50 protein-coding genes, 1 rRNA gene and 1 pseudogene (2 of these 52 only partly in view) are annotated in these 57,671 nt (G+C 36.5%); 18 read left to right on the forward strand and 34 right to left on the reverse strand.

Annotation, left to right across the window (positions count from 1 at the left end; genetic code table 11):
• Window positions 1-338: ribosomal RNA gene (locus AB1280_RS15385) — 16S ribosomal RNA — on the reverse strand (it extends 1,213 nt beyond the left edge of the window).
• A gap of 322 nt (window positions 339-660) precedes the next feature.
• Between AB1280_RS15385 and AB1280_RS15390 the strand changes: the two genes are divergently transcribed.
• Entirely contained in the window at window positions 661-1,017 is a 357-nt protein-coding gene (locus AB1280_RS15390; RefSeq protein ID WP_272189011.1) for a YgzB family protein, read from the forward strand.
• A gap of 68 nt (window positions 1,018-1,085) precedes the next feature.
• Here the strand turns inward: AB1280_RS15390 and perR are convergent, their stop codons facing one another.
• The 6 genes from perR to AB1280_RS15420 form a co-directional block, all read right to left on the reverse strand.
• Complete coding sequence (gene perR / locus AB1280_RS15395) at window positions 1,086-1,511, reverse strand: peroxide-responsive transcriptional repressor PerR (protein WP_272189010.1); 426 nt, start codon at window positions 1,509-1,511, stop codon at window positions 1,086-1,088.
• A 471-nt stretch (window positions 1,512-1,982) separates the two neighbouring features.
• The gene (bcp, locus tag AB1280_RS15400) at window positions 1,983-2,447 is read right to left on the reverse strand and encodes a thioredoxin-dependent thiol peroxidase (protein ID WP_429756356.1); all 465 of its coding nucleotides are present in this window, start codon (window positions 2,445-2,447) and stop codon (window positions 1,983-1,985) included.
• Between the two features lie 46 nt (window positions 2,448-2,493).
• Complete coding sequence (locus tag AB1280_RS15405; RefSeq protein ID WP_272189007.1) at window positions 2,494-2,898, reverse strand: potassium channel family protein; 405 nt, start codon at window positions 2,896-2,898, stop codon at window positions 2,494-2,496.
• A gap of 78 nt (window positions 2,899-2,976) precedes the next feature.
• Window positions 2,977-3,762, reverse strand: a complete 786-nt coding sequence (locus AB1280_RS15410) for an ABC transporter permease (RefSeq protein WP_272189006.1) — start codon at window positions 3,760-3,762, stop codon at window positions 2,977-2,979.
• Between the two features lie 7 nt (window positions 3,763-3,769).
• Complete coding sequence (locus AB1280_RS15415) at window positions 3,770-4,561, reverse strand: ABC transporter permease (protein WP_429756357.1); 792 nt, start codon at window positions 4,559-4,561, stop codon at window positions 3,770-3,772.
• Window positions 4,554-5,567, reverse strand: a complete 1,014-nt coding sequence (locus AB1280_RS15420; RefSeq protein ID WP_272189003.1) for an ABC transporter ATP-binding protein — start codon at window positions 5,565-5,567, stop codon at window positions 4,554-4,556. The genes AB1280_RS15415 and AB1280_RS15420 overlap by 8 nt, the downstream gene beginning before the upstream one ends.
• Window positions 5,568-5,912: 345 nt before the next feature.
• Between AB1280_RS15420 and AB1280_RS15425 the strand changes: the two genes are divergently transcribed.
• The 3 genes from AB1280_RS15425 to AB1280_RS15435 all read left to right on the forward strand — a co-directional run bounded on the left by AB1280_RS15425 (window position 5,913) and on the right by AB1280_RS15435 (window position 13,194).
• Window positions 5,913-7,199, forward strand: coding sequence for a glutamate-1-semialdehyde 2,1-aminomutase (locus AB1280_RS15425; RefSeq protein ID WP_429756358.1), 1,287 nt, complete (start codon window positions 5,913-5,915; stop codon window positions 7,197-7,199).
• A 278-nt stretch (window positions 7,200-7,477) separates the two neighbouring features.
• Complete coding sequence (locus AB1280_RS15430; RefSeq protein ID WP_272189001.1) at window positions 7,478-11,917, forward strand: glutamate synthase-related protein; 4,440 nt, start codon at window positions 7,478-7,480, stop codon at window positions 11,915-11,917.
• Between the two features lie 188 nt (window positions 11,918-12,105).
• Window positions 12,106-13,194, forward strand: coding sequence for an FUSC family protein (locus AB1280_RS15435; protein ID WP_272189000.1), 1,089 nt, complete (start codon window positions 12,106-12,108; stop codon window positions 13,192-13,194).
• A gap of 17 nt (window positions 13,195-13,211) precedes the next feature.
• Here AB1280_RS15435 and AB1280_RS15440 read toward each other — a convergent pair whose 3' ends face one another.
• The 4 genes from AB1280_RS15440 to AB1280_RS15455 all read right to left on the reverse strand — a co-directional run bounded on the left by AB1280_RS15440 (window position 13,212) and on the right by AB1280_RS15455 (window position 16,412).
• Window positions 13,212-14,969, reverse strand: a complete 1,758-nt coding sequence (locus AB1280_RS15440) for an ABC transporter ATP-binding protein (RefSeq protein WP_429756359.1) — start codon at window positions 14,967-14,969, stop codon at window positions 13,212-13,214.
• Window positions 14,970-15,029: 60 nt separating this feature from the next.
• Window positions 15,030-15,560 carry a nucleoside tri-diphosphate phosphatase gene (gene ntdP, locus AB1280_RS15445; RefSeq protein ID WP_272188998.1) on the reverse strand — a complete coding sequence of 177 codons (531 nt, stop codon included), beginning with the start codon at window positions 15,558-15,560 and terminating at the stop codon, window positions 15,030-15,032.
• A gap of 151 nt (window positions 15,561-15,711) precedes the next feature.
• The gene (locus AB1280_RS15450; protein WP_429756360.1) at window positions 15,712-15,972 is read right to left on the reverse strand and encodes a YgaB family protein; all 261 of its coding nucleotides are present in this window, start codon (window positions 15,970-15,972) and stop codon (window positions 15,712-15,714) included.
• A gap of 164 nt (window positions 15,973-16,136) precedes the next feature.
• The gene (locus tag AB1280_RS15455; protein ID WP_429757352.1) at window positions 16,137-16,412 is read right to left on the reverse strand and encodes a gamma-type small acid-soluble spore protein; all 276 of its coding nucleotides are present in this window, start codon (window positions 16,410-16,412) and stop codon (window positions 16,137-16,139) included.
• Between the two features lie 120 nt (window positions 16,413-16,532).
• Here AB1280_RS15455 and AB1280_RS15460 point away from each other — a divergent pair, with 120 nt between their 5' ends.
• Window positions 16,533-16,757 carry a hypothetical protein gene (locus AB1280_RS15460; RefSeq protein WP_272188996.1) on the forward strand — a complete coding sequence of 75 codons (225 nt, stop codon included), beginning with the start codon at window positions 16,533-16,535 and terminating at the stop codon, window positions 16,755-16,757.
• Window positions 16,758-16,771: 14 nt separating this feature from the next.
• Here the strand turns inward: AB1280_RS15460 and AB1280_RS15465 are convergent, their stop codons facing one another.
• Together AB1280_RS15465 and mutY are read right to left on the reverse strand one after the other, a co-directional pair.
• A complete protein-coding gene (locus AB1280_RS15465; RefSeq protein ID WP_429756361.1) occupies window positions 16,772-22,018 on the reverse strand; it encodes a lamin tail domain-containing protein in 5,247 nt (1,748 codons plus the stop codon).
• 114 nt (window positions 22,019-22,132) lie between these two features.
• Window positions 22,133-23,227 carry an A/G-specific adenine glycosylase gene (gene mutY / locus AB1280_RS15470; RefSeq protein WP_429756362.1) on the reverse strand — a complete coding sequence of 365 codons (1,095 nt, stop codon included), beginning with the start codon at window positions 23,225-23,227 and terminating at the stop codon, window positions 22,133-22,135.
• A 147-nt stretch (window positions 23,228-23,374) separates the two neighbouring features.
• Here mutY and AB1280_RS15475 point away from each other — a divergent pair, with 147 nt between their 5' ends.
• Window positions 23,375-24,355 carry a metal-dependent hydrolase gene (locus tag AB1280_RS15475; RefSeq protein ID WP_272188992.1) on the forward strand — a complete coding sequence of 327 codons (981 nt, stop codon included), beginning with the start codon at window positions 23,375-23,377 and terminating at the stop codon, window positions 24,353-24,355.
• Window positions 24,356-24,381: 26 nt separating this feature from the next.
• Here AB1280_RS15475 and AB1280_RS15480 read toward each other — a convergent pair whose 3' ends face one another.
• A complete protein-coding gene (locus AB1280_RS15480; protein WP_429756363.1) occupies window positions 24,382-24,648 on the reverse strand; it encodes a YfhJ family protein in 267 nt (88 codons plus the stop codon).
• 279 nt (window positions 24,649-24,927) lie between these two features.
• On the opposite strand from AB1280_RS15480, the gene AB1280_RS15485 reads away from it, so the two are divergent.
• Window positions 24,928-25,086 (forward strand): small, acid-soluble spore protein K, encoded by a 159-nt coding sequence (locus AB1280_RS15485; protein ID WP_272188990.1) that lies wholly within the window; start codon window positions 24,928-24,930, stop codon window positions 25,084-25,086.
• Window positions 25,087-25,121: 35 nt separating this feature from the next.
• The gene (locus AB1280_RS15490; protein ID WP_272188989.1) at window positions 25,122-25,274 is read left to right on the forward strand and encodes a YpzG family protein; all 153 of its coding nucleotides are present in this window, start codon (window positions 25,122-25,124) and stop codon (window positions 25,272-25,274) included.
• Between the two features lie 62 nt (window positions 25,275-25,336).
• Here AB1280_RS15490 and AB1280_RS15495 read toward each other — a convergent pair whose 3' ends face one another.
• Window positions 25,337-25,657 (reverse strand): YfhH family protein, encoded by a 321-nt coding sequence (locus AB1280_RS15495; RefSeq protein ID WP_272188988.1) that lies wholly within the window; start codon window positions 25,655-25,657, stop codon window positions 25,337-25,339.
• Between the two features lie 9 nt (window positions 25,658-25,666).
• Entirely contained in the window at window positions 25,667-26,479 is an 813-nt protein-coding gene (gene recX / locus AB1280_RS15500) for a recombination regulator RecX (protein WP_429756364.1), read from the reverse strand.
• Window positions 26,480-26,559: 80 nt separating this feature from the next.
• Between recX and AB1280_RS15505 the strand changes: the two genes are divergently transcribed.
• From AB1280_RS15505 to AB1280_RS15520, 4 genes are all read left to right on the forward strand, one after another.
• Window positions 26,560-27,462 (forward strand): TIGR01777 family oxidoreductase, encoded by a 903-nt coding sequence (locus AB1280_RS15505; protein WP_429756365.1) that lies wholly within the window; start codon window positions 26,560-26,562, stop codon window positions 27,460-27,462.
• A 41-nt stretch (window positions 27,463-27,503) separates the two neighbouring features.
• Complete coding sequence (locus tag AB1280_RS15510) at window positions 27,504-28,628, forward strand: amidohydrolase (RefSeq protein WP_429756366.1); 1,125 nt, start codon at window positions 27,504-27,506, stop codon at window positions 28,626-28,628.
• Window positions 28,629-28,879: 251 nt separating this feature from the next.
• Window positions 28,880-29,437, forward strand: a complete 558-nt coding sequence (locus tag AB1280_RS15515; protein ID WP_272188984.1) for a GNAT family N-acetyltransferase — start codon at window positions 28,880-28,882, stop codon at window positions 29,435-29,437.
• 67 nt (window positions 29,438-29,504) lie between these two features.
• Window positions 29,505-29,627, forward strand: a complete 123-nt coding sequence (locus AB1280_RS15520) for a YfhE family protein (RefSeq protein ID WP_098918427.1) — start codon at window positions 29,505-29,507, stop codon at window positions 29,625-29,627.
• A 384-nt stretch (window positions 29,628-30,011) separates the two neighbouring features.
• On the opposite strand, the gene AB1280_RS15525 is transcribed toward AB1280_RS15520, so the two are convergent.
• From AB1280_RS15525 to AB1280_RS15565, 9 genes are all read right to left on the reverse strand, one after another.
• Window positions 30,012-31,175 carry a diglucosyl diacylglycerol synthase gene (locus tag AB1280_RS15525; protein WP_429756367.1) on the reverse strand — a complete coding sequence of 388 codons (1,164 nt, stop codon included), beginning with the start codon at window positions 31,173-31,175 and terminating at the stop codon, window positions 30,012-30,014.
• A 412-nt stretch (window positions 31,176-31,587) separates the two neighbouring features.
• Window positions 31,588-32,319 carry a pyruvate formate-lyase-activating protein gene (gene pflA, locus AB1280_RS15530; RefSeq protein ID WP_272188982.1) on the reverse strand — a complete coding sequence of 244 codons (732 nt, stop codon included), beginning with the start codon at window positions 32,317-32,319 and terminating at the stop codon, window positions 31,588-31,590.
• Between the two features lie 65 nt (window positions 32,320-32,384).
• On the reverse strand, window positions 32,385-34,634 hold the full coding sequence (gene pflB / locus AB1280_RS15535) for a formate C-acetyltransferase (protein ID WP_429756368.1): 2,250 nt from the start codon (window positions 34,632-34,634) through the stop codon (window positions 32,385-32,387).
• Between the two features lie 344 nt (window positions 34,635-34,978).
• Entirely contained in the window at window positions 34,979-36,535 is a 1,557-nt protein-coding gene (locus tag AB1280_RS15540; protein ID WP_429756369.1) for a glycosyltransferase family 2 protein, read from the reverse strand.
• Entirely contained in the window at window positions 36,528-37,493 is a 966-nt protein-coding gene (locus tag AB1280_RS15545) for an NAD-dependent epimerase/dehydratase family protein (protein ID WP_429756370.1), read from the reverse strand. Before AB1280_RS15545 ends, AB1280_RS15540 begins: the two co-directional genes overlap by 8 nt.
• The gene (locus tag AB1280_RS15550) at window positions 37,490-38,737 is read right to left on the reverse strand and encodes a nucleotide sugar dehydrogenase (RefSeq protein ID WP_429756371.1); all 1,248 of its coding nucleotides are present in this window, start codon (window positions 38,735-38,737) and stop codon (window positions 37,490-37,492) included. The genes AB1280_RS15545 and AB1280_RS15550 overlap by 4 nt, the downstream gene beginning before the upstream one ends.
• Window positions 38,727-40,268, reverse strand: a complete 1,542-nt coding sequence (locus AB1280_RS15555) for a glycosyltransferase family 2 protein (RefSeq protein ID WP_429756372.1) — start codon at window positions 40,266-40,268, stop codon at window positions 38,727-38,729. Before AB1280_RS15555 ends, AB1280_RS15550 begins: the two co-directional genes overlap by 11 nt.
• Window positions 40,269-40,278: 10 nt before the next feature.
• Entirely contained in the window at window positions 40,279-40,473 is a 195-nt protein-coding gene (locus tag AB1280_RS15560) for a hypothetical protein (RefSeq protein WP_429756373.1), read from the reverse strand.
• Between the two features lie 18 nt (window positions 40,474-40,491).
• A complete protein-coding gene (locus AB1280_RS15565; protein WP_272188975.1) occupies window positions 40,492-40,893 on the reverse strand; it encodes a DUF2642 domain-containing protein in 402 nt (133 codons plus the stop codon).
• A 191-nt stretch (window positions 40,894-41,084) separates the two neighbouring features.
• Between AB1280_RS15565 and pyk the strand changes: the two are divergent.
• Window positions 41,085-42,494, forward strand: a pseudogene (pyk, locus tag AB1280_RS15570) (pyruvate kinase); the annotation flags it as partial.
• 245 nt (window positions 42,495-42,739) lie between these two features.
• On the opposite strand, the gene AB1280_RS15575 reads toward pyk, so the two are convergent.
• The 3 genes from AB1280_RS15575 to nagE form a co-directional block, all read right to left on the reverse strand.
• Window positions 42,740-43,558 carry a sugar ABC transporter ATP-binding protein gene (locus AB1280_RS15575; protein WP_429756374.1) on the reverse strand — a complete coding sequence of 273 codons (819 nt, stop codon included), beginning with the start codon at window positions 43,556-43,558 and terminating at the stop codon, window positions 42,740-42,742.
• 220 nt (window positions 43,559-43,778) lie between these two features.
• A complete protein-coding gene (locus tag AB1280_RS15580; protein ID WP_429756375.1) occupies window positions 43,779-44,951 on the reverse strand; it encodes a serine hydrolase domain-containing protein in 1,173 nt (390 codons plus the stop codon).
• Between the two features lie 322 nt (window positions 44,952-45,273).
• On the reverse strand, window positions 45,274-46,773 hold the full coding sequence (nagE, locus tag AB1280_RS15585) for an N-acetylglucosamine-specific PTS transporter subunit IIBC (protein ID WP_429756376.1): 1,500 nt from the start codon (window positions 46,771-46,773) through the stop codon (window positions 45,274-45,276).
• A gap of 458 nt (window positions 46,774-47,231) precedes the next feature.
• Between nagE and glsA the strand changes: the two genes are divergently transcribed.
• Both glsA and AB1280_RS15595 read left to right on the forward strand, forming a co-directional pair.
• Complete coding sequence (glsA, locus tag AB1280_RS15590) at window positions 47,232-48,161, forward strand: glutaminase A (protein WP_429756377.1); 930 nt, start codon at window positions 47,232-47,234, stop codon at window positions 48,159-48,161.
• A gap of 156 nt (window positions 48,162-48,317) precedes the next feature.
• Entirely contained in the window at window positions 48,318-48,659 is a 342-nt protein-coding gene (locus AB1280_RS15595) for a DUF3969 family protein (RefSeq protein ID WP_035433471.1), read from the forward strand.
• A gap of 47 nt (window positions 48,660-48,706) precedes the next feature.
• Here AB1280_RS15595 and AB1280_RS15600 read toward each other — a convergent pair whose 3' ends face one another.
• Window positions 48,707-48,865 (reverse strand): hypothetical protein, encoded by a 159-nt coding sequence (locus AB1280_RS15600; protein WP_020061179.1) that lies wholly within the window; start codon window positions 48,863-48,865, stop codon window positions 48,707-48,709.
• Window positions 48,866-49,143: 278 nt separating this feature from the next.
• Entirely contained in the window at window positions 49,144-49,752 is a 609-nt protein-coding gene (ytaF, locus tag AB1280_RS15605; protein ID WP_429756378.1) for a sporulation membrane protein YtaF, read from the reverse strand.
• 127 nt (window positions 49,753-49,879) lie between these two features.
• Here ytaF and AB1280_RS15610 point away from each other — a divergent pair, with 127 nt between their 5' ends.
• On the forward strand, window positions 49,880-50,548 hold the full coding sequence (locus AB1280_RS15610) for a helix-turn-helix domain-containing protein (RefSeq protein ID WP_272188966.1): 669 nt from the start codon (window positions 49,880-49,882) through the stop codon (window positions 50,546-50,548).
• 61 nt (window positions 50,549-50,609) lie between these two features.
• Here AB1280_RS15610 and AB1280_RS15615 read toward each other — a convergent pair whose 3' ends face one another.
• The gene (locus AB1280_RS15615) at window positions 50,610-52,025 is read right to left on the reverse strand and encodes an amino acid permease (protein WP_429756379.1); all 1,416 of its coding nucleotides are present in this window, start codon (window positions 52,023-52,025) and stop codon (window positions 50,610-50,612) included.
• Between the two features lie 233 nt (window positions 52,026-52,258).
• Complete coding sequence (locus AB1280_RS15620; protein ID WP_272188964.1) at window positions 52,259-52,513, reverse strand: hypothetical protein; 255 nt, start codon at window positions 52,511-52,513, stop codon at window positions 52,259-52,261.
• A gap of 281 nt (window positions 52,514-52,794) precedes the next feature.
• Between AB1280_RS15620 and AB1280_RS15625 the strand changes: the two genes are divergently transcribed.
• Both AB1280_RS15625 and AB1280_RS15630 read left to right on the forward strand, forming a co-directional pair.
• On the forward strand, window positions 52,795-54,195 hold the full coding sequence (locus tag AB1280_RS15625) for a sigma-54 interaction domain-containing protein (RefSeq protein WP_429756380.1): 1,401 nt from the start codon (window positions 52,795-52,797) through the stop codon (window positions 54,193-54,195).
• A gap of 51 nt (window positions 54,196-54,246) precedes the next feature.
• Window positions 54,247-55,125: an aminoglycoside phosphotransferase family protein gene (locus AB1280_RS15630; protein WP_429756381.1), complete on the forward strand. Its 879-nt coding sequence runs from the start codon at window positions 54,247-54,249 to the stop codon at window positions 55,123-55,125.
• A gap of 197 nt (window positions 55,126-55,322) precedes the next feature.
• Here the strand turns inward: AB1280_RS15630 and truA are convergent, their stop codons facing one another.
• Together truA and abc-f are read right to left on the reverse strand one after the other, a co-directional pair.
• A complete protein-coding gene (truA, locus tag AB1280_RS15635; RefSeq protein WP_429756382.1) occupies window positions 55,323-56,060 on the reverse strand; it encodes a tRNA pseudouridine(38-40) synthase TruA in 738 nt (245 codons plus the stop codon).
• A 180-nt stretch (window positions 56,061-56,240) separates the two neighbouring features.
• Window positions 56,241-57,671, reverse strand: the 3' portion of a protein-coding gene (abc-f, locus tag AB1280_RS15640; protein WP_429756383.1) for a ribosomal protection-like ABC-F family protein. Its footprint extends 498 nt past the window's final position; only the last 1,431 of its 1,929 coding nucleotides appear in the window; the start codon falls outside the window, past its right edge; the stop codon is at window positions 56,241-56,243.

Here is a 57,671-nt window from a genome sequence, read left to right on the forward strand (position 1 = left end):
GTGTCTCAGTCCCAGTGTGGCCGATCACCCTCTCAGGTCGGCTACGCATCGTCGCCTTGGTGAGCCGTTACCTCACCAACTAGCTAATGCGCCGCAGGTCCATCTATAAGTGACAGCCGAAGCCGCCTTTCAATTTCGCACCATGCGGTGCAAAATGTTATCCGGTATTAGCCCCGGTTTCCCGGAGTTATCCCAGTCTTATAGGCAGGTTACCTACGTGTTACTCACCCGTCCGCCGCTAACTTCTTAAGAGCAAGCTCTTAATCGGTTCGCTCGACTTGCATGTATTAGGCACGCCGCCAGCGTTCATCCTGAGCCAGGATCAAACTCTCCAATAAAGTGTTTGTCTAGCATCATAAATAAAAATTGACGTTTCACGTTGTTTGTTTCGTTCAGTTTTCAAAGAACTTATCCGCCGCTCAATTGCGACTTCCTCATGTTAACATCTTTGTTTTTTGATGTCAACTTCATTTTTCATTTCTTTTTTGTCTACTTTCTGCTCTTGTGCAGCAGCGACGTTTATTAATATAGCATGCTCATTATAGATGGTCAACACTTTTTATAAAAAAATTCACATCCCAATAAAACACCTAGATGCCTTTGATAATCCAAAAATTCAGAAATTTATGTTATATTATAAACTATAGGAAGGTGAAAGGGATGAGCATAAAATACTCAAATAAAATCAATAAGATTAGAACTTTTGCATTAAGTTTAGTATTTATTGGACTTTTCATTGCATACTTAGGGGTCTTCTTCCGAGAAAACATTCTTATTATGACAATTTTTATGATGGTCGGTTTTTTTGCTGTCATCGCTAGTACTGTTGTTTATTTTTGGATTGGTATGCTATCAACAAAAACCGTTCAAGTTATTTGTCCATCTTGTAACAAACCAACAAAAATACTCGGGCGAGTTGATGCTTGCATGCATTGTAATCAGCCACTCACACTTGATCGACAGTTAGAAGGAAAAGAGTTTGATGAAAAATACAACCGAAAGGGTTACAAAGTTTAACAAGAAACCTATATTTACTTTCAATAAAAAAGAGCTGACTTAAAGCGTCAGCTCCTTAATTAATTGTATTACTTATTACAGTCCTGACAAACACCGTAAATTTCTAAACGGTGACTATTGATTACAAAACCCGTTGCTTTCGCAGCTTCGTTCTCAATCTCCTCTAGACCTGTATACGGAAAATCAACAATTTTACCACAGTTTTCACAAATAACGTGATAATGCTGACTGGTAACGTAATCAAATCTACTAGAAGCATCACCATAGGTAAGCTCTTTTACAAGCCCCACTTCCTTAAACACGCGCAAGTTATTATAAACTGTTGCAACACTCATATTTGGAAACTTACCTTCTAACGCTTTATAAATCTCATCCGCTGTTGGATGCATCATAGATTCCACAAGGTACTCTAAAATAGCATGACGCTGTGGAGTAATGCGTACACCCGTATTTTTCAACATTTCCAGCGCTTCTTTTAATTCTTCTTTGACCACCGTCATGCACCCCGATTCTATACGGATTATCATTTTATAATTCTTATAAAGAGTGTACTCCTTTTCTTTCCACTCGTCAACATTTCTACTATAACTATGTATTTTATTCTTAAACTTGTTCCAAATTTAATAAACTGTACAAACATAGTTAACGTGGGTGTCAACAACAATCCCACTTCAAAGATATCAAAAAAACAAAAAGGTTAGTTGGAGAATATATACTTCCCCTTCATAAAGTGTCACTTTATTTTATTTTTAGGTGATCTGGCTTCTTTTTATACACTTACACGAAAAAAGTGCGAGAAAAACTCGCACATGAAAAACTATCATCTGAGGAGGTATGCCCTACACTGTTAACATATGAAAAATTCCCAAAAGTGTATGGTCATATGCCTTACAATATTTCACTAATTATTTTATTCTGTGTAAATTTCTATTTGTACATACTGTCTCGTTTACTTTAGAGGCCCATTATAAATTTTCTTTAACAAATTCCAACGCTTCTTCTACATGCCCCTTAACTTTAACCTTTCTCCATTCTTTCACTAACTGTCCTTCTTTATCGACTATAAATGTGGATCTTTCAATTCCCATGTACTCTTTTCCGAAGTTTTTCTTAAGCTTCCACACATCATACATTTCTGCAACTGCGTGATTTTCATCAGCTAACAACAAAAACGGCAAACTATATTTTTCGATAAATTTCTCATGTCGCTGCAAAGAGTCTGTGCTTATCCCTAAAATTACACACTCTAACTCCCCAAAAGTTACATGGTGATCACGAAAATCACACGCCTCAGTTGTACAACCTGGTGTCATATCTTTCGGATAAAAATAAATGACAATGTGTTTCCCTCGAAAATCAGATAATTTTACTTGTTCTCCATTACTTGCTTCTAACGTGAAATCCGGTGCCATTTCTCCTACTGCAACCATGCAAAATCACTCCTTCTCTTTTGCTTCCACTATATCAAATATCCTATTACTTTTCATTTTCCATAACTGTCCGCACAACAAATGCAAATGGCATCGTATATCCAATTAGCGCTTCTACAATCGCAATCCAACGGCCAATTCCAATCGGCGTTACATCGCCATATCCGACTGATAACAATGTAATTGCACTAAAATATAAACATATTTCTACAAGAGCAAATGAGTGATTCACCACTAATTTGCCGTCTTCTTTCAATACCGAAAATCCACTTTCTTCTAATACAACATAACTAAGCGCAAATGCAATGAGTACCGTTGTATAAATAAGAAATAACGAAATCAGATTATACAAAGAGAAAAAACGGTTTGATTCTCCTGCCGAACTCCATAGCAATTGTATACTTCGTAATACAGCAATCGCAGCAATTAATAAAATCATCACCCACAACATGTCCTCCACCTCATTTTATTTCTATGAGGACAAAAGGTGATTTATCCCATATGAACCCTCTTAGTCTAAAGATATAGACTAATTTCCCGCACCGCGATATCGCTTTACTCCTAAATTCCAAATAAAAAACCCAATTGAAATACAAATAACCCCAACAATCGGTGTTACAAATGCATAGGAGTTCCATTCTGTTTTTCCTAAAAAGTAAGATGCCGGATATACACCAACAAAAGCAAACGGTAATATAAACGTTAAAACAAAACGAATGACGCGATTATAAATATTAACAGGATAACGTCCGTAGTTTCCGATGTTATACATGAGCGGCATAATCGAACTTCTTGCATCTGACCAAAAGCCAATACTTGCAAGCGTTACGAAAATCCCACCATACACGAATGCACCGCCTAGTACCATCAATAGAAATAGAAAAACATCATACCAATGAAATGTTAATTGAAGCTGAAGTGCAGCATATCCCATTACGCCAAAACCGGTTATTGCACCAATGAGAGACTCCAATTCCATTCGTTCTAAAATTACTTGGAATAAACTATGAATAGGGCGTGTTAAAATGCGGTCCATTTCCCCTTTTACGATATAACGATCATTAAAATCCCATATATTAAAGAATGAAGAGAAAATCGCAAACGGAACTAGGAAAAAACCATAAATAAAGATCACTTCTTCCCTGTTCCACCCTTTTAACGCTTGTGTATGTCCAAATACAACAAGAATAAAAATTAAGTTTACTGCCTGCAGCAATAAATCAGATAGTAAACCAACAATAAAATCCCCACGATATTCTAGCTTCGTTTTTATATATTGACTTGCATATTGTAAAAACAACTTAAAATATAACATTCTCTCATCATCCCCCTTGTACAATCAGCCGTTTTCTTGCTGTTTTCCACATCATAACAATTGGAATAATGAGCAGCACTGCCCATGTTATTTGAAATAATAAAGCTTTATAAATCGCCTCACCTTGTATTCCTTCCGAGAAAATCATACTCGGAATATAACTAATTGCTTGAAACGGCAGAAATGTCATTACTTTTTGCGCCCATAACGGATAGAAGCTAATCGGAAGTAATAATCCTGAAAACAAATCAATCACAACGCGTTTTGCATACATAATTCCATTATTATTAAATAAAAAGAACGTTAACATTCCTGTCATTAAGTTAATTTGTGTATTAATGATAAAACTAAATAATAATGATAGGAAAAAGTACAACCACGTTTGAACATTCGTTGACATTTGCAGTGAAAATAATAATGTAACAATGACCATACCTGGGATAGAGAAGAAAGCAAATCGGAAAATCCCTTCTCCTAATCCTTGCATTACTTTCATACCTAAATAGTTATAGGGACGAATTAACTCAACCGCAACCCGTCCTTCTTTAATTTCCATCGCAATCTCCCGATCAATATTATTAAAATAAAATGCACGGGCCATCCAGGCAATTGCAATGTATGTTGTCATTTGTGTAACGGATAAACTTTCGATATTTTCTTTTCCGCTATAGATGGCTTGCCATAAAAAGTAATATGCTCCGATATTAATTGTATAAATGATAATACCGCTATAATAATTTGTTCGATACGCAAGCATCATTAGAAAACGAACGCGAATCATTTCAATATACTTACCCATGAATCATGCCCTCTTCATAAATATTACGAATAATTTCTTCTGTAGATACTTCATTAATTTTTAAGTCTTTAATTGCAAAAGATTGGACAACTTTTGAGATAAGAGTCGAAATTATGACTTCTTCATTTGGGATCTTGGCAATCCATGTATGTTGTTCTTTTCCTTGTGCCCAAACTACATCATTATCAGGCATTAACATCGCAAGTTGCTGATAAGAAACAGAGGTTACAAATTGAAAGTGAATTTCTTTTTCTGCTCCCCATTGCGCGCGTAGCTTGTCTAAAGATCCGTCATACATTATTTTTCCTTCATCTAGCATGACAACACGATCACAAAGCGCTTCAATGTCTGTAATGTCATGTGTCGTTAGTAAAATTGTTGTTTTATAACGTTCATTCATTTCTTTTAGAAAGTCACGAATTTTTAATTTCACAAGAACATCAAGACCGATTGTTGGTTCATCTAAAAATAATAGCGGTGGATTATGAATTAAAGCTGCCGCTAATTCACAGCGCATTCGTTGTCCGAGCGATAACTTCCGAACGGGCTTATCCAATAACGGACCAATATCTAACGTTTCAATTACATGTTCCATATGTTCTTTATATTGTGCATCAGATACACCATATACTTTTTTTAACAAACGAAATGATTCTTGCACAGCAATATCCCACCAAAGCTGCGAACGTTGACCAAACACAACACCAATTGTTTTCACAAATTCTTCCCTTTGTTTGTGAGGATTCATGCCATTCACAGTAATGTGTCCAGCAGTAGGTGTCAAAATACCTGTTAGCATTTTAATAGTAGTGGATTTACCAGCACCATTTTCTCCAATATATCCAACCATCTCGCCTTGCTTTACAGTAAACGAAATATCATTTACTGCTGGGACAATTTTATAATTACGATTTAATAAATCACGAAACGCTCCTTTTAATCCTGAGCGGCTTGAATACGATGTAAATTCTTTTCGTAAATCTTTTACCTCAATAACCGTCTCCATTCCGATTCTCCTTTCTACCTTCCACTCTAGTAAACAGTATCTTTCCTGGCGATATGCCCAACTATATATTTTTTGACATATAAATCGCGCAACCTGACCCCATTCGCTTTCTCCCTTTGTTTTAAACTTGGCATATGAGAGGAAAAGGAACCGACCGCATCTATCCATGGCCAGATGCTCTCGTCCCTCTAAAAAAGGGTTTTATATAATTATCAATGCAATAGTGAAAGTTTCTATTTCGCACAACGAATAGTTTACCCAACCGTAGCAACTTGTACAAACAATACGCCTTTCTCAAAAACGTGTTAAAATAATACATAGATTTTTGTAAGGAGATGAATTTTCATGAAGTTCACAAAGTCAGAAGAACTACATAAAGAAGCTTTAGAACATATCGTTGGTGGTGTAAACAGTCCTTCTCGCTCTTTTAAAGCAGTTGGCGGCGGTTCACCAGTTGCAATGGAGCGCGGTAAAGGTGCTTACTTTTGGGACGTGGACGGCAACAAATATATTGATTATTTAGCAGCATACGGACCGATTATTACGGGTCATGCTCATCCACATGTAACAGAAGCGATTAAAGTCGCTGCCGAAAATGGTGTGTTATACGGAACACCAACAGCTTTGGAAGTAAAATTTGCAAAAATGCTAAAAGAAGCTATGCCAGCGATGGATAAAGTACGTTTTGTAAACTCAGGAACAGAAGCTGTTATGACAACAATCCGTGTCGCTCGCGCTTATACAGGACGCACAAAAATCATGAAATTTGCTGGTTGCTACCATGGACATTCGGACTTAGTTCTTGTAGCAGCAGGCTCTGGTCCTTCTACACTTGGTACTCCTGATTCTGCCGGTGTACCGCAAAGTATTGCACAAGAAGTAATTACAGTTCCTTTTAATAATGTAGATACATTAAAAGAAGCTTTAGATAAATGGGGACATGAAATTGCCGCGATTCTTGTAGAACCAATTGTTGGAAACTTCGGTATTGTTGAACCAAAACCAGGATTCCTTGAAAAAGTAAATGAACTTGTTCATGCAGCAGGTGCATTAGTTATTTATGATGAGGTTATTACAGCTTTCCGCTTTATGTATGGCGGCGCTCAAGATTTACTTGGAGTAACACCAGACTTAACAGCACTTGGCAAAATAATTGGCGGTGGTCTTCCAATCGGTGCTTACGGCGGGAAAAAAGAAATTATGGAGCAAGTTGCACCACTTGGTCCTGCTTATCAAGCGGGTACAATGGCCGGAAACCCAGCTTCTATGACTGCTGGTATCGCCTGCTTAGAGGTACTTAAGCAAGAAGGTGTATATGAAAAACTAGATGAACTTGGAGCAATGCTTGAAAAAGGCATTCTAGAACAAGCTGCTACACATAATATCGATATTACAGTTAATCGTCTAAAAGGTGCTTTAACAGTATACTTTACAAAAGATAAGATCGAAGACTACGATGCTGCACAAAATACAGATGGTGAAATGTTCGGTAAGTTCTTCAAACTAATGCTTCATGAAGGAATTAACTTAGCACCATCTAAATATGAGGCTTGGTTCTTAACTACAGAACATACAAAAGAAGACATTGCGTACACAATTGAAGCCGTTGGCAGAGCATTTGCTGCCTTATAATAAAACAAAAAAACAGAGCTCACCCTCTGTTTTTTTATTTTTACTATTTCATAAATTGCACATCAATAGTATAATTATTCATAATTATCTACCTTTAATCAGAAATAAAGATTTATCCCGCTTCTTTTTGGCAGTAAGCCCCTACCTCAATATTCAAGAAACGTGAAAACACACGCAAGGGATAACAGCCAAAAGTTTCATTGTTATTATTATAAATATTAGGTGTCGTACACCTTTAATATTTCGATTATTCTGAATTCAAAAAGGAGGATTGACGAATGCCAGGTACAACAAATAAATGGACACCATCTCTATTTCAAAATTATGCAAATGCCGAACATGATGCTTGTGGAATCGTTTCCGTAATGGAGAAACAAAACATTCCGACGAAAAAAAACATTGATCTTTGCATACAATCTCTTGTAAAAATGAATCACCGCGCTGGATTTATTAATAACGAAGGCGATGGAATCGGAATTCATATTGATCTTCCGAAAACACTTTGGAAAGAAAAATTACGGAAAAACGGTTATAATCCAACATTAGTGAACCACCCTCACTTTATCGTTGGCCATTTTTTTCTACATCAAAAACAAGATACAAACGCCTTACAAAATGATATCCGTTCTTTACTACAAAGAGAAAGTTTAGCGATTATATTTGAAACTAGCGCCGTAACCAACTCTGATGCCCTTGGACCTCTTGGCAAACAAGAAGAACCGCTATTTTGGCAAATTGCCGTTATTCCAGAAAAACAACATGAAAAGATTGATCAATTATTATTCTCGCTAACGATTGAAATCGAAAAGAATGAAGCAATTCATATTGCGTCATTCAGTCCAGATTATGTTGTTTATAAGGTGCTCGGAGCTGGTGATACACTTGTATCCTATTATGATGACCTGCGTCATCCACTCATCGCATCTACAATGACACTTGGCCATAACCGTTATTCCACTAATACATTATCTAATTTTTTTCGCGTTCAACCATTTAGTATCCTTGGACATAATGGTGAAATTAATACAATCTCTAAACTGCGAGATCAAGCAGAAATGATTGATGTGCCGCTTACAAATGGTGGCAGTGACTCACAAGACTTAAACAGGACGCTAGAAACACTTCTTACCCATTACAACTACAGCTTATTCGAAGCAATGGACATATTATTTCCACCAATTGTTAATGAAATTAAATTATACAAACCGCATATGCAAGATTTATATACGTATATACGTGAAGCATGGGGACATTTCGCTCAAGGGCCGGCAGGAATTATTTCACGCCATAAAGATGAGGCTGTTTTTAGCGTAGACTCCCTTGGGTTACGCCCCGTTTGGAAAGTAGAAACAGAAAGCTCTTATATTTTTTCCTCTGAACCAGGTGTTATTTCTCCGGCTGAATATGTCGCAGAACCAAAATCACTTGCTCCAGGGGAAAAAATAGGACTAAAGCGAAACGCAGAAGGCGATCTTATTTTATACGAATACGACGCATACCAAAAAGAAGTATATGCACGTATGAAACAACGAATTGAATGTATCAACTATCGTTATCATCTACAAGCTCCGCCAACAGATGCATTAGATGACCTAGTTTCAATTACAGAAGTAAAAACAGAGCAATACGCAGCTTTCGGTTGGGACCGCGAACATATTCAGCTTCTCGAACAAATGGCTGAGAAAGGAGCTGAACCAATTCGTTCCCTTGGGCACGACGCCCCTCTTGCAGCACTCGATATAGGAAGACGAAACATTGCTGATTTTATAAAGGAAAGCGTTGCTGTTGTAACAAACCCTGCAATTGATCGCGACCGAGAAGTAGAGCACTTTTCTACACGTACAATTGTAGGGAAAAGGCCAAATCTGCACGCATCAAACGAACAACCATTTATTGTAGAACTCCCAAGCCCAGTTGTCTTAGAAGGAGCATCTGGACAACAAGCTGCCGGGCAGCTAGACACAGTATCTTATGAACAACTCATCCGTATGTTTGCTCTGCACAGCACTGTTTATAAATTATCTGGAACGTTTACAGAGGATGAAACTTTAGGTGCGGCACTGAATCGCCTTGGAGCAGAAGCTGCACTTGCAATAAAAAAAGGGACATCGCTTCTTATCATTGATGATGCAAAAGCTCATCAAAACGGCCAATTATGGATTGATCCGCACTTACTTACAGCAAAAATCCATCAAGAGCTCGTGAAGCATAAACTCCGCCGTGATTGTGCAATTGTCGTACGTTCCGCGGCGCTTCGTTCCCTGCACGACATTGTAACTTTATATGGTTTAGGAGCAGATGTTATCAATCCATACCTTACATTTGCAACAGTAAACGATGGAACAAAAACGTCTCTTCTCAATTTATATAACGCATTGAATAAAGGCATTGAAAAAGTGATTTCAACACTTGGAATTCATGAATTACGCGGCTATGGTCGCCTCTTCTCTTCCATAGGTCTACACGAAGAAATTGCACAACTATTGGATATTACAAATTTCCTTGGATCCGGTGCGTTGGATTTTTCGCTACAAGCACTAGCAGAAGATGCAAAAGTCCGGGCAATCGATTATACAAATGAAAAAACAAACATACGAAAAACGTTTCATCTATTCCCGCGCATTTGGAAAGCGATTGGAGATATTGCAAAAGGAAATGCATACGATGACTACCGTGAAAAACTGGATGAATTAGAAGCAAAAAATCCAACGGCAATTCGTCACCTAATAAAAATAAAAGAAACAGATGATAAAACGCCCATTGAAAAAGTTTCAATTGCAGTAAAAAATCATAGTCTCCCATTTATTATTAGTTCGATGTCATTTGGCTCACAAAATGAAATTGCCTTCCGTGCTTACGCCGAGGCTGCTAACCGATTAAATATGATTAGTTTAAACGGCGAAGGCGGCGAAATTAAAGATATGATTGGTAAATATCCACATACACGCGGGCAACAGATCGCATCAGGGCGTTTTGGTGTCAACGCTGAGCTTCTGAATTCATCTAATTTAATTGAAATTAAAATTGGGCAAGGAGCAAAGCCAGGAGAAGGCGGACATTTACCAGGTTCAAAAGTAACGGCAAAAATTGCAGAAGCGCGAAATGCAACAATTGGTTCGGATTTAATCTCACCTTCCAATAATCATGACATTTATTCAATTGAAGATTTAGCACAAATTATTACTGAAATTAAAACTGCCAACCAACACGCAAAAGTAGCTGTTAAAGTTCCCGTTGTCCCTAATATCGGAACCATTGCAGTAGGCATCGCCAAAGCTGGTGCTGATTTTATTAATATTAGTGGTTTCGATGGTGGGACAGGTGCTGCACGTATTCATGCCCTGCAACACGTTGGTCTTCCTGTTGAAATTGGTGTAAAAGCTGCTCATAACGCCTTGTTAGAAGCAGGAATGAGGCATCGTGTAGAAATTTGGGCTGACGGCGGCATCCGCAGTGCTGCAGATGCATTAAAAATTATGCTACTTGGCGCAAACCGCATCGGCTTCGGAACACTGTCTATGATTGCGATTGGTTGTACAACATGCCGCGGCTGTCATTTAGATACTTGTCATGTCGGGATTGCAACGCAAATTGAATCTGAAGCACAAGCGAAAGAACATGGCCTGCGCCGCTTCGTGCCGCGAGATTTTGAAAGTGCTGTAGAAGGATTGTTACATTTATTCACAGCTTTTGGCACAGAACTAAAACGATTAACAGCGCAGCTTGGTTATAGCAACTTACAAGAAATCGTCGGTCGTTCTGATCTATTAGAACAAACACATGGCCAGCATTTACTAAATTTACATTACTTATTACAAACATTAGAAGATGTAACATACACTGCCCTGCAAACAGCAACACCTCAAGAATACAGCAATGCTCATTATTCTATTACATCTAAAGAACTTATTCGTGTTGGTGTCGATCAACGTGTGATGGGCGGTATGGAATCTTGCTATCGTATTCGCAGTAAACTGTATGAAAATGGTGTATTAGATCCAATCACATTAAAATATACAAACGGTTCTGTTCCTGGAAATGGACTAGGCGCCTATAATAGTGAGAACCTCTTTATTCATGTCAACGGCGGTGCACAAGACGGTATTGGAAAAACAGCTTTTGGCGGTGGTATTTATATTACGAAAACAAAAGGAAAAGATGGCAAATACTATAACGGTTCTGTTGGAAAAGGATTCGGATACGGTGCACAAAAAGGAGCATTATATGTACAAGGAAATGCTGACGCTAGAGCAGGCATTCGTCTCTCAGGAGCTGATATGATTATTGGCGGAAGAATGACAAAACCAATCCCGAAAGAAGAACATGGAAATATTGGTGTTCATGCTAATATAAAAGGATTTGCTTTTGAATATATGACAAACGGTCGCGCGCTCGTCCTCGGCGACCCTGGCCCATGGATTTGTGCTGGAATGACGGGCGGAGTTGTCTACTTACGTCATCATCCTGATTTTGGATTAACAGAACAATCATTAAAACGACGAATTGCAAAAGGAGCGAATGTTACTCTTCGCCCACTCAGCAAAACAGGAGAATCTGATGTGAAGGAGTTATTATTAGATTACCTTCGTATATTAAATGAGCATGAACAATACAAAGAGGTTGCTCTTCTCTCACTTTTGTTATCCAATCTAAATTCTCATTTCTACGAAGTAATTCCAACAAAAGAGCAAGCCGATCCATCTGTTTCAACAGAGTAAAGCGAAAGGTTAACAGCTTTCTTATTGACGACTTTTCATTCTCATAGTACTCTATAACAAATCGAAAAAACCTGCTGAAATTCAGCAGGTTTTTTCATTAAAATACTACTTGCTAACATAGGTTAATGAATGTATAGTATCATATTGTACATTTATTCTGACGAGGAAGAAAGGATATAAAAAAGAGTATGAAACTTGGTGCTCGCGTTTTAAAAACGGGTATTGCCATTACATTAGCTTTATTTACATGTGTTCTGCTTGAATTACCAAGCCCTGTATTTGCGGGAATCTCAGCAATTTTTGCTGTACAACCTTCTGTGTACCGCTCATATTTAACAGCTTTAGAACAAATTCAAGCAAATGTAATGGGAGCAATTTTTGCCATTGTCTTTGTGTTTGCTTTTGGAAGTAATCCTCTTACTATTGGATTAACGTGCATATTAGTTATTGCACTTGCTTTAAAACTACATCTAGAAAATACCATTTCTATTGCGCTCGTAACGGTTATTGCGATTATGGAATATCAAGGAGCAAATTTCTTTGATTTTGCCCTATTACGATTTGCAACAATTATGGTTGGAATTATTGCGGCATCTCTCGTAAACTTAGTATTTATGCCGCCAAAATACGAAACAAAACTCTACCATAAAATCGTAGATAACACAGAAGAAATTGTAAAATGGATTCGAATGAGCAGTAGGCAAGCATCTGATTTCACAACATTGAAAACAGATATTGATCGTATGAAAGAAAAAATGATTCGTCTCAATCATTACTATTTGTTGTATAAAGAAGAAAGAAGTTATACAAAAAAAGTACAAGTTGCTAAAATTCGTAAACTAGTCCTATTTAGACAAATGTTAGCAACAACAAGCCGCGCTTTAAGTACATTAAAGGCGCTCCATCGAACAGAGAACGAGTTACGATATATGCCAGAATCATTTCAAGAATCGATTCAAAATGAGCTTGATTCATTAACTCATTATCACGAGCAAGTATTACTCAAATTTATCGGGAAAGCAAAGAAACAACAATCTGTTGAAATTCTTGACGAAGTTTCTATTGGGAAACAACAACTAATTGATATATTTATGAACTATCAAAATAAAGATGATGAAGAGAGCTATCGAATATGGCTTCACCTGTTTCCTCTCGTTTCAGCTATTATTAATTATAGCGAGGAAGTAGAACATTTAGATTTACTTGTAGACAGTTTCTATACGTATCATAACCCAGAAAACGAACTACAAATTCATGAAAAACGAGAAGATGAATAAAAAACGACCCTTTCCTATTACGAAGGGGTCGTTTCTTTTATATGTTGAATTTGATATAAATTATAATAATAACCGCGCTTTTGCATTAATTGCTGATGCGAACCCTTTTCTTTTATTTCACCATCTTCTAAGTAAATGATTGTATCTACGTGTGTAATTGTCGATAATCGATGCGCAATAATAATTGTAGTTCGATCAGCAGCTAACGTTTGCAGCGCTTCTTGAATATAGCGTTCATTTTCTAAATCCAGTGCAGATGTAGCTTCATCTAAAATGAGCAACGACGGGTTTTTTAAAAATACACGCGCAATTGCGATGCGTTGTCTCTGCCCACCAGACAATTTCACACCTCTTTCCCCGACCACCGTTTCATATCTATCAGGCAACCTCATAATAAAATCATGAATATGTGCAGCTTTAGCTGCTTCTACCATCTCTTCTTCTGTTGCCTCGGGTCTTCCATATAAAATATTAGCTCCAACTGTATCGCTAAATAAAATGTTGTCTTGCAAAACAAGACCAATATGACTGCGTAAATTCCGCACATTATAATTTCTAACATCAATTTCATCTAAACAAATCGCTCCGCTAGAAACGTCATAAAAGCGAGGAATTAAACTGGCAAGCGAAGACTTCCCACCCCCGCTTAAACCGACAAGTGCCACTTTTTCACCTGGTGAAATAGATAAAGAAATATTTCGGAGCACATCTTGTTCATGGTCATTATAGTGAAATGAAACATTTTCAAATATAACTTCACCTCGAAGCGACTTCTTTGTAATCGCATTTGGACGATCTACAATATCGTACTCTTCATCTAGTAATTCAAAAACACGGTCCATGGAAGCGAAAGCTTGTGTAAGTGTTGTCGAAGAGTTCACAAGGCGGCGAAGCGGACTATATAAACTATCCATATATCCAACAAAAGCGACCATTGTGCCAAGTGTTAACGATCCATGAATAACTTCATAAGCAGAAAAAGCAATTACGAGTAAAGGTCCAAGATCTGTTAATGTGTTTACAGTAGAAAATGTCCTTGCTGTCCAGCTTGTATGTGATAATGCCTTCATTAAAAATTCGCTGTTCTTCCCTTGAAATTGCTCTTTTTCATATTCCTCTAATGCAAAACTCCGCGTCACTTGCATACCTTGAATACGCTCATGTAAATATCCTTGCATCGTTGCTAGTGCTTGCGAACGCTCGCGTGTTAATGTTCGAAGACGACTGAAAAAATATTTGACTGCAACTATATAAACAGGAAGTACGAGTAAAGAAACAAGCGTTAATTTCACATTCATCGAAAACATAACTGCAATTGCAATAAAAACCGTTGCTGTATCAAGCCACACATTCATTAAGCCAGTAATAACGAAGTCCTTCGTCTGCTCAACATCATTGATAACACGAGAAATAATTTCACCTGTCTTTGTATTAGAGTAATACCGTAAGCTTAATTTTTGTAAGTGTGCAAAAATATGTTTTCTCAAATCATACAACACTGCATTTCCAATACGCTGCGCAAAGTATTGACGATAATATTCAATTGGAGGACGTAATACTGCAAAAATAAACAATGCAATCCCAATAGCTACAAATAATTGAGATGTTTTCTGTTCTAGTGAACTTCCGCCTTGAATAATATCATCGATAATATACTTTAATAGCCACGGCATAATAAGCGGAATCCCAAATTTAATAAGACCTATAACAATAGTGGTTGTAATGAGCCACCGATACGGTTTTACAAATTGTAGATACCGTTTTATTCCTTTCATGCCACTCCCCCCATCATGTTAAAAGGACAAAACCTGCTGGATGCCCTAGCAGGTTTTTCTTTAATCTCTATACATTAAATATCGTTCATACCACATATCAATAAAATCAGGTGCAAACGGACCCTTTCGTTGATGAATCCATTGCGTTAAATATTCAACATTTCGTTTTAGAATCGTGTCAATGACAGCTGGATAATTCATAATCTCACGATGTTTTTCGTACTCATCTTCATCCAACAATGTATACGTCATATCAGGATACACTTTAATATCTAAATCATAGTCAATATATTTTAATGCTTCATGGTCATAGGCAAATGGCGAACTTAAATTACAATAGTAATACACACCTTCCTGCCTTAACATACCGATAATATTAAACCAATAATTTGAATGGAAATAACAAACAGCAGGTTCACGAGTAATCCACGTTCGTCCATCAGCTTCTGTTACGACCGTGCGATCATTTGCCCCAATAACACAACTTTGCGTTCCTTTTAAAACAGTTGTCTCTTCCCACATTCTATGAATGGAGCCATTATGTTTATAACTATGTATTTGTATTTTTTCTCCTTCTTTGGGAAACCCCATACTTTCTCCCTTCTTTCGCCGTGAATGCTCTTCTAAAGTTGTTATCTGTGATACCGTTTGTTTTTTCCTTCTGTTTCAAACATATTGAGCCGAATTCACTTTTCTTCTTATTATAACGGTTCTGTCGAAATTTTAAAACAAAAGAGCCGATTCATAAAATCGTCTCTTCGTTCGAAAGCATCTTCTCATTTTCAAAAGAATGAATCACCGCCGCTGTTTGTTGCTCAAATTTCAACTGTAAACCTTTTAATGCCTTTTCTGTTCTTTGAATTTCTTGACGAATAAAATGGAGTTCTTTCGCATCTTGCTGATTCATTTCAAGGTGTTGATATTTTTCTAAATGAACTTGCAACTTTAATAATTCATCCATCGTCCGCAATTGCTCTTCAACCAATTCATCAAACAGTTTCATTCTATCCCTCCTAAAAATCCTATTACATATTTTCGAATAAAGCCGTTCCGTCTCCTTTGACTTTATTTGTTGACTTATTAGAAGTTATGTCGGCTCACAAAAATAAAAAGAAAAAACACTCCCCTTATATTAGAGGAGTGTTTTTTCTTTGTTATTCGTTCGTACTAAAATTTTTTTGCAGCTGATTTTGCGTTTTGTTGTTTTACTGCTTGTACATTTGTTTCTGTTGCAAACTCTGTACCATAGCCAGCACTTGCACTTTGAGCGCTAGCGCTAGAAGCTTGTGATTTTTTAGCTTCTGCTTGTGCATTTTGTTGTCTTACTTCTTGTGCATTTGTTTCAGAAGCAAATTCTGTTCCAAAACCTGCGCTTTGAATGCTAGCACCAGAAGTTGTTTTACCTAAATTGTGTTGTTTTTTGTTCATCTTTCTCACCTCCACAACAAATAATGTAACCATCCTTACCTGAACATATCCGTTAAAAAGACAAAAAGAAAAATATTTTTTACGTATACAGACAAAAGCGTTCATTCAAACTAATGATGATGGAGGTGCTACACGATGTATGTTGGACGTGATATGACAGAGTTATCAATGACTCCAAAAGATCAATGGAATCAAGAAGAACTCGCTTATTTTCATCATTCCTTACAACAAATGATGCCCTACTTAAACGTAGAAGGACAAACCATTTATAAAGAAGTTGTAAAAGAAATTGAGGCACGTGGTGGTTTACAAAAAAACGAAGCTAGTTGGACTCATGGCACAAAAATTTTTTACGATTAAGAAAAACGTGTTCCCTAATTTGGGAACACGTTCCATCTCCTATCTTTTTTACCTGTTGTAAAGGACCAAACTGGTGAAGTCACTTGTCCACCATACCGGTCTTCGACTTTTATATACCAGTAATACGTCGTATTTTCCTTTAAATTCTCCAATTTCATTTTTGCATTACGCCAATTTGCCACAAAATCATCTTTACCAATTACTTCATTCGTGTACACGTTTACTTCTACATAGTCCGTTGCAACTTGTTTTATTGCAGGTTTTAAATCAACGTCTACTACAAATTCATCTTTTCCTGGATACTCTTCTGGTTTATAAAAATTATATTCATTTAAATATGGAGAATACGTTTTGACATACATTTTATTTGCAACCGTATCAAATTGTAAAAGACGCATATAACCTTGTCCGCCCTCTGGACCACCTTGATAGTCCGCTAGCATTTGATATACTTTACGATCTGTGACTCCATCCCCATCATCATCAATTTCATCAACCAATGTTTCACTATCATGATAATGTCCGCTCAACACAGCTAACACATTTTTATTCGGTTTCACTACTTCATTAAAAATTTTATCGCCAATCGGACTACGATTGCCCGATACAAGTAAATATTCATGGAATGATAAAATTACTTTTCGATTTGGATATTTCTTCAATACTTCCTTCATCCATTGAATATCTTCATCTGTAACGCCCCATCCCATATACATCATAATAAAATCGTTACCTTTTGCTGAAATTAGATCATAGTGTCCACGGTTATTCTTATAACTTTCACCATAAAATGGCTTATCTTTAAAACGCCAATCCCCAAAATATTTTGAGTATGCTGTATAGTCCTCATCTTTATGATTTACATCATGATTCCCAGCCAACACACCATACGGTACTTTCGCATTCTCAAGTACTTTCATATATTCATCTGCACGCTGCCATTGAAATTCTTGATATGCCTTATCAACAAGATCTCCTGTATGGAACACATAATTAATATTTAATGGATCTTTTTGCGCAGCAATCCAATCAACCTGACTTTTATAAATATGTGGATAACTTTCGGAATAATACTGTGTATCAGACATCCATACAAATGTATAATCAAACTTATTTGGTGAACTTGGAATTTGGTCTTGCACGATTACACTTACTTTTTGATTTTGTACATATTCTTTTGCTAATACAGCACCTTTTAATTCAAAATCCTTGTCTCCAGCAATTTTCGATGTAAGTTCTGTCCACTTATTTGTCGTATAGTTCCAAGCATACATTGTAACTTTTCTTCCTTCTAGAGAATGACCAAACCACTTTACTTCTACCGTATCATCGTTTCTCACATCAGCAGCAACTGTTACATCAAAGCGATGGTATGGGAATTTCTCTGTTGATTCCGTTGTATAATATTTCCCATCTTTTTTACTAACTTTACTTAGCTGATCTTGGTCAAAGCGTTTCTCACCATTTACAACAAAAGCTTGTGGTGGTTCTTGCTCTATTGCATTTTCGGTAATTTTCATATGATCCGTTTGACTCGGCTTATACGCATACCCTTTATAAAATGTTGCCTTCATTGCATCATTTGTTGGATCAGTTACTTTTGCTTCAAGTGTCGGACTCGTACTCACATTTCCCTCTCCGTCTTTAGGTGCAATCGGAGTAGGATCTGTTGGATTTTCTGCCCAGGTTTCAAACATAACTGTCTTTTCTTGACGATTTCCGACTTGGTCCTCCGCCTCCACATGTAGCTCATGCTTTCCTGCTACTAATTGTGCAGATGATGTTTCGTATGGAGTTATAATCTCTTTACCGTCCAATATAACTTTTTTATTTTTCACTCCTGCTATATCATCCGTAACTGTTACATCGATTGGAATTTTCCCTTTATATTTTTTTTCATTCCGCACCGTAGTAGAAATCTGTGGTGGTGTGTTATCAACTTTTACATTCGAGGCGACTTCTTTATTTACACCATCTTGCACTGCAATTCGATGACTTCCATCCTTCGTTTGTTTTGTATCCCATAAATACGCATTCGAAATAAATTTGTCTTCCGGAACCTGGAATCCGAACGTAAATACTGGCGTTGATGTATCTCCATCACCAACTGATAACTCCTGATTTGGATTTGCAAAGTTCGGATCATATAAAGTCGTTCCATCTGCTAATATAAGACGAACATTTTTTAAATAAAAATCATCTTTGTTCTCTTCAACTCGATCATCAAATGGAGACGTTTTTGTTCCGGACCTGATATCAATTTTGAACGGTTCCTTATATTTAATTTTTGATTGATCAATTTTTACAGTTAATGTGACATAATCACTATACGTATCATCAAATACACGCAATACTTCATTTCCAATTGTGACTGCGTTTTTAAAATACAAGTCAGTTTGCTTCACATCGAAAGCAAAATAGGCAGGCTTCTCTAAAGCTCGATATGTGTTCGTCTCTACTTTCTTTCCGTCCACTAAAAGAGAAATCTGTTCAGACTGGGCCGACGAAGAAGTTCCTTTTAATAAAACTTGATTTGCGACCACTTCATCATCTTTTACATTAAGACGAAGAGGGCCCTTATCTTTCTCACCAGCTATTTGTACTGAGTACATATCACTTTTTACTACATGTAAGCCATCAGAAGCTTCCAAGTAATATGTTATTTTCTCTTTTCCAATTAATTCAGGTGAGTAAATGGTATAATGATATTTTTTATCTATATGATTCTCTACTAAATTTTCGACTTTATATTCTGCGTTAGGATTCGTTTTGTAGTATAATTTCACACTTTTAACTTGTTCGTTATCAAGAACAGAAAAATTCAATTTATGATCTTGAAATTCAGAAATTAGCCCTTCTGCCGGTTCATGTGAAATTGTCGGCGGAATTGTATCTGCCTTCAAAGCAACTCGTTCAGCCGGTACTTGTCCTTCGAATACAGTTCCAGGAGATGCATTATGCTCTGCACTACTAATCTTTTGCATGATTTGCGAGCCATCTTGAGGATAACGATATAAAATTCCCTTATTCGCTTTCACATCAGCTTGGTTTGCTTGATCATTGTAGTAGGAAGCTGCAATTTCTTTCCCCGTCTTTGTTGCAACGACAATGCCACGGGCACTTCCATTCGCCATTCCATTTGAGTATACTCTAACAATATTTTTATTTTCTACTAGGTTCACTTCAAATTGTTTATTAAAATCAGCTACATTCTTCTCATTATTTTCACCATTTATAATCCAAAATACGAGAGACTGCCCCGATGGAATTACAATGTCATCTGGAGTGGATCCCAAAATGAGATCTCCCTCTGGTCCTTCAGATGGATAACGATATCGAATTGTATAATCCTTAAAATTAAGATCCTGCTCGCTATTGTTATACACTTCAATAAATTCATATCCATCTGCTTTCCCAACATTCGTCGTGTCTGGCGTCACTTCGGTAATCAAAAATGGCGGTACGCTTTGCGGATCTATTTTTTTATGTTCTACTTTTGTTTCGTAGGATTTTTCAATTGTTTCTTGATTACCTTGCACGACAATTTTATAGAATAGTGTGTTCCCCCACAACTCTTTTTTAGGAATTGTCACCTTATAAATATCGCTATTTCCTTCTTTATTCATCTGCAATTTTTTGTGTGTTAATTTGCCATCTTGCGCATACAAAACAGCTACATTTTCCCCACCTTTAATCGTTGCAGTAATAGTTAGATCCTCTGCCTCTGTATGAGTAGGTGATGCTGTATGCTCAATCGTAACGCCAGCTTGATCGGACTGTTTTACCGGCTCTAACGGCACTTGAAATGGTATTTGTACACCAGGTGTTCCTTTTTCAAACAAACCTACTTTTTGCATTTCAACACTTTCAGGCTTGTATGCATAAGCAACACTTTGACCAACCTTTACATTCGATTTCTCATATGTTGCAGATGATAAAACTGTTCCGTACTGATCGGCCAATTGAATGGTTCTTCCAGCACTATTAGACATTCCATCTGATTCAATTTGAAGCACTTGTTCTTCAGTTATATTCCCACCGTATGCTTGAATAAAATCTTGTTTTAATAACCCTGCATTTCCTTCATTTTTAATCCACAACACTCTCGTTCCTTTTGATGGGATTGTCGCATTTTCTGTGAAATTCCAATCTTCACTTCCAGTTTCTGAATACTTATATATAAGTTTATAATCTTTCAATTGTATTGCTTCACTTAAATTATTATATATCTCTATAAATTCATATCCATCTTTTCCGTTTACGTTTATCGTATCTGGCATTAGTTCAGTAATCATAACTGTCTTATTTTTTGTATAATCTTCTACCTGATGCTGAACAGTACTTACATATTGTTCTTTTTCTGGGAAAGTAATAACTTTTCCCCCCTGTTCAATTTCAAACCAATATGTAAACGTATCGGACCAAATATCTGACTTTTGAACAACAGTGGAATACAGATTATTCTCACCTTTATTCATTTTCATTTTTTTCACTAACAAACCGGAGGCACTACGATATACAAGGTTTACTTTTGCCTCATCGTACGTACTTGCTAACTGAATTTCAATCGGTAAATCCTCATGTGCATTAATTTTCACTTTAGGTACATGCGCTGTCTCTTGTAAGGTTTTTTCTTTTTGTGCAGGCTCTAGTTGTTTGGGGTTTGGTTGGACTGCCTCTTTTCGTGTGGATTTCGTAGATGCTTTTTCTTTTTCGTGCGATTGGAATGTAGTGTAAGTCCCAGGGGATGGTATTTCATTTTTTATTTCTTTCTTTGTTTCATTCCAAAAAGAATGAATTGATATATCTTTATTCTCTTTTCTTGTTTCAATGACATCTACTGTTTTATTTTTCTCATTCGTTACTTCAATCCTAATTTGTTCGTCACTTAAATCATCAGTAGCAAATAAAACTTGGTCTTCTTTTACTTCCGTCTTATAGCGCTCATTAATCTCATTAACTGTTTTATTTCCAAATAAGATTAACTTCGTTTCTTTTGGTTGTACAGATTGCTTTTCATCTTCATCTTGAAATTTTAGCACTTTTCCATTAACCTTCAGTTGAACATTCTTCATATCCATAACTTTCGCCGATGAGTTATACAACTCGATATAGCGTAGATCGTCTGTATAATGAACTTCTGAAATGAGAGCTTGCTGATTTTGTTCCTTCTCCTCAGCAAAAGTGACATAGCCTGACCCAGCTAATGTTTGAAGCAAGAAGGTCGCTACAACTGCTGAACGGATTGCTTTTTTAAACATTTTCTATCCCCCTTAAAATTTTTCATTACAACTTCCAGTGTATTTGTCATTTGTTAAGGGAATATGAAATATTTGTAAGAGATTATTATATTTATGTCGAAAAAACTCCAACCATTATGGTTGGAGTTTTTTGACACATTCTTCAAAAATTGTTCGATGTGATTTTGAAATAGGTAATTGTTCAAATTCTTCAGTAGTAATTATTTTTAAATGATCCGTTTCAACAATTGGTTGCAATACAGTGCCGTAAAATACAAATATATCCCACGTTCTATGAGTAAATGTGTGGTGAACATTCATTGCATAATCATCAATGACAACAGAAAGAGAAAATTTCTCTTTCATGTAATCTGTAAATTGTTGTTTATGGTTACGGATGCCTTCTCCAATTTCTACATTCGGAAACTCCCACATGTTAGCAAGTAATCCCGTACTGGGTCTTTTATTAACTACGTATTTCCCATCTTCAGTACGCAATACTCCGGCTACAATTGGAACCATTTTCGGTGCCTTCGCTTTACTTTTCACTGGCAACTCCTTTTGTACACCTTCTGCAAACGCGCGGCAATGCTCCCTAACAGGACAGAGAAGACAAGATGGATTTTTCGGAACACATATAAGCGCCCCTAGTTCCATCAGCCCTTGGTTAAAATAAGATGGATTTTCTTTTGAAATGATTTGGCGGACAATATCTTCAAATACTTTACGTGTTTTTGGTTTCGCGATATCATCCCAAATTGACAAAATACGCGATAATACACGCATCACATTTCCATCAACAGCCGGCTCTGGAATCCCGTAAGCGATACTCAAAATTGCCCCTTTTGTATAGGGTCCTACCCCTTTTAACTTTTCAATTTGTTTTACATCGTTAGGAACTTTCCCGCCGTATTGTTCCTTTACTTCTTTTACGGCAGCGTGTAAGTTACGTGCTCTCGAATAATAACCAAGGCCTTCCCACGCTTTTAACACTTCTTCGTCTTCCGCATCAGCTAATGCTTCTAATGTTGGAAACTTCCCCATAAAGTTTGCGTAATATGGTTTTACAGCTTCGACTCGCGTTTGCTGAAGCATAATTTCCGAAACCCAAACGCGATATGGATCTTTATTGATACGCCAAGGCAAATCACGCTGCTCTGTTTCAAACCAACTGATTAAATCATGTTGAAATTTTTCTATGTTAAAGTCATCTAATATTTCGAGCTTCAAACTTGATCCTCCTCATTTTTTGCATATACGTACTATTATAAAGAATTTAGGAGAAAATTTAAGTAAGATGATTGAAGAAATAAAAGGCAAATGCCTTGTGATATAGAATAAAAAGAGTTACATTAATAAAAAACGGAGGTGGTTTTCATGGACACAGCCACTCATCTTGTCATGGGCGTTACATTAGGAAGCTTAGCAACGTTAGATCCAGCGCTCAGTCAAAGTGACTTTGGACCACAAGCTGTGATGTTTGCAACAATTGTCGGTTCAAACATCCCTGATATTGATACTGTTTTAAAATTAAGAAACAATGCAAAATATATTCGAAATCATCGTGGGATTACTCATTCCATCCCAGCTGTTATTCTTTGGTCATTTCTTGTTAGCGGGATTTCTTTAGCCATATTCCAAAGTCCTCCCTATCTTCATCTTCTTCTATGGTCATTTATTGCTGTGTTTCTTCATGTCTTCGTTGATATTTTCAATGCATACGGTACACAAGCATTGCGACCTTTCACTAAGAAGTGGGTGGCACTAGGTGTTATTAATACATTTGATGCAGTCATTTTCTTCATTCATACATTAGCAATTGCGTGTATACTTGTCGGTGCAAATAAAGGTTATGCCGGAGCAGCTGCTTATATATTAATGATCATTTATTATATTGGCCGAATTATGATGCGCCAAAATGTAAAGAATGTCGTAAAAAAACGGTTTCGTGACGTTGAACAAGTCATCATTTCACCGTCATATCGCTTTTATCATTATCACTTAGCCATTGTGACAAAAGACCATTATTATGTTGCTCGTTGGCATCGTGGTAGTATTATGGTTCATGATAAATTCGAGCGCATTCCATTACCTGATAACGATATCATTCGTGCTGCTCAAAAAGATGAAAACATTTCAGCATTCTTATCATTTTCTCCTGTCTATCGCTGGGATATTTTTGAATACAACGATTATTATGAAGTTCGATTTATAGATTTACGCTATCGCAGCAAAGATTATTATCCATTTGTTGCAATTGTGCAGCTGAATAAAGATCTTGAAATTATGAGTTCCTACACAGGATGGATTTTCAGTGAAGAAAAACTGCGCAAAAAATTAGAATTACTCCCACATTAAAAAAACGACCAAAATTGGTCGTTTTTTTAATGTTTAACGTGATTGTCTTTATTAATTAAATGACTATACTTTGGATTATTCGTTTGAATTTCATGCAAACGCGCCCCTTGGTTGTTAATCCACGCTCGTACCACTTTCTCTGTCATTTCAATCCCTTGATACGTTCCTGTTTTTGCATATGTCGCACCAAAGTCCTCCCATAACAACTCAACCCAAGTACGCGCTTGAGAATAAGAAAGAGAAGGGTTTTTTTCAAGAAGTTCTTTCGTTAATTTTTCAAAAATATCGTTCATATTATATCTCCTTTAATCGATTCATTTATTTTTTAACATATAAGCTGCTGCTATGCAAAACACAACATAACCGCCACTTACTTCCTCTCCTTGTTTTAAATATCTCATGGGGCAGAAATAGGCACTGACCGCTTCTACGCACTGTCAGATCCTCTCTCCCATCTAAAAAAAGGGGGGTGTATAGCTTTTTATTTGTATTTCTCTAGAATATTTCCTCTCACATTGCACAACCTATAAGTGATACTTTTTGTATCAAACTGTAGCGAGGGGGAGTTCCTCTTGGGCAAACAATCTGAAATTTGGTCTGAATCCAAAAACAACAGCAAAATCAACGGTCAACCGCGAGCAAAAGCTCGCTTTGCTTCCAAACGACCTAACGGCACTATTAACACGCATCCACAAGAGCGAATGCGTGCTGCTAATCAAGAAGAAGCATAATTGTTTATCGATAACTTTTTATACGAGGTGATAAAATGAGCTATCGTAACCGTTTAGACCGTCATTCTGAATTATTCGCTCCAACATGGGCTCGTCCAAAACACGCAAAAGCACAAGTAAATGGACAAACGCAGCAAACGCAGTCTCTTATTATTTTGGCAAATGAAATGAAAAAACGCCAATTTTAAACGCCTATCTCCTTTAACAATTACAAAAAGTGAAAACTAGAGCAGCCAAGGCTCTCTAGTTTTCACTTCTTTTGCAATAATGAAATAGGAATACCAATTTCCTCTGTTTCATTTTGTTTGTGACCCCAAGCAAATACCCCATTAAAATACGTAATTGTAAACGATGCACCTGGCTCTTCTACAAGTTCATACGTTTCGCCAATCTGAAATTCATTGATATCTGTCATATAAGCACGTGCCATCGCCATTTTCCTCATTAAAACATCAAATTCATTTACAATGCCAAGTTGTTCTGCTTTTACTGCCTGTTCTTTTAAAACGCCTATTTCTTCCCTTAGCTCATGTGGTGTCATCTCGCTATAGCGCTTTGGCATGTTTCTCATACTTTCCCCTCATCCCTCTTCACGTTTCATTTGAATAAACACTTCTATTTCATCAATCGAAAAACCCTTTCGATATAACGCTTGCTTCATCTTATTTTCATACGTCCAACCATCATATTTCTTATATTTTTCATGATATTTATTACCATGATAGATAAGAGCTTCTTCTTGCTTTTTATCATCCTTTTCATCTTTTAATTCTTCTAAACAAATTTGAATGATATCACGCCCATATCCTTTCCGCACTAACATCTCTTCTAATTTTTGTTTCATTTGAAAAAAAGAATGTTTTTGATAAGACTTTTTTTTCTTTTCTATAAGTACAAGAGCATTTTCAATTTGCTTCTCCTCGGGATACTCCTGTAAACTATGTGTAATCATTACATCCGAAATCCCTTTACTTAACAGTTCACGTTTCAAAACAACTGGTCCTTTTTGATTCACATTGCTATGCGTACGCACATAGGCAATTGCATACTCTTTATCATTAATATAACGGTCACGTAATAGTTTTGAAACAACTTCAGAAATGATGGCTTGTCCAATTTCTTTTTTCCGTAATTGCTCTTCTATTTCCTTCTTCGTTCTCATTTGATGCGATAAATAAGTAATTGCATATAAATATGCTTTTTGTATTTCTTCATCATATAAAATGTTAGTTAATTCAACATCATCAAATTCCAAACCTTTTTGAAGCCCATGTTTTATTAAGGTAACTTGATCAACACTAAAACCATATTCTTCTCCATGACCTTTATCAATATAAATATTAAATCTTTCTTTCGTTCGTTTTTGTACTTCTATTTTTGTAATGACAGCCATACATTTCACCTCAACATCATTTTAACATATATGAAACAAATTTGAATTTCTTGAATATACATAATGAGGAGGGATTTCTCTTGGAAATTGCTATTTCTGGAGGCACAGGTTTTATCGGAAAAGCACTCACTTTATATTTAGCTAGCAAAGGTCATACCGTATACATCCTCACACGTCAATTAAGAGAAAATCATTCCCCCGCAAATATACGGTATATACACTGGGATGCTGATGCTTCGGAATTTCCGCTTTCTTCCGTTGATATCGTTATTAACCTTGCCGGTGAATCTATCAATAATGGTCGTTGGACGAAAAAACAGAAAGAAAAAATTATAAATAGTCGTTTACACACAACAAAAGGCTTAATTAAACAACTACAAACGTTACACAAATACCCAAGCACGTTTATAAATGCAAGCGCGATTGGCTATTATGGTACATCAGAGACAGACACATTTACAGAAGATCAACCTAAGCAAGGGAATGATTTTTTAGCTACTACCGTTCAACTATGGGAAAAAGAAGCGAGTAAAGCAGCTGATCTTGGTATTCGTACGATTTACACGCGCTTCGGTGTTGTTCTTGGCAAAGAGGGAGGAGCACTACCGAAAATGTTACTTCCCTATCAATTCTTTATTGGGGGAACAATCGGTTCAGGAAACCAATTGCTTTCTTGGGTTCACCTCGAAGATGTTGTTCGAATGATCGATTTTGCGATTCATACGAAAGAAATAAGCGGTGCTTTCAATATTACAGCTCCTCACCCTGTAACAATGACAGAATTCGGAAGAACAACCGCAAAAGTGCTTCATCGGCCACATTGGTTACCAGTACCTGTATTTGTACTTAAAACCCTTCTCGGTGAAATGAGCATCCTTGTTTTAGAAGGACAAAAAGTATTACCTCAAAAGGCAATACAACACGGGTATACACATTCCTATGCTACTTTAGAACATGCGCTTCAAAATATTGTATTGCACTAACGATTTCTAAATTTCCGCTAGAAAAAACTAAAGAGGTTCTTATGAAAACTTTATTTAAGCAAGCGACTGTTTACCCTATTACATCTCCTAAATTGAAAGGTGATGTATTGGTGGAAAATAACAAAATCATTGCGTTAGAACGATTTATTGAAGCTAGCAAAGATATGATCGTTATTGATGCACGCGGCCTTCACCTTCTTCCAGGTTTTATCGATGTGCATACACATCTTGGGTTATATGATGAAGGAACTGGTTGGGCTGGAAATGACGCAAATGAAACCGCGGAAGTATTAACACCTCATATTCGTTCTCTAGACGGCATTCATCCTTTTGATGTAGCTTTTCAAGATGCCCTGCAAAACGGCATTACAACCGTGCATGTTATGCCTGGTAGTCAAAATGTAATCGGCGGAACAACATGCGTCATCAAAACAGCCGGAAATAGTATTGATCATATGGTCATTCAAGAACCCGCTGGCTTGAAAATTGCATTTGGAGAAAACCCAAAACGAATGCATAGCAACGGAAACAAAGAATCTATTACCCGTATGGGAATTATGGGAATGCTTCGAGAAGCATTTTATGAAGCAAAGTACTATGGAAATGATACCGATTTTCGAATGATTCCTATTTTGCAAGCGCTCCACCGCGAAATTCCTATACGTGCCCACGCTCACCGTGCAGATGATATTTTATCTGCTCTTCGCTTTGCTAAAGAATTTAATCTCGACTTACGTATTGAACACTGTACAGAAGGCCATCTTATTGCTGATAAATTAACAGGCCACGATTTAAAAGTATCTATCGGACCAACATTAACACGCCGTTCAAAAATTGAAATTAAAAATAAATCTTGGCAAACATATCATACTTTATCTAATCATGGGATTGAAGTTTCTATTACGACAGACCACCCCTATACACCCATTCAATATTTAAATATTTGCGCGGCTATCGCCGTTCGAGAAGGATTAGATGAACATAAGGCTCTAGAAGGAATTACCATTATACCAGCTCGCAATTTACGACTAGAAAAGAAAATCGGTAGCATAGAACCTGCAAAAGACGCTGACCTTGTCCTGTGGACTCATCATCCTTTTCACTATTTAGCCAAGCCTGTATTAACGATGATAGATGGAAAAATTATCTACACAAAAAATTCATAAAAACTAGTTTATTTTTTTGACTAGATGAAGTATTATACGATTATAAACTGAATGAAACCATGATCAATTTGTGTCGTGTTGAGTAATTTCAAATTGATGAATGGGGAAGGCAAATGGTGCGCCACCAGCATTATAGACTGGTTCTAGTGGGTTCGATTCCCACCCCGAAATTTTTTTAAGTTTTATATAAAAATTTCGAGGGTGGGATGTTTTTTTGTCGTCATGCTGCCCTCTTTTTAGGAGGAGATAGTATGTTAAAAAAACGTGACCTACATGACAGCCACGTTCTATATGATTTGATGATGCACCCTGATGTCTTCCCCTTTGTGCGTCAGAAGGCGTCTTCTTATGATGAATTTTTGTTTTTAACAAAGCAAACAATTGAAGCGGAAGAACGTGGAGAATTAATTTCGCGCACAATTGTTGATGAATGGGGAAATCCAATCGGAACAATAACTTTATTCGACATCCAAGAAAAAGCAGGATTTCTTGGTACTTGGCTCGGTAAACCCTATCATGGAAAGGGTTATAATAAACCTGCAAAAGACGCTTTCTTTAGCGAGCTTTTCTATGAATTAGATATTGAGACTATTTTCATGCGAATTCGTAAATTAAATACTCGTTCTATTAAAGCTGCCGAAAAACTACCATACGTGAATCTAGCAAATGAAACACGTAAATGTGTATACGATCAAATTAACGCAAACGGTGATGTATATAACTTATATGAAATTCCAAAAGATCAGTACACACTACACACAATGCGCGAAGCAACATTCCAAGACGCTCACCATTTAAAAGAAGCGTAATCTATGTATATCTCCCTCTGTCATTGGTAACGATAGGTAATGACTTTATGACATGAGGTGAACTGGAATGGATAAGAAAAGACGCGAAAAAACGAAAAGTAAATTATCTAGCACACAAGAAGTTCTCTATCAACGTGAATTTAAAAGAGCAGATCGTGCAGCTGGATATAAACCAAAAGGAATTTATTAACATACAACTACCTCTTGTTTAAAAGAGGTAGTTTTTTTGTGGAAAACTTTATCCACAGAATCGTTGGGAATGTGTATAAATCTGAGTATCTTTCCTATAACAGAGGAATTTCATCACAGTTCATTTGTTTAATTTGTGGATACTTTCACTAAAACTTGTGGATATTGTGGATACTTTTGTTAATATTTTAAGTTTACTGTATATTGAAAGCGAATTCTTTTGTGGATAATTTAAAATTCTACAAACAATTTCCCTTCTCGTGTGGAAGGTTCTTAGACATGAGGGCTTAGGAAGCAGAGCTAGACAAAAATGTCGAAAAATAAAAATGGATTTATACAGAAACGAAAAAAACCTCCTTCTACAGATAGAAAAGAGGCTCTTATATTAAGTAAAAGACTGTACAAGGGCTGGTGAACGTACTGGTGAATGTACCCGCACGTGATTTTCCTCTAAAATAGAATCTACAATATGAAACGCTGGTTCCGGACGATAAATGTGTTTCATTGCTTCTTTCATTTGCAATAGCTTCATATCATCTTGCAATAATTCTTTCGTTTTCGAAAAGATTTCATGATCTTCACGAATAACAACTGCTGCACCTTGTTTTTCAAAATACTTCGCATTTTCATTTTCTTGTCCTGGTACTGGTTTATATAAAACGACAGGTACTTGCAAAGCTGCTGCCTCACTTAATGTAATTCCTCCTGGCTTCGTAATCATGCAAGAGGTAATACGGAACAGCTCATCAATATTCTCTACATAACCGAATACTTTTAATGCATCTGGATTGCTTTCTTGTAGTTGTAGCAAATCCTCCTGCAATGCTTTATTTTTCCCGCAAACTACGGCTATCTGCAAATTAGGAACTGATAGAAAGGACTGACATAACTCTTTTACACTTCCTAGCACTCCATGTGCCCCTGCCACAATAAGTAAAGTCTTTTTGTCTCGTGACAAATTATACTTATCATACAAGGCTTCTACATTAACAGATGCTTCAAAGCTTTTCCGAATCGGAATTCCTGTCTCTACAATTTGCTCAGCAGGTACTCCTACTTCTATCATAATGTTCTTCACATAATCTGTTGCGACAAAATAACGATCTACTTCTCGGTGGATCCATATTTTATGCAAGCAAAAATCAGTCAGTACATTATAAACAGGAATAGAAATACCTGTTTGTTTTTTTAACTCTGGCACCGCAATGATTGGAAATGTATTAATAACAATATCGGGTTTTTCAGCCTGTAATATCGCTTTTAAACGTTTTCGTCCAAAATTGGCATACCATGATGCAATTTTTTTATCGTAAATTTTTTCAACGCCATAATAAAATAAGCGGTATAGCTCTTTCCCAATTGTATAACTTTTTAAATATAAATATTTTGTAATATCTGTTATGAAAGGATGTGATTCACTAAAAAGATCGCATACAATTACATCCTGAAGTCCTCTTTGACGAAATGTTTGTTCTAATGTTTTTGCCACTTGTACATGACCGTTACCGTAATGTGCTGTTAATATTAAAACCTTGGGGTTTTTAATCAAACAAATCCACTCCTAGCTTTTTCGGTCCTTTATATTGCACCTGTCACAATATAAAAAACAATTTCCTTATAATTTTGCAAGTTTGAACTCCAACGAATTTCCGCTGGATATGTACCTGTCGTGGATATACAAAGCATATGTTATTGACCCCTTAATCCCATCTGCTCATATCTTAACATTATACTTTCCTATAACTGCTTTCGCAATAACTTGACGTTTGTCTATACTTCATGATACGCACTACACTATTTCTTAATTCTTTCTATTGTTTCGTTTTCCCTTTACATTTTTGTAAATTTATCCATATCATTTCTTTACAAAAATAGTCAATATATAATATAAGTATACTCTTTTCCTTATCTTTGCTCTACTATTTATCGAAAGAAAGCAAAAAGCCTAATCCACAATTGGATTAGACTGCTCCTAAAATATTCTTTGCTTTTTGAACACTTTCTTCCGTTGGAGGCTCTACTCCTTCAAGAGGATATTTGTGACCTAGTGCCTCCCATTTATAAACACCTAACTTATGATACGGCAAAACTTCTACCTTTTGTACATTATCAAGACTTTGAATAAATGCTCCGAGCTTTTCTAAGTCCTCTGTACCATCAGTAACTCCAGGTACAAGTACATGACGCACCCAAATTGATTTCTTTTTATCTGATAAATAACGAGCAAATTGTAAAATATGTTCGTTCGGTTTGCCTGTTAATTTGCGATGTCTTTTTGAATCAATATGTTTTAAGTCAAGTAATACCAAATCTGTATATTCCATCAAAATGTCTAATTTTCTTTGGAATTCTTCATCTTCAGAATAGCACCCACCTGAAGAATCAATTGTCGTATGAATGCCGATCTCTTTACATTTCTTAAACAACTCAATCAAAAAGTCTAACTGCAATAGTGGCTCACCGCCACTTACTGTAATACCACCGCCAGAAGCTTCCATAAAAGGAAGGTAACATGTAACATCCTGCATCACTTCTTCAACTGTTATTTCTTTCCCTTTACCGATCTCCCACGTATCCGCATTATGACAATATTGACAACGTAGTAAACACCCTTGTGTAAAGATGATATAACGAATCCCTGGGCCATCAACAGTACCACAAGACTCAACAGAATGAATTCTTCCTTTTACCATGTTACTTCCTCCTCTATTAAAACAGCTCCCCTCTGTCTTATGAAAAACAGAGGGAAACTTTTTACTTACATGCTTTCGTGCATTGTACGGTTAATAACGTCAATTTGTTGTTCACGAGTTAACTTAATGAAGTTAACAGCGTAACCAGATACACGAATTGTTAATTGTGGATATTTTTCAGGATGTTCCATTGCATCCATTAATGTTTCACGGTTAAATACGTTAATATTTAAGTGATGACCTTCTTTTATAGCATATCCATCTAGCATAGATACTAAGTTGCGAATTTGTACATCTTCTTCTTTTCCAAGCGCTTTTGGAATAATAGAGAATGTATTAGAAATACCATCTCTTGCTTCTTCATATGGTAATTTCGCAACAGATAATAATGATGCTAGTGCACCTTTTGTATCACGTCCGTGCATTGGGTTTGCACCTGGTGCAAATGGTTCGCCAGCACGACGGCCATCTGGTGTGTTACCAGTTTTCTTACCGTATACAACGTTAGATGTAATTGTTAAGATTGACATTGTATGAACAGAGTTACGATATGTTTTATGTTTACGAAGCTTGTTCATAAATGTTTTTACAAGGTTTACTGCCATTTCATCTACACGGTCATCATTGTTACCGTATTTAGGGAAATCTCCTTCGATTTCAAAATCAACCGCAATACCATTTTCATCACGAATTGGTTTTACTTTCGCGTATTTAATTGCACTTAAAGAGTCAGCTACTACAGATAATCCTGCGATACCTGTTGCCATTGTACGAATAATCTCTGTATCATGAAGTGCCATTTCGATACGCTCATAGCTGTATTTATCATGCATGTAATGAATTACATTTAATGTATTTAAGTAAAGACCTGCTAACCATTCCATTGTCACATCAAATTTACGCATAACTTCTTCAAAATCTAATACTTCAGAAGTAATTGGTGCATATTCAGGTGCAACTTGTGCTTTTGACTTTTCGTCTTTACCACCGTTGATCGCATATAATAATGCTTTCGCTAAGTTTGCACGCGCTCCGAAGAATTGCATTTGTTTACCAATTCTCATTGCAGATACACAGCAAGCAATACCGTAGTCATCACCATATTCTGGACGCATAATGTCATCATTTTCATATTGAATTGCAGATGTTTTGATAGACATTTTCGCACAGTAGTTTTTAAAGTTCTCTGGTAATTTTTTAGACCAAAGAACTGTTAAGTTTGGTTCTGGAGCTGGTCCTAAGTTATCTAATGTATGCAAGAAACGGAATGAGTTTTTCGTTACTAATGGACGACCATCAAGTGAAATACCACCGATAGATTCTGTTACCCAAGTTGGATCACCAGAGAATAATTCATTATAATCAGGTGTTCTTGCGAATTTCACAAGACGTAATTTCATAATGAAGTGGTCAACAATTTCTTGTGCTGCTTCTTCTGTTAATGTACCGTTTGCTAAATCTCTTTCAACATAGATATCTAAGAAAGTAGATGTACGGCCAAGACTCATTGCTGCACCATTTTGCTCTTTAATTGCTGCAAGATAACCAAAATATAACCATTGGAATGCTTCTTGTGCATTTGTTGCTGGTTTAGAAATATCAAAACCATGAGAAGCTGCCATTTGTTTTAATTCTTGAAGGGCACGCATTTGCTCAGATAGCTCTTCGCGTAAACGAATTGTCTCTTCGCTCATTACACTGCTCGTTGTATTTAAATCTGCTTTTTTCGCTTCGATTAAACGATCGATACCGTATAATGCAACGCGGCGATAGTCACCGATAATACGACCACGGCCATACGCATCTGGAAGACCTGTAATAACGCCTGATTTACGAGCTGCTCTCATTTCTGGCGTATAAGCATCGAATACACCTTGGTTATGTGTTTTGCGCCAGTCTCTGAAAATACGGCTTAGTTCTTTGTCCATTTCGTATCCGTAAGCTTCACAAGATAGCTCTGCCATACGAACACCACCGAATGGTTGTAATGAACGCTTAAATGGTTTGTCAGTTTGGAAACCAACTACTTTTTCAATATCTTTATTTAAATATCCTGGACCATGTGATGTAATAGTAGAAACAATTTCTGTATCCATGTCAAGGACGCCACCATTGTCACGTTCTTGTGTTGTTAATTCCATTACTTGATCCCAAAGTTGTTTTGTCGCTTCTGTTGCAGCAGCTAAGAAGGAATCATCACCTTCGTAAACGTTTATGTTATTTAAAATGAAGTCGCGAACATCAACCTCTGCTCTCCACTTTTCACCTTTAAAATTTTCCCATGCATTTTTTACATTTTCTAATACTTCAGTCATCCTAATCTCCTCCATTTTTGATTAGTACAGGACTTAGATTTTTTATATAACAGCTCACGTATTTAGGATACTACTTTTTTAAAAAAAGGAACGTTTAAGTTGTGACATGTTTGTGAATAATTGCACAAACCACTATCAGCGTAGTGGAAACCCTGCCTACAAACTTTGTTAAATCAACCCATATTTTAATAATTTCATTTTTTTGGCATTCTAATAAAGGAAACCTTTTCTATAATATAAGATTCGTACTTATCGCAAACTGTAATACTACCTCTTTCTATTCTGTTATAGTTTTTTCGAAACAGAATAGAAAAAAGTGTACCTGTTTCGGTACACCTTCTCCATTATATTTCTCTCTTACGTTCTCCATCATGAAAACCACCTCGAACATCAAGTTCTTCTATCACATATGACATACCTTCTATATGATCCCCAATAATTCGAAGTACAGCAGGGGCATGGCCCCGCACTGCAAAATGTTCTTCCGGACGGATACGATTTAATCGATCTACATCCACACGATGCACGCAGGAAATTAAGAAACCCGCTAATGCCGCCTTTACTTGTGCCACACATGGCGACAATAAAGTATCAAATCCAATATACTCTAAGCAAACCTTACTAAACGCATGCGGTACAGCTACTAGTGAACCTATCCCTAAATCTTTTCGATTGCAAGCTAAGTTTAAAGCATATTTTAGCGCCGTAACAAGGTGTAATGGCGCTCGTAAATCTAAATAATAATTTAAGTCGTTCAATACGACATCTTGTCCGTCCGCAATCGCTTTTGCAAAAGGGTACAAATCTTTTGCAGGTATCACAAAGTCGCCATCAATAAATAGTAAAATGTCCCCTTTAGCCATTTGAGCACCTATAGAACGTCCCACATCATTTCCAAGTCTTTCTTCATACACAATAGTTGTAGCACCGCACCGCTTTGCAATCGCTGCTGTTTGATCATTTGATCCATTAACAATAATGATAATTTCAAGCGGTTCAATTTTACGTGCTTCTTGAATAACCATTGCGATTGTCATTTCTTCATTTTGAACAGGAATGATAATAGAAAGTTGTTTCTCATTATATAAGTTAGATTGAACTCCCCACCCTTTATAATATGACGGCAATGCTTGATTACCAAACTCTCGTAAGGCAAATACAATATCTCTTCTCCTATTTCCATCTGTATATGCCCCTCGGTTATCATAATTAGCCAACCATTCGCCTAATGCTTCTATATGATCCCCTATCATTCTTTGCTCTGCATGTGCAAGTTGATTCCCATATGCTTCATGCTCAGCTGGACGAAACTTATTTGGAGTAATAACATCAATTGCACAATGCCTCTGTATTCGCCATTTTTTCGTTATTAATCGAACATGTGCAACAATTGGATTACATAACGCATCATAACCAATACTTTCAATCGCTTCTTTCGTAATCGCATGCGGTACTGATAAAATAGAGTCAATTTGTAAATCTGCTCGGTTCACTATATCATTTAAAATTTGGCGCCAGACAGTAATGGAATGCGGACGTTGCTTTTTCTTAAATAAATCATCAAAATTATTTAAAATCACGTCTGCTTGTCCATGTAAAATGGGATTGAGAAAAAAACGGAGGCTAGACGAAGAAATAGGAAAATCACCATCTAAAAATAACAAGACTTCCCCCTTAGCAAACTTGGCACCTACCGCACGCCCAACGTCGTTCCCGAGCGCTTCACTACTACTTATGACTATACAATCAAGCTCTTTTGCAATTCGTTCCGAATCATCTGTACATCCATTTGCAACAACAATAACTTCAAGCGGATTCAGTTCCTTCGCAGAAAGAATTACCTCTCGAATAGAATCAGCTTCATTATATACGGGAACGATAATTGATAAAGACTTAACCATAAAATTCTTCACGAAACCACGCAATGGTTTTCTGTAACCCTTCTTCAAATGCCACTTTTGGTTGAAATTGTAATAAAGTAGTTAATTTCGTTACATTCGGGCGTCGATGTGGAATTTCTTCAAATCCATCAGGATATACTTCCTCAAATGGAACATAAATCATATCCGAAGAACTTTGAACCATCTTCTGAATCATTACAGCAACATCTTGAATAGAAATTTCATGTTCAGAACCAATATTAATAATTTCACCATTTACTTTCTCGTCCATTGCTTTAATTGTTGCTTCTACTGCATCTGTTACATACGTAAAACAGCGCGTTTGTGTACCGTCCCCATATACAGGAACTTCTCTATTTTGCAAAGCTGCGCTAATAAACCTCGGAATAACTCCTGCGTACGGACCATCTTTAGCGCGTGGCCCGTATATATTGAAATAGCGGACTATCGTTACTGCTAATCCTTGGCGAGCGTAACTTAAGCAAAGTGTCTCTTCTAACGTTTTACAAATCGCATAGCTCCACCTAATTTTTGCAGTCCCACCATATAAACGATCCCCATCCTCTACAAATGGTGGTTTTGCTTTTCCATATACTTCAGATGTAGACGCAAATACAACTTTTTTCTGTCCCTTTAAAGCAGCTTGTAAAATATTTCTCGTCCCGTCAAAATTTGTTTCAATGAGCTCAACACTTTTTTCCATCGTGCTTTTTACACCTAAAATAGCTGCTAAATGAAATATTACATCATGACTCTGAACCAATTGCTCTATTTTTCCTTTATCTAATACACTTGCTTTTACAGTTGAAATTTTCTTTGTTAAATCGAAATGATATTTACGCTGTCCTTTATAGAAGTTATCTACAATCGTTACATCATATCCACGATGCAAAAGCTCTTCAGCTAAATGAGAACCAATAAAGCCAGCTCCTCCTGTAATTAAACATCGTTTTTTCATATATTCACCTGCTTTAATACACCACGTGTATCTAATACTTTCTTCGCCTGTTTAATTACCTTCCAATCAATAATAGAATGATCTGTTAAAACAATTACAAAATCTACTTGATCAATCGCTTCTTTCGTTAATAAAATAGATTCATATCTTTTACCAGCAACGTGTGCCACGGGAATATGCGGATCATGATACGATAGGTTATACCCTTCCCTTTGTAGTAGGTCGGCAACTATAAGAGCAGCTGATTCACGTAGGTCATTTACATCCCTCTTATAAGCGAGACCTATTAACAAAACATTTGCTTTTTCTGGTGCCTGTTCTTTTACTTGTTTTACAATATGTTTCGGCATTTCCTTATTAATACGATGTGCAATCTCAATAAACTGACTAACCATACCGTATTGCTTCACTTTCCATTGAAAATATAATGGATCAACAGGAATACAATGTCCCCCAACTCCTGGTCCCGGCCAATACGGTGTGAATCCAAATGGTTTCGTCGCCGCTGCTTCTAAGGCTTCGTGAAAGTCTATTTTTAACTCTTTACACAATAAATCCATTTCATTTACCAATGAAATATTAACGAGCCGTTGTATATTTTCAAAGAGCTTACACATTTCAGCAACTTTCGGGGAGCTAACTGGTACTAAATCATCAAATATATCTTCATATAATTCCATAACTTTTTTCTTACATAGCTCCGTTTGCCCACTTACAACTTTTGGAATTGATTGTATTGTATATGTCGTACTTGCAGGATCAATACGTTCAGGGGAATATCCGATATAATAATCTATCCCAACATTTTTACCGCCTTTTGATAAAATCGGAATTATTACTTCTTCTAACGTACCTGGATATGTTGAACTTTCAAAAATGAAGGTTTGGCCTCTTTGAAGATGCTTTTGAATATAATGTGAGGCAGAAATGATCGCACTTAAATCTGGTTCACCATTTTGATTTATCGGTGTTGGCACCGTTACAATCACATGAGTACTTTCTTCAAATGCTTTCACTCCTTGTTCTAGAGTTGTCGCTCCAAAGATCCCCTGCTCAACGAATTGCTGCAACACTTTAGATGCAACATCAGGGATGTAGCTAACACCATTTTGAATACTTTTTACCTTCTCTTGATCTTTGTCTATTCCTATCACCCTGTATCCATTTTGCGCAAAATGGATCGCCAACGGTAAGCCAACGTACCCTAAACCGATAACTGCCACTTTGCAATGATTACTTTCCATGCTCATCTTCCTTTCTAAGTTGTTCTATAATCTTCCGATCACGTTCACCATCTGTAAAACTTCCTCGTTTATCTGTATGTTTTAATAAATACGCTATCGCTTCTAGTTGATCCCCAAAAATACGATCAAAAGCGGGGATTCGCCCATTTACAACATGATGTTGTTCTGGACGAATTCGATTCGGTTTTACAACATCAACATGATGAACAGCTTGAATAGAAAAACCTGCTAATATCGCTTTTATTTGAGCTAACGGTGGAATCATTAATGCTTTATAACCAATTGTACCTATTACTTTTCTATGAATAGCATGCGGAACAGCTGTTAAAGAGTTATTCCATAAATCCGGACGCTTTGCAGCTAAGTTCACAAAGTATTTTCCAGCGCTAATTGGATCTACTGGATGAAACTCATCTAACAAACACTGCATATCATTTAATGCTATATCAACACCATTCTCGATTGCTTGTACAAACGGGCGCAGCTCTTCAGCTTGAATAACAAAGTCGCTATCAATAAATAAGAGAACGTCTGCTGTTGCATACATCGCTCCGATTGCCCTTGCAACATTATGTCCAAGTGCTTCACGAAATTCTACTACAATAACCTGTTCTGCTTTAGCCTTTCGAATCGTCTCCTGATCTGATCCATTAGCCACCACAATAATTTCATCAATTCCTGCTCGTTTTACTTCTTTAATAACAGCCGTAATTGTTTCTCGTTCTGCACCTGCAGGAATAACTGCACTATATTTTGCCTTTTTTTCTTCTGGAACGAAAAGAGTATAATCACTTACAACATCCCGATTTCGTCCACCATCTGTAAATCCTCCTCGCATACCATATACTTCAATCATATGATGTAATGCACGCAAATGGTCTCCCATGATACGACTTGTCGCTTTTGGATAAGGTGATCCAGCAGATGTGCCTGTATGAACAGGGCGAACTTTATTAGAATGAATGACATCTACAGACCCTAAGTCCCCAATGGTCATCCCTTTTATAACGGCCATTGCTTGAAATAATGCTGGATCCGCTAAATTCCACCAGCCTATTTTCTCTATTACAGTTCTTTTTATTGCATGTGGAATGGCAATGAGTGAACCTACAACAAGCTCTTTTTGATTCAAAAAACGATTAAACATAAACTTACTCACTGTTGTATAATGCGGACGAATCTTCAAATACACAGACCAAGTTAAATTATTAACTGCAATATCCTTTCCTTGTTTCATACATTGAATAAATGGTAATAGCTCCTGATGTGGGATAATAATATCTCCATCTAAAAATAAAACTATTTCTCCCTTCGCTTCTCTTGCCCCAATTGCTCGGCCAACATCATTACCTAATGGGTGCTCACTATAAATAATTGTACATCCGAAGCCCTCTGCGATTTCTTTCGTTCGATCAGTAGATCCATTATCGACCACAATGATTTCATAAGGCTGTACCTTTTTTACTTCTTCTAGCACACCGCCTATCGTCTGTGCCTCATTATGGGCTGGAATCACAACAGATATACGCATTTTCTTCCTCCTAACTATACAATCGAACATATGAAACAACTGGAATTCTTACAATAACATCTTCTGGCGGACCATAAGATGGAGATGTTCGTATCACAACTACTCCATCCGTTACAGATAAAATAATGCCCGTCACAATTTCACCAACAAGTACAACTTGAGCAAGTTGTCCCACATGAGATCGTAATGTATCAATAAATTTCATTCTCTTTCTCCCCTTTCCCTATAACTCACGAATTGAAAGAATACTTGTAAATGGTAATAAAATGACGCTTCCAGCTGATTCTTGTAATGTTAAAAAATCATCTCCTACTTCTGAAATTACACCTGTTAACATGCCAACTGTTACAGTAATTTCAACTTCTTTCCCTAGCAATTGTTCTGCAATTTCTTTAAATGGAGAAACATTACATTCTTTTAAAATAAAGCAAATGATATTTTGAAAATCCTCAGATTCAACATATTCTTTGACACCTTTTTTTGTATAAATTTCTATATACCTTGCAAACCGTGGTGAAAATAATATTTCTTCTAGGCCGGGCATGAATTTTTCGTAAAAAAAGCTATCTAATTGACATCGCACAACCCGTGCAAGCTTGTACCAATAACCTTTGAATGCAGACATGATCCTTTCCTCCTATATACAATTCTCTGTATGGACAACCTATCCACACTTATCAATGTATACAGAAATGCCAACTTTGGTGTTAAACCAGCGCACATTTTTTGTAAAACAAATCACATGCCTATACATGAAGTACACATCTAAGTGCCAACATAATATAGTGAAACTTCTATAAGTAGGAGGAATTTGATATGCGAAAAACAAAAATTGTTTGCACAATTGGACCTGCAAGTGAACAATACGAAACGTTGCTTTCTTTACTAGCATCCGGAATGAATGTGGCTCGGCTAAATTTCTCTCATGGAACGCATGAAGAACATCAAGTACGGATCGATACAATCCGAAAAGCCGCAGCAGCCTCCAAAAAGAACATTGCGCTCTTACAAGATATTAAAGGACCCAAAATTCGCACTGGAGAATTTGAAGGTGGACAAGCTGAATTAGTTGATGGGGAAACAGTTAGTGTTTCAATGAAAGAAGTCCTCGGAACATCTAAACGTTTTTCTGTCACTTATGAAGGACTATATGATGATGTAGAAGTAGGGTCACACCTATTACTCGATGATGGCTTATTAGAGCTAGAAGTAACAAACAAAGATAATGGTGAATTACAAACGAAAGTTATACATGGTGGAATCATTAAAGATCATAAAGGTGTAAACGTACCAAATGTAAAAATCCGTCTGCCAGGTATTACTGAAAAAGATAAACAAGACATTCTGTTTGGCATACAGCAACAGGTTGATTACATCGCAGTCTCTTTTGTACGTAAAGCTGCGGATATTTTAGAAGTACGCAATATATTAACAGAGCATAACGCCTCGCATATTCGTATCATCGCAAAAATTGAAAACCAAGAAGGAATTGATAATATAGCAGAAATTGTAGAAGTTGCAGATGGGATTATGGTTGCGCGCGGTGATATGGGAATTGAAGTCCCTGCAGAATATGTACCAATCATTCAAAAACAATTGATTCACACTTGCAATACGCTAGGAAAACCAGTCATTACAGCAACACAAATGCTTGATTCCATGCAAAGAAATCCAAGACCAACAAGAGCGGAAGCATCAGATGTAGCAAACGCCATCTTTGATGGCACAGATGCGATTATGCTTTCAGGAGAAACAGCTGCCGGTGAATATCCAGTAGAAGCTGTACAAATGATGGATAAAATTGCTCTACAAGTAGAGGAATCTTCTTTATTCCAAAACCAAAAGCAATTCCTTCATAATAACTACAAACAAATAACAGAAACAATTGGTGCTGCTGCCGTCCAAGCGGCTTATTCTTTACAAGCAAAGGCAATTTTAACACCAACGAAAAGCGGTCATACAGCACAAATGATTTCAAAATACCGTCCGCACACGCCAATTTTTGCAACAACATCTGAACAATCTGTTATGCAGCAACTCGCACTCGTATGGGGCGTACACCCATTTTTCACCACTCCGAAACAAACGACAGATGAAGTAATTGAACAAGCAATAAGCAACGCAAAAGAACAACAGCTTGTCGTTACGCAAGATCTCATCATTGTAACAGCAGGCGTCCCTGTTAACGAACGCGGAACAACAAATCTGCTGAAAATTGAAGTTGTAAAATAATAAAAAATGATAGATCCTCTTCTTGTTAGAGGGGCGAGAGCATCTGACCGCGCATAGAAGCGGTCAAGGTCTGTTCTCTGCCACATGCAATGTTTTGCAAGAGCAGATCATGTTGTATTCTGCATTAGCGCAATTTCTATGACGAAAAATTAAAATGAATTTATATATAAATAGATATTTCTCTGCCCGCTAGTAAAGTAAAAGAGGCAGATGCCTGATGTCATCTGCCTCCACCATATCTAATTATTTTTCAAAGTTAATAATGCAGCCACAGCATAATATAAAGCTTTCTCATACTTCGCGTGTTCTACCACTGATAAATTAACAAGCGAGCCACCGCTAGCCGAAAAATATTCAATCGCTTCTACTGGAATTGCATCTTCTTTTACTTCAATAGAACTACCATCATTCCATTGGCCTTTTTGGATATTCGCATACAAATCTCCATTAATTTCACCAATTTCTTCATCATGCTCAGACAGTAAGAGCCACTTCAACTTTTTTAAGCTTAAGATTTGTTTCAATCCACCAATCTTATTCCCTACCAAGTCATGAAATGTATAAGAAAAGGACATGCCTGGTTTTTGTTTTACAATCAGCATCGCTTCACCCAGTTCGTTATATAAAACAAAGCGTTTTTCAATCAATGCGTTCAAAAAAAACGATATGAAAATCTTCCATAGTCTTTGTAGGCTTGTTTCATATTCTTCTTTTAAAATAGCCATTGTATTTCCAGCCATCGAAAAGTATGTAACAGTGATTACGAAAGATGCCTCTCTTCGTACAACGAATCGATGGTGGTGCAAGAGCGACGATGTCCCTTCGGTACAAATTGTTGTGCTAATTTTCTTTGCCCTCTCTCTTTCTACAAAGCTATAAATCATAAAAAGAAAGGCTGTTATAATCATGCTAATAAAGGTCATCGTATCTTTATTCCACTGAAAATGCGGCGTTCGAACATAATCAAGGATAAACGCTATAATAGCAATCAAAAATAGAAAAATAGAAAAAAGAAATAACCTTTTTCCATTCCGGGCATGATGCTCATGGATCCCCATTTTTATCTCCTCATTTTTACATATTTTTATTATTATCTCATTTCCACATGGTTTTTCCAAAGGTATAAATTCCAAAAATTCCCAAACTATAAATTGTGGATATGTAGAATAAAACATGCCCTGCTCTCGCCTACCTAAAAAGAAGAGGTTTTTAGGTTTTTATTTTCCCACAAAATTCCCCATATAAAACTACAAAAAAGCTATCTCATAAGATAGCTTTCTAACCTTCTACATGCCGTACCATCGTATAAATATCATTACTTACAACGCCAAACGACTTAATGTTATTTTGAATATTAGATAATAACACAACATACGTATTTCCATCTTTACTAAAACTATTTAAACAATTCCATCCTGGCATAACACCATGATTCGAGTAACTACCAGGGTCCACATACCAACCAAAACCATAATCCTTTTTAACTGCCGTAAACATTTGATGATAACTTTCACTTGAAATCAGCTTTCCTGTAAACAAAGCTTGATCAAATAAATATAAATCATATGCAGTCATATATATATCACCACAGCCAAATAATTGCGACATACTTGGTAAAGCTGGTGTTGTCATTTTATTATCGACAATTTTATAACCAGTAGATGGATATTTTCTTTGTTGGAAATTATCACCAAATCCAGAATGTTTCATACCGACTACTTCAAAGATATTCTTTTGAATATAATCTTGAAGGGATTGTCCGCTCACCTTCTCGGCAATATACGCAAGCACGGAATAATTAGAATCAGAGTATTTCCATTGTGATCCGGGCGGGAATGCCAATTTTTGCTTTCCTATTCTTCTAATTAATTCCTCATGGGTGATGTTCTCTGATCCCTCGCTGTACTCTGGAATCCCTGATGTATGCGTAAGAAGATTTACTAATTTAATTTCTCCGCCTCTTGGAAAATCAGGAATATATTTTGCGACAGTATCTTGTATGTTTAATTTATTTTGTTCTTTCAATTGCATAATTGAAGTTGCGACAAAAGCTTTTGTAATGGAACCAATATAGTAGGCCGTCTCTGAATTATTAGCAACATTTTTTTCTTGATTGGCAAGTCCATATCCTTTGTTCAAAAGAACCTTCCCATTTTTTACAACAACCGCTGTGCCGCTAAAGTTTTTACTCTTCATATACTCATCTAATTGGGCATTATTATTAATTTCTTGCGGAGGTTGCTCCACTACCACTTCTTCTTTTGGTTTCTCTACAACTTCTTTCTTTACGTCTTCTTTCTTTATTTCTTTTTTTACTTCTTTCATCGCTTGCAAAGTTGCCTTTTTTTTATCATGGGAAGTAATTTTCGCATACCCCCAATAGATAAGGGCAAACAACAGACTGAGAATAATCGTTCGTTTTATATATACAATCGGTCTGTGAGATTTCATAGCAATAAAAACCTGCCTTTTCACATAGTTGCTCATTTCACATCTTACTTTATCACGCAGCCAGTATTTTACCAATGCTATGCACTAAAAAATAAAAAAGAGCACCAAAAATGCAAGATAGTCGTTACATTTGTAATGAAAAACCCCCCTCATTTTTATCCCGCTATTTGCGGGCAGTAATACTCCCGCCTCAAAATTCAGCGGATGCAAAGAAGATAAACTGCGCGTAAAAGACCGATTGGTGAGGGCTGATAATCAGTGGGGAATGAAGAAACCCCCCACTGATTAAAGTTTCACTTTATCAATGAGGGGTTCCTATTTCTTATACGTGCTTCTTCATATCATCAGCGACAGACTCAACGTTTGTCCCAACGATGACTTGTACACTTGTATCACTTAACTTCATAACACCTTTTGCACCGGCACGTTTTAATGCTTGTTCATTTATTAAGCTTGCATCTTTTACTTGCAGGCGAAGACGAGTGGCACAGTTGTCAATAACAGCTAAATTTTCTTTTCCTCCTAACGCTGCAACATAAGTTTCACCGATGGAACCGGCTTCACCTGCTGTAATTGTTCCTTCTTCTAATAACTCATCATCATCTTCACGACCAGGCGTTTTTAAGTTTAATTTCTTAATTAAGAAATAGAATACAAAGAAGTAAATTGCTGCGTAAACTAAGCCTACACCTGCTAATAATACTGGCTTTGTTGCAATACCAAAGTTAATACCGTAGTCAATTGCACCCGCACTAAATGAGAAACCATCGTGAATGCCAAGCTTTGTTGTTATAAATAAAGAAAGACCTGTTAATACAGCATGAATCCCATATAATACTGGTGATAAGAACATAAATGAGAATTCAATTGGTTCTGTAATACCAGTTAAAAATGAAGTTAAGGCAAGACCAATTAACATACCCGTAACTGCTTTACGCTTTTCTGGTTTTGCTGCTGCAATCATCGCAAAGCATGCTGCTGGTAAACCAAACATCATGATTGGGAAGAAACCTGTCATAAACATACCTGCACTTGGATCTCCTGCAAAGAAACGAGCAATGTCGCCATTTACAACAGCTCCTGCTGAGTTTGTAAATTCACCAAATACAAACCAGAAGTACGTGTTCATTACATGGTGTAAGCCTATTGGAATTAATAAGCGGTTTAATAAACCGAAAATCCCTGCACCAATTGCTCCTAAATTAACGATGCCATGTGCTACCGCATCGATACCGCTTTGAATCGTTGGCCAAATTTCTCCAAACACTAAACCTAACAGAAGCATCACTACAGATGTAATAATTGGAACGAAACGTTTACCAGCAAAGAATCCTAACCATTCTGGTAATTTAATTTTATAGAATTTGTTGTATAGTAATCCCGCAACGATACCAGCAATAATACCACCTAAAATGGCCATATTAATTTTTGGTGCTAACGTTGCCGCCTTAGAAATCTTACCTAACGTATCTGCTACTTTAGATGGATCTACAGAACCCATTAAATCTTGAACACTTTTCAATTTATCGTTTAACTCTACCGCTGAATACCCTTTACTTAAAGTATCGGTCGTATTTTTCAAAACAAGATAACCAATCGCACCTGCCAGACCCGCGGCACCGCTGCCATCAACAGACAAACCAACTGCAACACCAATTGCAAAAATAAGTGCTAAGTTATCAAAAATTGCTGCACCGGCTTGTGCCATAACAGGAATATTAAATACGTCAGGTTGCCCTAAACGGAGTAATAGTCCGGCTGCTGGTAGTACCGCAATTGGAAGCATTAGTGCTTTACCAATACGTTGTAAAAACTGCAACATCTGAATTCCCCCTATCCAAAATTATGAAATCGTTACCAATTATAAATATGTTTTAGAAAACGCTTTCTATTACAAAAACATAATAACATATAGTTGTATAGATGTGTAGTTATTATACTCATTTTTTTTATAAATTTATTTTCCTTTTGTAATCTATATAAATCCATTTTGACTTTACGGCATCTAAATCGTAGCTATGCAGAAAACAACATGACCTGCTTTTGTTGTCTCCTTTTGTTTTAAACCTCGCACATGGCAAAAAAAGGAACTCACCACTTCTATACATGACCAAATGCTCTCGACCACCTAAAAAAGAGGGCTTTCTATGCATTTCCTTTATATAAAAGGAAATGTATAGAAGTTTCATTTTATCATTCCTTAATTTCGTGTTATTATTTATTTCCACACTTGTAGGGGCAAGTTAAATTTAATCACTAATACAACTAGGGGTGTTTATTATGCAGTGTATCGAGACTAACAACTTACAACAATTATTAGATCAAGTTCAGCCCTATACGAAACAAGGTAAGCTTGCAACGTATATTCCTGAGTTAGGAAATGCAAATCCTGATGATTTAGGGATTGCAATTTATCATAAAGACAACCATTACAGTCATGCTGGAAAATCCCAGACCCTTTTTACCCTTCAAAGTATTTCAAAAGTAATTACACTTGCACTCGCACTTTTAGATTGTGGTGAAGAATATGTATTTTCTAAAGTTGGCATGGAACCAACTGGCGATCCTTTTAATTCTATTATTAAGCTAGAGACAACAAGCCCATCTAAACCATTAAATCCAATGATTAATGCTGGGGCATTAGCGATTACAAGTATGATTGCAGGAAATTCTAATGAAGAGAAAATGGAACGTATCCTTCAATTTGTTCGTGATATTACAGATAATCCTTCCATTAACTACTCTTCTAAAGTGGCCATCTCTGAATTAGAAACGGCTTATTTAAATCGTTCTCTTTGTTACTATATGAAGCAAAACAACATCATTGATGGGGATATCGAAGAGCTAATGGACCTATACACACGCCAATGCGCAATTGAAGTAAGCTGTATCGACTTAGCTCGTATTGGACTCATCTTTGCAATGGATGGTTATGATCCATACTATAAGAAGCAAATTATCCCAAAACACATTACGAAAATTTGTAAAACCTTTATGGTGACATGCGGTATGTACAACGAATCTGGAGAATTTGCAATTCGCGTTGGGATCCCAGCGAAAAGTGGTGTAGCTGGCGGTATTTTAGGATGTGTAAAAGGTGAAATGGGTATTGGTATTTTCGGTCCTGCACTAGATGAAAACGGAAATAGCCTTGCTGGATTGAAAATATTAGAATTACTTTCTGAACAAGAAAGTTGGAGTATTTTCTAAAAAGCGTCTGAAACGACGCTTTTTTCAATATAATTGTGCATATTCACCATACACCTCCGAATAGTATAGTACAGCCTAGTATATTTCCATTTAGGAGTCTAAATGGTTAACTAACTTACTCTTACGGAAAGCATTCTGAATAAAATGGAGGTGCTCATGAAACTCATCCTTCAAACAGAAGATCAGGCAGTTCTCGAAAAGACCATCCTTCTTTTTGTATTAAGCATCGTTGAAAGTTTAAAATTGAAAGTTGTTTCCCTTGATGAAGCCTATCGATACATATTTAATCTAGACGTACTAGAATTGTTAATGGACCGAAGTATTGATGATAAAGTATTGGAAATTGTCCATTTTGGCATCGAATTAGAAGACATTCAAAATTTAATCCCGGAAGATTTAGAACAAAATATCGAAGAGTTAAAATGGCGCTGTATTCAAGTACTAAGTGACTATGAAATGTATGAAGAAACGGAACAATTATTTGAAGATATTCGGTAAAATGAAGCTTCCATTACATGTAGAAAAAGCACCTTTTTAGGTGCTTTTTAATGTTTTTTCAAACTATTTTTATACGTTTCAATATTTACTGGTAATTCTTCCTCTTCTAACGTATGTTCATTTACATCTTTATGAATATACGCACCTTTTGGAGGTTGATGATCGTGTCCTTTTTTCTTATGATCAAAGGATTTACCGCGCCCCATACTAACACCTTCCTTTACCTAAAGTCTATGTTAGTATAAATAAAAGTTCGTCGACATATGCAATGGTTTGTTGTATTTCCGAGGAAATGGTAGAAAAATGTTTTCCTCTATACTTGCTGCTATGCAGAATACAACAGAACCGCTACTCACTTTCTCCTTTTATTTTAAACATTGCACGTGGCAGAAATAGGCCCTGACCGCTTCTATGCACGCCTAGACGCTCTCGTCCAACCAAAAAGAAAAAGAGGAATCATGTCGTTCTTTAACTTATATATCTTTCATAAAAGCTGCTTAACTGCAATGATAACAAGCAAAGCTCCAGCAATGACAGTTGCCCATTTCCCTAAGTGCAGCGCTAAGTATTTTTTACCGATGTAAGAACAAAACCTCACACATAAGAAGCTAAAAAATCCTGAAATAATAGCGGTCATCCACAAATTCAAATTTGTCACACCTGCATCAAAGCCACCTGCAATGTTATTAATGGATAATGCAACGCCAAGTACAATTGCTTCTGAAAAGCCAATTGTTTTAGACTCATCAAAATCGGCTGCTTCCGGATTACGTAAAATATACATCAACACATTGCTTTTCTTTCTCTCATCTACCTCTTTACTAAGCAGCGGCTGGCATAATACCAATACGCCAATACTCCCCAATACGATAGCACCAATCATATTAGCTGTAACATCTGAAATAAACAAAGAAATCCAATTCCCAAAAAAACCTGCCAAAAGTGTAAAGAGAAAACCGAAGAAAGCGATGATAAAGTTGTTGAACCATGAGATATGAATCTTCCGAATTCCATAAGCAATGCCTACACCCGCATTATCTAAATTTGAAGCGATCCCAATAAAAAGAACGGAAAGCAAACTTGTTATATACATCAATACGCACTCCTTTATTGCCATTTTTATTGTATCGTATGCAAATATTGAGCAATTGTGCCTGTCTGTTTCATATACTTTTAATAAAATATCAACATTTCAGAAACAAAAAGGAGCGCCTAAACCTATGTCTACTCAAAATATAAATCATCAACTTGGTACCGTATTAAAAGAATTGTTACAAGAGCGTTCATTATCAATGCGACAATTTGGAACGCTCACTAATATTGACCCTTCCACCATTTCACGAATTATTAATGGAAAGCAACAAGCGAAGAAAAAGCATCTTCAAAAATTTGCAGAATGTCTCCAAATTCCTATCCAGTTCTTATACGATGCAACGTATGCCAAACAGCCTCACCAAACTACTGAACCCCAGGCTGAAATGTATACATCAATTGATGCCATTCAAAACACATTACAATCCTCTAACTTATTTGATTACAAGTACACAACAACTCGTGTAAAACAAGAGCTTGAAAATTACGAACGCTATGCAAAAACAACAGAAGGCACACGCCTTATTCATGAAGGATTCTTAACAAAATTGCAACAACTTGATAGTACAGGTCCTTTCATTGATCAACTCACAGATATGTATCATCAATTTTGCAACGAAACAATTACATCGCAAGAACGAGCAATTCTCGGAAGTGCCTTGCTCTATTTCGTTTTATCAACCGATATTATTCCAGATTACGTCTTTCCCATTGGGTATTTAGATGATGCAATAGCAGTAGAATTAGCAAAGGAAAAATTACTTGAGATGAAGAACAAATCAGAGAAAGAAGAATAGCTCATTCCACATAAAAAACAAAGGAAATCGGAGCAACATGCCCCGATTTCCTTTGTTTTTATTATAAGCTGTGAACTTCTTTTGCATTCGTTTCTTCAACCTGTTTCATTTTTTTATTCTTAGAAAAATGATAAAACAGTAAGCAAACTAACATAAACGGAATGCCGCAATACAGTGCCATACGTTGATCTGGAATAAAAGCCATGCTCACAATTACAATCATATTTAATATGAAAGAAAGAAGCGGCACAAACGGATACAACGGCGTTTTAAATTTCAAATCCTTAATATCCCCGCCTTGCTTTATAAACATTCTTCTACCTAGAAGGTTTGATAACGCAATCGATGCCCAAACTAATATTGCACCGAATCCTGCAATGGAAAGAAGCCATAAATAAACAGTATCCTCTGCATATATACCACATAATAATGACAGACAACCAACAATCGTACTTGCGATTAATGCATAGATTGGAACACCCTTTTTAGATAACTTCCCAAAAATCGGACTAATCATTCCTTGGCTGGACATAGACCAAAGCATACGAGAAGTTGCATATAAGCCAGAATTTGCTACTGATAGCACCGCTGTAATAATAACGAAGTTCATAATGTCTGCGGCATATGGAATCCCAATTTTATCAAATACAACTACAAACGGACTTTCTACTAATCCTGCTTGTTGCCATGGGAATAAGCCAGCGAGTATAAACATCGAAAGGATAAAAAACACGAATATGCGCCAAACTGTGTTATTAATTGCTTTCGGAACTGTTTTCTCTGGATTTTCACTCTCTCCAGCCGCAATACCAACAATTTCAGTTCCCTGAAAGGAGAAGTTGACGGCAATCATTGTAACTAGAATCGCTTTCAGTCCATTCGGGAACAGTCCCCCGTGATCCGTAAAGTTTGAAAGCATCGGTGCTGCTTCATTTCCTTTCATATGTAAAAAACCAAACATCGCTGCACCGCCTAAAATAATAAACGCAATAATCGTAATGACTTTAATACTCGCAAACCAAAACTCAACCTCTGCAAAACTCCGTGATGATAATGCATTAATGGCAAAAAGAAGGACTGCAAAAGCGACGCACCAAATCCAAGATGGAACATCCGGAAACCAGCGCTTCATTAAAATACTCACTGCGATTAACTCGATTCCTATCGTAACAGCCCAGTTTAGCCATGACATCCACCCAACTACATAACCTACCGCAGGCGAAATATTCTTTGTAGCATACACTTGATAAGACCCTGCATTCGGCATGGCAACTGCTAATTCGCCAAGGCAAAGCATCGTTAAATACATAACAAAGCCCCCAACAAGATACGCGACAAGTGCACCACCTGGTCCGGCTTCATGAATTGTGTAGCCAGATCCTAAGAAAAGCCCTGTACCAATAACCCCTCCAAGTGCAATCATAAATATGTGTCGACTTTTTAGCTCTCGCTTTAACTCCTGGTTTTGCTTTTCCATATGAATTCCCCCTAGTCAAAGATGTAAACGCTTTAAAAATAATATAAAAAGAATAAAGTGCATTCTCATTATTACTATAGATTTGTAATAGGAGGGAGATGTTTCAAAAGAAAATCTCCCAATCCAAGGAAACACCGATAACTCGATAGATAGTTGCTACGAAAATTTTTTATCATTTACTACAATTGTTTAAAAGACTCTTAGAAAACGGTACATTATCTAGAAAGACTGTATTAATCACTTCCTGTGATCAATAAATCATCCCTAACTACTATTAATAATGTTTCACTCGTGATAGCTTGTCCTTCTTCTACTTCTAGCAATTCCACATAGCCGCTAATTCCCACTTTAACTTCTACTTTCTGCTCATCCATGGTTTCAATTAAAGCTAATTTCTCCCACTCATAAACATAGGAACTTTCATGAATAAATAACTTTGCAACTCTGCCATAACAAGGACTGTACACGTTTTCTACTACTGTTTTCATCTTTTAAACCTCTCTTCCTTATTAAGTGCGCTTGTAAAGCTTTTACCCCACCTCCAAATTGCTAGAACTCAATTATTATTTATGCAAGATATGTACCAACCTAATTTCTGACTTGGAATTAAGAGTTTGTACTGAAAAAATCTTCATTCTACGCAAAATCTTTCTTCTCTCTTAAAGATTTTTAACCTTAAAAACGCAAATTTTTTTTGCATACTCGCAAAAATTTTATTAAAATTAAGAAAAATCAGTCTTCATAGGGTATAACAGGGAGAAGGTGAAACATGTATACAGAAGAAATCAATTTCAAAAAATTAGTTGAAATGAATACGTTATATGAAACTTTACTGAATGAAATTGATATTGGGATTCACATGATTAATGAAGAATGTAAAACGATTATCTATAATCGCAAAATGATGGAAATTGAATCGATGGATCGCAAAGAGGTACTATATAAAAATCTTTTAGACGTATTTGCATTTGAAGAAAATCAAAATAGTACTCTTATCGAGGCGTTAACAGTTGGAAAAGCGAGAAAAAATATAAAACAAACTTATTTTAATAATAAAGGACAAGAGATTACAACGATTCATGATACCTTTCCTATCGTGAAAAACGGGAAAATCAAGGGCGCTATTGAAATAGTAAAGGAGATTCCTCCATTAAAACAAACTAGTAGAGGAAACGCCATACGAGGGCATCATACGAAATTTACCTTCAATCATATAATTGGGAATTCTAGCGCCATTCAATCGGTTATTGCGGAAGCAAAAAGAGTAACACGTACCTCTTCCTCTGTACTAATCGTGGGAGAAACAGGAACTGGAAAAGAACTATTTGCACAAAGTATTCATCATGAAAGCCAGCGTGCTGGAAAGCCTTTTATCTCGCAAAATTGCGCTGCCATTCCTGAAACTTTAATGGAAAGCTTATTATTCGGTACAAATAAAGGAGCGTTTACAGGAGCAATCGATAAACCAGGTTTATTTGAGGAAGCACAAGGAGGCACTTTATTATTAGATGAAATTAACTCGTTAAGCCCAGCACTGCAAGCTAAATTGTTGCGTGCCATCCAAGATAAAACAATCCGAAGAATCGGCGGAACACAAGAAAAAGAAGTAGACGTTCGAATCATAGCTACAATTAACGAAGATCCTATTGAAGCGATCACGCACAATCGCTTACGAAAAGATCTATACTACAGATTAAGCGTCGTTACTTTATTTCTCCCGCCTTTAAGACAGCGTAAAGAAGACATCTTACCGCTTCTTCATCGTTTTATTGAAAAATATAACATGCAATTTGCTCTACAAGTGCAAGGTGTGGATAACAGCGTAATCGACTTTTTCTATAAACATGATTGGCCTGGGAATATACGCGAGTTAGAGCACATCATTGAAGGCTCTATGAACTTAATTGAAGATGAAGATGTAATTACAACCTCTCATCTTCCAACCCGTTTTTATGAGCTAACAAAAAATGAATGCTCTATTCAACCACCGCTAGCTAGATGGGAAAGTAATCAATCGAAAACTTTAAAGAACACAATGAAAGACATGGAAAAAGAATATATCATTGAAATTCTTAGCGAGCATAATGGAAATATCTCGCAAGCCGCAAAGTACTTAGGATTAAGTAGGCAAAACTTGCAGTATCGGTTGAAAAAATATGGTTTAAACTAGTAGCTTTATATGTATTTTAGAGACCTTTTCTTATAGATAGGTGGTTTTCAAATGAATGAGCTGGAACAAGTCATAGAAAAATTCAAACTACACGTATTAACAATTGAAGATGTTCCTCAATCTTTTAGTTCAACAGTTTATAAAGTCAAGCTAATCAATCAAAGTACAGTTTATGTCAAGATTCCTTCTTCTAAAGTAAAGCTTGAACGTGAATACACCATACTTGATCGATTACACCATGAGTTATCCGTACCACAAATATTAAATTATTGGGCAGGGAATGAGGAATGTAACGGTGCATTGTTATTATCCGCAATCAACGGTGTACCGGCTACAGAGAAGATTGATGCCAAATTAGCTTATGATATCGGAGTACAACACGCTAAGTTGCATGCAATTATTCCAAATGAGCAAGACTTCAAAAGTTCCATTCCCAATGTGTATGATCAATGGTCTGCGTTTATTCAGCAATTTTTTTATTCCTTTACAACATATGTAAAAGAAGTAATCGATCCACATTTATACGAGCAAAGCTTACAATATTTTGATCATCATTTGAAATTACTTCCGTCTCCAAACGGACCTAGTTTTATACATATGGATTTTCGCCCTGGTAATATTTTAGTTTATGAAAATCAAGTAGCGGGTATCATTGACTTTGAAGGTGCCCGTATTGGAGCAACCGAAATAGATTTTACAAAAATCAATCGTGATATCTTTATAAAATATCCCGGCACAATGGAAGCTTATCAACAAGGCTACGAGTCCGTTCGCCCCCTTATTAACTTACAGGAAGTTTTACCATTTTATCGCTTTATGGATGCATTTGGCTCAATTGGTTGGTGTAAAAAAAGAGGCATTGAAAAACATCAAACCTTTTTACAGGAGAACTTAGCGATTTTAAATACGTTTTTTTCAAACGTACGATAAAGTGAAACTTTAATCAGCGGGGGCTCCATCCCCCACTGATTATTAGTTGAACCAATCGGGCTTTTACGGACAGTTTATCTCCCACCTAACTTCTTCGCTTTCGCTGAATTTTGAGGTGGGAGTATTACTGCCCGTTAACGCGGGATAAGTTTGCCCCCATTTCAAAGCTAATGTGTTTTGAAATGGGGGTGTTTCAATTAGAAATCAACCTTCTCCAAATACAATCCACTTGCCTCCGCAAGACAGTTGATTTGATTTCGTTGTTTTCCCTCTAAAATTTGTGGCATTGCTTCAGCGTCTAATTGACCTAATCCAACTTCTATTAACGCTCCAACAATCTTTCTCACCATATTGTGAAGAAAGCCGTTTCCACTTACTCTAATTTCGACGAATCCATCCTTTTCCGTTACATCTAATGAATAGATTTCACGAACCATAGATTTTTTCTTCGACTTCGCATTAGAGAAAGCTGTAAAATCATGCGAACCGATCAAATATTGAGCTGCTTTTTTCATACTTTCAATATTTAATTTTTTTCCAACGTGCATGCTGTACTTACGCATGAATGGATTCATATGTTCTTCATTCCAAATTTTATATAAATACGTTTTCGCTTTCGAATTGTAGCGAGCATGGAAGCGCTCCGTAACTAATTCCACATCAGTAATACTAATATCATTTGGTAAGTATTGATTTAAATTCTTTTTCACTTTATGTTCCGTCAAATTCTCATCAATCTTAAAGTTAGCTACTTGATTAAGCGCATGTACACCCGCGTCTGTTCTACTGCAACCGATGATTTCAATTTCTTTTCCTAGCATTTCAGATAGTACACTTTCTATTTTTCCTTGAATGGTATTTTCGCTATTACCGAGACGCTGCCAGCCTTTATAGCGACTGCCATCATATTGAATTGTTAATTTGTAGTTGTTCATTGTTTTCTGCTACTAAACCTATTTTGTTTTTAGTAACAGACTCACCGCCTTTCTTTTACCTGTACCTAAATATACACCTTCATGTGAAAAAATACTACGCTACAGAGCACTGCGGTAGAGACTAAATACACAAAAGACCGATTTTAATCGGTCTCATATATTCATGCTTAATTATTAAAATTAATCCCCAAAACTTAACCACAACTCCATCACCGAATCTAGTTCATGATTTAATTCAAGTTTCCTACCATATAGCTGAGTAAGTTCCTCATACTCGATATGATCAGCAGCCATAGCTATATCTAGCTGTCTTATCTCCTCTTCAAGCCTTTCAATCTTTGCTAGCGCCTTAGCCTTTACTGCCTCCTCCTTTATACCGTCAGAACCATTTCTTTGTTTCTTCACCTTCACGCTCTTTTTAACCGGCTCCTTCACATTCTGTAAGCTTAACTCCTCTTTTACACTTTTATAATAATCGTAATTTCCAAGATAGCTTTTACAGGAATGCTCCTCAATAACAATCACTCTTTCACCGAATTTATTAATAAAATATCTGTCGTGAGATATAAAAAATATTGTTCCTTTAAAGTCTTCCAGCGCTTCCTCAAGAGTTTCGATCGAATCAATATCAAGATGGTTTGTCGGCTCATCCAGTATTAATAAATTTACATCTTGATATAACAACATACCAAGTTTGAGTCTAATTTTCTCTCCCCCTGATAAATGTTTTACTTTTTTAAAGACGCTATTTTTATAAAACATGAATTTTGATAAATATTCCCGCGCTTTTCCTTCCAGTATCGAGATATCCTCCCTAAAGCACTCCAGCACCGTAAGCTCTTCATCTTTGAAAATAATTTTCTGTGGTAAATATGCCGCTATCACATTAGCACCTAATTCCACCACACCTTGATCCGGCTGCTCTTCCCCTAAAAGCATCTTTAAAAACGAGGTTTTCCCGCTGCCATTAGAGCCGATTAGCCCCACTCTTTCCCCGTAATGAACCATTACATCAGCATCCTTAAAAATTACTTTATCTCCATAGCTTTTAGAAAGCCCTACTGCTTTAATGGTTTCATTTCCGGATCTTTGCGCAGCTTTTACATGTAACTTCATATTTTGTCTCTCAAAAACCGGCTTTTCAATCCGCTCCATTTTATCGAGCTTTTTTTGTATACTAGCAGCTCTTCTAAAGAACTTATTATTATCAGCTCTCATAGCCCAATCTCTCAAATCTGTTACGGTCTTTTCCATGGAATTAATCTTTTTTTGCTGCTCTCTAAAATGCTCATATTGAATGCGTAAATTCTCTTCCTTTTGACTCACATAAGATGAATAGTTTCCCTTGTAGGTGATAGACTCCATATCCTCTATTTCTACAATTTTTGTGACTACATTGTCCAAAAAATATCGATCATGGGATACGATAATGACAACTCCCTTGTAGCTTTTCAAATAGCCTTCGAGCCATTCAATGGAATCCATATCTAAATGATTGGTCGGCTCATCAAGCAACAATATATCTGGATCATGAATCAGCAGTTTCCCAAGTACAACGGTAGTTTTTTCACCACCGCTCAATAAATCAAAATCCTTGTTTAAAAAGCTTTC

Source organism: Bacillus sp. S10(2024), from assembly GCF_050473865.1.
Taxonomy (GTDB): Bacteria; Bacillota; Bacilli; order Bacillales; family Bacillaceae_G; genus Bacillus_A.

Bases quoted from the DNA above. Each gene is read 5' to 3' on its own strand.
- AB1280_RS15405 (WP_272189007.1), bottom strand. From the start codon at position 2,898: ATGTTGTGGGTGATGATTTTATTAATTGCTGCGATTGCTGTATTACGA.
- AB1280_RS15565 (WP_272188975.1), bottom strand. From the start codon at position 40,893: ATGTCTGCATTCAAAGGTTATTGGTACAAGCTTGCACGGGTTGTGCGA.
- AB1280_RS15490 (WP_272188989.1), top strand. From the start codon at position 25,122: ATGAGCTATCGTAACCGTTTAGACCGTCATTCTGAATTATTCGCTCCA.
- AB1280_RS15495 (WP_272188988.1), bottom strand. From the start codon at position 25,657: ATGAGAAACATGCCAAAGCGCTATAGCGAGATGACACCACATGAGCTA.
- AB1280_RS15450 (WP_429756360.1), bottom strand. From the start codon at position 15,972: ATGAAACTGTTTGATGAATTGGTTGAAGAGCAATTGCGGACGATGGAT.
- AB1280_RS15620 (WP_272188964.1), bottom strand. From the start codon at position 52,513: ATGAAAACAGTAGTAGAAAACGTGTACAGTCCTTGTTATGGCAGAGTT.
- AB1280_RS15415 (WP_429756357.1), bottom strand. From the start codon at position 4,561: ATGGGTAAGTATATTGAAATGATTCGCGTTCGTTTTCTAATGATGCTT.
- AB1280_RS15425 (WP_429756358.1), top strand. From the start codon at position 5,913: ATGAAGTTCACAAAGTCAGAAGAACTACATAAAGAAGCTTTAGAACAT.
- AB1280_RS15465 (WP_429756361.1), bottom strand. From the start codon at position 22,018: ATGTTTAAAAAAGCAATCCGTTCAGCAGTTGTAGCGACCTTCTTGCTT.
- ytaF (WP_429756378.1), bottom strand. From the start codon at position 49,752: ATGTATATAACAAGTTTGCTTTCCGTTCTTTTTATTGGGATCGCTTCA.
- AB1280_RS15580 (WP_429756375.1), bottom strand. From the start codon at position 44,951: ATGAAATCTCACAGACCGATTGTATATATAAAACGAACGATTATTCTC.
- AB1280_RS15555 (WP_429756372.1), bottom strand. From the start codon at position 40,268: ATGCGTATATCTGTTGTGATTCCAGCCCATAATGAGGCACAGACGATA.
- AB1280_RS15600 (WP_020061179.1), bottom strand. From the start codon at position 48,865: ATGGGGCGCGGTAAATCCTTTGATCATAAGAAAAAAGGACACGATCAT.
- AB1280_RS15550 (WP_429756371.1), bottom strand. From the start codon at position 38,737: ATGGAAAGTAATCATTGCAAAGTGGCAGTTATCGGTTTAGGGTACGTT.
- AB1280_RS15575 (WP_429756374.1), bottom strand. From the start codon at position 43,558: ATGGGGATCCATGAGCATCATGCCCGGAATGGAAAAAGGTTATTTCTT.
- AB1280_RS15475 (WP_272188992.1), top strand. From the start codon at position 23,375: ATGGACACAGCCACTCATCTTGTCATGGGCGTTACATTAGGAAGCTTA.
- AB1280_RS15625 (WP_429756380.1), top strand. From the start codon at position 52,795: ATGTATACAGAAGAAATCAATTTCAAAAAATTAGTTGAAATGAATACG.
- AB1280_RS15420 (WP_272189003.1), bottom strand. From the start codon at position 5,567: ATGGAGACGGTTATTGAGGTAAAAGATTTACGAAAAGAATTTACATCG.
- recX (WP_429756364.1), bottom strand. From the start codon at position 26,479: ATGGCTGTCATTACAAAAATAGAAGTACAAAAACGAACGAAAGAAAGA.
- AB1280_RS15430 (WP_272189001.1), top strand. From the start codon at position 7,478: ATGCCAGGTACAACAAATAAATGGACACCATCTCTATTTCAAAATTAT.
- AB1280_RS15460 (WP_272188996.1), top strand. From the start codon at position 16,533: ATGTATGTTGGACGTGATATGACAGAGTTATCAATGACTCCAAAAGAT.
- AB1280_RS15510 (WP_429756366.1), top strand. From the start codon at position 27,504: ATGAAAACTTTATTTAAGCAAGCGACTGTTTACCCTATTACATCTCCT.
- AB1280_RS15595 (WP_035433471.1), top strand. From the start codon at position 48,318: ATGAAACTCATCCTTCAAACAGAAGATCAGGCAGTTCTCGAAAAGACC.
- glsA (WP_429756377.1), top strand. From the start codon at position 47,232: ATGCAGTGTATCGAGACTAACAACTTACAACAATTATTAGATCAAGTT.
- AB1280_RS15390 (WP_272189011.1), top strand. From the start codon at position 661: ATGAGCATAAAATACTCAAATAAAATCAATAAGATTAGAACTTTTGCA.
- pflA (WP_272188982.1), bottom strand. From the start codon at position 32,319: ATGGTAAAAGGAAGAATTCATTCTGTTGAGTCTTGTGGTACTGTTGAT.
- AB1280_RS15435 (WP_272189000.1), top strand. From the start codon at position 12,106: ATGAAACTTGGTGCTCGCGTTTTAAAAACGGGTATTGCCATTACATTA.
- AB1280_RS15540 (WP_429756369.1), bottom strand. From the start codon at position 36,535: ATGGTTAAGTCTTTATCAATTATCGTTCCCGTATATAATGAAGCTGAT.
- nagE (WP_429756376.1), bottom strand. From the start codon at position 46,773: ATGTTGCAGTTTTTACAACGTATTGGTAAAGCACTAATGCTTCCAATT.
- AB1280_RS15515 (WP_272188984.1), top strand. From the start codon at position 28,880: ATGTTAAAAAAACGTGACCTACATGACAGCCACGTTCTATATGATTTG.
- ntdP (WP_272188998.1), bottom strand. From the start codon at position 15,560: ATGGGGTTTCCCAAAGAAGGAGAAAAAATACAAATACATAGTTATAAA.
- AB1280_RS15440 (WP_429756359.1), bottom strand. From the start codon at position 14,969: ATGAAAGGAATAAAACGGTATCTACAATTTGTAAAACCGTATCGGTGG.
- AB1280_RS15410 (WP_272189006.1), bottom strand. From the start codon at position 3,762: ATGTTATATTTTAAGTTGTTTTTACAATATGCAAGTCAATATATAAAA.
- bcp (WP_429756356.1), bottom strand. From the start codon at position 2,447: ATGGTTGCAGTAGGAGAAATGGCACCGGATTTCACGTTAGAAGCAAGT.
- AB1280_RS15480 (WP_429756363.1), bottom strand. From the start codon at position 24,648: ATGAACGATATTTTTGAAAAATTAACGAAAGAACTTCTTGAAAAAAAC.
- AB1280_RS15630 (WP_429756381.1), top strand. From the start codon at position 54,247: ATGAATGAGCTGGAACAAGTCATAGAAAAATTCAAACTACACGTATTA.
- AB1280_RS15610 (WP_272188966.1), top strand. From the start codon at position 49,880: ATGTCTACTCAAAATATAAATCATCAACTTGGTACCGTATTAAAAGAA.
- AB1280_RS15615 (WP_429756379.1), bottom strand. From the start codon at position 52,025: ATGGAAAAGCAAAACCAGGAGTTAAAGCGAGAGCTAAAAAGTCGACAC.
- AB1280_RS15520 (WP_098918427.1), top strand. From the start codon at position 29,505: ATGGATAAGAAAAGACGCGAAAAAACGAAAAGTAAATTATCTAGCACA.
- AB1280_RS15560 (WP_429756373.1), bottom strand. From the start codon at position 40,473: ATGAAATTTATTGATACATTACGATCTCATGTGGGACAACTTGCTCAA.
- truA (WP_429756382.1), bottom strand. From the start codon at position 56,060: ATGAACAACTACAAATTAACAATTCAATATGATGGCAGTCGCTATAAA.
- AB1280_RS15545 (WP_429756370.1), bottom strand. From the start codon at position 37,493: ATGAAAAAACGATGTTTAATTACAGGAGGAGCTGGCTTTATTGGTTCT.
- pflB (WP_429756368.1), bottom strand. From the start codon at position 34,634: ATGACTGAAGTATTAGAAAATGTAAAAAATGCATGGGAAAATTTTAAA.